Source organism: Janthinobacterium sp. BHSEK (assembly GCF_056174685.1).
Genome location: NZ_JBWBYV010000034.1, coordinates 1 through 57057, shown reverse-complemented (window position 1 = coordinate 57057; position 57057 = coordinate 1). Strand labels below are relative to the sequence as shown.

Sequence of the window (57057 nt, the reverse complement as noted above, 5' to 3'; positions counted from 1 at the left end):
CGTTGGACTGGATCAGGATGTGCGCAGTGGTGAGCTTGTCTTCCGTCATGTCGGCGGCGGCATTGAAGACGCGCCGCACCATGTCGCTGTTGACGTCGCCGGAGAGGGTAAAGTAACCGTGCTGCTCGGTGTTGTTTTGCGTCTCGCTTTGTGTAGTGTTCATGGCAGGCACCCGCAAGAAAGCCAGGATTTCATCATAGCGCATTCCCGCGCGGCCGGGCGCCCTTTTGCACCGGGCCAGCACCCCTCCCAGCCCCGCAAACTGGGACTTTTGCTGCAATTTGGCAACGTCTTTTCAGATTGACAGAAACACCCTGCTGGCATATATTCCTCCCACTTGATCGGGAGAGGGCAATCCAGCGTTGCCGCCGAAGGGGCACTACCCAAAAACTCTCAGGCAAAAGGACCGATCAGGCGGACTGAAGCTGTTGCTTTGGCGACACGTTTTAGCTCAACTCTGGAGAGCGGCCGCGGCACATGCCGGCGGCCCACCGAAGGGGCGCACGGGGCAAGCCCCCGTAATCTCTCAGGTACAAAGGACAGGGGGGTCAGTGATCACGCTGGAAAGCCGTGTTTGGCTATTCTATGTTTTGTTAACTTCCCCCTTTACCTTCGTCCCGAGGAATCCATGACGCTCAAAGCGACCCCACTCAACAACGCCCACCGTGCCCTCGGCGCCCGCATGGTCGATTTCGGCGGCTGGGACATGCCTGTCAACTACGGCTCGCAAATCGAAGAGCACAACGCCGTGCGCGGCGACGCCGGCATGTTCGACGTGTCCCATATGTGCGTGGTCGATATCGAAGGCCCGAACGTGCGCGTCTTCCTGCGCGGCTTGCTGGCCAATAACGTCGACAAGCTGCAAGTGTCGGGCAAGGCGCTGTACTCGTGCATGTTGAATGCCGAAGGCACCGTCATCGATGACCTGATCGTCTACTTCTTCAACGAAAACTGGTTCCGCCTCGTCGTCAACGCGGGCACGGCTGAAAAAGACGTGGCCTGGATGCAACAGCAAAATACAGCCACCAACAGCGGCCTGACGATTACCGAACGCCGCAATGCCAACAACCCGATGGCCCTGGTGGCCGTGCAAGGCCCGAACGCGCGCGCCAAGGTGTGGCAAGTGCTGCCGGAAACGCAAGCCGCTTCCGAGGCCATCAAGCCGTTCAACGTCGTCATCGTCAAGGACACGGCCTTCGGCGAAGTCATGCTGGCGCGCACCGGCTACACGGGCGAAGACGGCTTTGAAATCGGCGTGGCCGCCACCCAGGTGGAAGCGCTGTGGAACGCCCTGGCTGCCGCCGGCGTCAAGCCGGCCGGCCTCGGTGCGCGCGACACCCTGCGCCTGGAAGCAGGCATGAACCTGTACGGCCAGGACATGGATGAAACCGTCAATCCGCTCGACGCAGGCCTGGCGTGGACCATCGACCTGGTCAGCGAACGCGATTTCATCGGCAAGGCCGCCCTGCTGGCCAAGGGCCAGAACGCGCAATTCGTGGGTCTGATCCTGCGCGAAAAAGGCGGCGTGCTGCGCGCCCATCAAAAAGTCATCATCGCCGGCAGCGACGCCACGGGCGAAATCACCAGCGGCACCTTCAGCCCGACGATGCAGGAAGCCATTGCTCTCGCGCGCGTGCCGAACGGCGTGAACGTGGGCGACACCGTGCACGTGGAAATCCGCGGCAAGCAGCTGGCCGCTTCCGTCGTCAAGCTGCCTTTCGTGCGTAACGGTAAAATCCTGGCTGCGTAAGCGATGAGAGCCGCCCGCAAGACCGTACAACCATAATCAATAACGAACACTTACCATCTGGAGCCACACATGAACATTCCTGCAGACCTGAAGTACACCGCTTCCCACGAATGGGTACGCCTTGAAGCCGACGGCACGATCACCGTCGGCATCACCGAGTACGCGCAGGACGCCCTGGGCGACATCGTCTTCGTCGAACTGCCAACCGTGGGCAACAGCTACGGCGCCGGCGACGACGCCGCCGTGGTGGAATCGGTCAAGGCAGCGAGCGACATCTACGCGCCGATCGCCGGCGAAGTCGTGGCCGTCAACGACGACGTGGTCAACTCGCCTGAGTCGATCAATGCCGACGCCTACGCCAACTGGCTGTTCAAGATCAAGCCAGCCGACGTGTCGGCCCTGGACGGCTTGCTCGACGCTGCCGCCTATGGCGCCACCACCGGCGCGTAATCGCGTTTGACTCACGGGCCGCGTTTGCGGCCCGTTTGCATTTAATTTTGTAGCGATACCCCGCCGCCGCGCCCGCGCGCCGCCTCCCGGTTTTTCAGTCTTTTTTGGCCTCTATATCATGACCCGCACCAGCCTGACCCAACTCGAAGCACGCGATGCCTTCATCGCCCGCCACATCGGCCCTTCCGCCACCGAACAGCAAGCCATGCTGGCGACCCTCGGCTATCCATCGCGCGCCGCGCTGATCGACGCCCTGGTACCGGCCAACATCCGCAACAAGGGCGCCCTGCCCCTGGGCGCGTACTCGCAGCCGATGCCGGAACAGGAAGCCCTGTCGCGCCTGAAAGCCATCGCCGGCAAGAACCAGGTACTGAAATCCCTGATCGGCCAGGGTTACTACAACACGTTCACCCCTGGCGTCGTGTTGCGCAACATCTTTGAAAACCCGGCCTGGTACACGGCGTACACGCCTTACCAGCCAGAGATTTCGCAAGGCCGCCTGGAAGCGATTTTGAACTTCCAGCAAGTGATCACGGATTTGACCGGCATGGGCATCTCGAACGCCTCGATGCTGGACGAAGGCACGGCCGCCGCCGAGGCGATGACCCTGATCCAGCGCGTGGGCAAGTCGAAGTCAAACGTGCTGTACGTCGCCAATGACGTGCTGCCGCAAACGCTGGAAGTGGTGCAGACGCGCGCCCAGCCGATCGGCATCGAAGTGCGTACCTTCGACCCGGCGGAAATCGAGTCGCTGGACGCCTGCTTCGGCGTGCTGCTGCAATACCCTGGCGTGAACGGTGTCGTGCGCGACTACCGCGCCGGCGTGGAAAAACTGCACGCGAATGGCGCCATGGTCATCGTCGCGGCCGACCTGCTGGCCCTGACCATGCTCACGCCTCCTGGCGAATGGGGCGCCGACGTCGTCGTCGGCAACAGCCAGCGCTTCGGCGTGCCGCTCGGTTTCGGCGGCCCGCACGCAGGCTATCTGTCCACGCGCGATGAATTCAAGCGCAATATGTCGGGCCGCCTGGTGGGCGTGACCGTCGATGCGCAAGGCAACAAGGCCTACCGCCTGGCCCTGCAAACGCGCGAACAGCACATCCGCCGCGAAAAAGCGACGTCGAATATCTGCACGGCGCAAGTGCTGCTGGCCGTGATGGCCTCGATGTACGCCGTCTACCACGGCCCTGCCGGCCTGCTGCAGATCGCCCAGCGCGTGCACCGCTTTACGGGCGTGCTGGCGGCGAACCTGAAGACCCTCGGCTATGGCGTCGTCAACGCGAGCTATTTCGACACATTGACGATCAACGTCGCCGATGCGGCGCAGCTGCACGCGACGGCCATGCACCACGGCGTCAACCTGCGCAAGATCGACAACACCCATGTCGGCGTGTCGCTCGACGAAACCACCACGCGCGACGACATCGCGCTGCTGTGGAAGGTGTTCGCGCACGGCCTGGCCAACGCGCCTGCCGCGCCTGACCTGGACGCCGTCGAAGCAACTGTCACCAGCGCGCTGCCGGCGCAGCTGGCGCGCGAGAGCGCCTACCTGACGCACCCCGTCTTCAACAGCTACCACTCGGAACACGAAATGCTGCGCTACCTGCGCAGCCTGGCCGACAAGGACCTCGCGCTGGACCGCACCATGATCCCGCTCGGTTCGTGCACCATGAAGCTGAACGCGACGAGCGAAATGATTCCCGTCACCTGGCCCGAGTTCTCGAACATCCACCCGTTCGCGCCGGACGCGCAAACGGTCGGCTACCGCGAAATGATCGCGCAGCTGGAAGAAATGCTGTGCGCGCTGACGGGCTACGCAGCCGTCTCGCTGCAGCCGAACGCCGGCTCGCAGGGCGAATACGCGGGCCTGCTGGTGATCAAGGCCTACCACGAGTCGCGCGGCGAAGGCCACCGCAACATCTGCCTGATTCCATCGTCGGCGCACGGCACCAACCCCGCATCGGCCAACATGGTCGGCATGCAGGTCGTCGTCACCAGCTGCGACGCCAACGGCAACGTGGACCTGGCCGACCTGAAGGCGAAAGCGGAAAAGCACAGCGCCAACCTGGCCTGCGTGATGGTCACCTATCCATCCACCCACGGCGTGTTTGAAGAAGGCATCCAGGAACTGTGCGAGATCATCCACTCGCACGGCGGCCAGGTCTACATCGACGGCGCCAACATGAATGCGCTGGTCGGCGTGGCCGCTCCCGGCTCGTTCGGCGGCGACGTGTCGCACCTGAACCTGCACAAGACCTTCTGCATCCCGCACGGCGGCGGCGGACCAGGCGTCGGCCCGATCGGCGTGGGCGCCCACCTGGCGAAATTCCTGCCGAACCAGCGTTCCTCGGGCTACCAGCGCGACGTGGCGGGCATCGGCGCCGTCAGCGCCGCGCCATTCGGCTCGGCCAGCATCCTGCCGATTTCGTGGATGTACATCGCGATGATGGGCGCGGAAGGCTTGACGGCCGCCACCGAGACGGCGATCCTGGCGGCGAACTACATCGCGCGTCGCCTGGCGCCGCACTACCCCGTGCTGTACTCGGGCCACGACGGCCTGGTCGCGCACGAGTGCATCCTGGACCTGCGCCCGATCACGGACGCCACCGGCATCAGCAACGAAGACGTGGCCAAGCGTTTGATGGACTTCGGTTTCCATGCGCCGACCATGAGCTTCCCCGTGCCGGGCACCCTGATGATCGAGCCGACGGAAAGCGAATCGAAAGTGGAGATCGACCGCTTCATCGACGCCATGATCGCCATCCGTGCGGAAATCGCCAAGGTCGCCAGCGGCGAATTCGACCACGACGACAACCCGTTGAAGAACGCGCCGCACACGGCACAGGTATTGATGTCGGACAACTGGGAACGCAAGTACAGCCGTGAAATCGCGGCCTACCCCGTCGCCTCCTTGCGCCAGCGCAAATACTGGCCACCGGTCGGCCGCGCCGACAACGTGTACGGCGACCGCAACCTGTTCTGCGGCTGCGCCCCCATCAGTTCGTACGAAGAAGAGTAAACGCCAAGCGCCCGCTTCCGCGGGCGTAGCGACGACAGGAAGGCAGGCCGCGCGGCCTGCCTTTTTTCATCGTAGGTCGGATTAGGCCCGGAGGGCCGTAATCCGAGAACATGGTTGGCGTGCGTGGTGACGTCGGATTACGCTGCGCTAATCCGACCTACGCAACCGGCAGCGCCAGCAAGGCGGCACCAGGCAGCACCAGCACCGTGCCCAGTATCGTCAGCAACACGACGTCGCGCCGCTCGCAGCGGCTGCGGTGCGAACTCCAGGCGGCAAACAACAGCGCCGCAGCCACGCAGCTGAGTGAAATGCCCACTTCCGTCATGCCGACTCTCCCCTCATAGTTTCTTCTCTCATCGTTCTCATCCTTTTCATTGATCGAGCAAACTACCTACCGGTAGGAAGTGAGTGTACAATAAAAAAGACGGCAGTGTCCATGCCCCGTTTTTTTGATAGATGAAGGAATCGCAATGCAGCAGCAAACCACTCTCCCCGCCGCCGGTCTCGGGCTGGCGGCTTCCCTGGCCCTGGTGGCCGTGCTCGGTCCGGCCGGCATCGACATGTACCTGGCCTCGATGCCGGCCATGGCGCGCGAGCTGCACACCTCGTATGCGAACGTGCAGCTGAGTTTGACTGTTTTCCTGCTGGCCCTGGGCGGCGGGCAGCTGCTGTGCGGGCCGCTGACGGACATGCTGGGCCGGCGCCGTCCATTGCTGGCCGGCATCGCCGTCTATATCGCTGCCGCCGTATGGGCGTCGCAGGCGGAGCAATTGACCACCCTGCTGCTGGCGCGCACGGTGCAAGGCCTGGGCGCGGCGCTGACCCTGGTCGTGGTGATGAGCATGGTGCGCGACGTGGCCGATGGGGTCAAAGCGGCGCAGCTGTTCGCCCTCCTGATGACCATCGTGGGCCTGGCGCCCGTGCTGGCGCCCGCCGTGGGCGGCTTGCTCGACGCGCACTACGGTTGGCGTGCCGTGATGCTGGCCCTGGCCGCGTTGGGCGCCTTGACCCTGCTCAATAGCGCCTTGGTCCTGCCGGAAACCTTGCCGCCTGCACGCCGCATTGCGCCGCAAGGCATGCACCGCACGTATGCGCGCATCGCGCTCGACCGCGCCTTCCTGCTGCCCGCGCTGGCCCTGTCCGCCGCGTTCTTTTTCCTGTTTGCCTACATCGGCGGCGCCTCGCTCGTGTACCAGCGCGATTTCGGCCTGTCCGCCAGCAGCTTCGGCCTCGTGTTCGGCGCGACGGGCGTGGCCGTGCTGCTGGGTGCGATGGCCAGCGGGCGCCTGGTAAGCCGCCATGGCGTGGCGCGCTTGAGCGTGGCGGGCAGCGCCGCCATGCTGGCCGGCGCGGGGCTGGCCCTGCTCGGCGCCTGGGCCGGAGGGGGAATCATGGTCGTCGTCCCCGGCATGTTCGTGGCCCTGTTTGGCCTGGGCATGGCGGAAGCGGCGCTGATGGCCATGGCCATGGGCTCGCAGCAGCGCGCGCTCGGTTCCACGGCCGCCCTGCTGGGCGCCATCCAGATGAGCTTATCGTCGCTGGCCACGCCGCTGGCGGCCGGCCTGTCCGAACGGGGGCCGCTGCCCTGGCTGCTGTTCTTGACCGTGGCCGGCCTGCTGGTATCATGGCTGACCCTGGCCACTGCGCGCAGCCATCCGGCACACGCCACCAGCCTGGGAGCGCACTGACGCTTCACCCAACTACTACCCTCATATGAAGAAACGCTCGGCCTCGGCCGATAACATCTGCGCCGTCGCCGTCGTGCACTTTTCCGAACACGGCTACGACGCCTCCTCCCTCAACGATATCGCCGCGCAGGCGGGCATGCGCAAGGCCTCGCTGTACTCCCACTTCGCCGGCAAGGACGCCCTGTTTCTGGACGTGTTTGCCGACGCGCTGGCCGAAGAGCAAGCCTTCATGGACGCTTGCTTCACCGACGAGGCTACGCTGGCGGCACCGGGCGGCCAGCAGGCCGGCTCGCTGTACTGCGACCGCATGGCGCAGCGCTATGCCGATTCGGCCCACTTGCGCTTTCTGCTGCGCACCGCGTATCTGCCGCCCGCGCCCCTGCGCGTGGAAGTGGGCACGGGTTACGAAGCCTTGCTGGCGCAATTGCAGCGGCACTACGTGGCCAGCCTGGGCCGATTGGCGCCCGCGCTGCCGCCGCAACGCGTCGACCTGTACGCGCAAGCCTACCTGGGCATCGTCGACAGCCTGCACGTGGAGCTGATCTACGCTGGCGGCGCCGCGCTGCAGCAGCGCCATGCGGCCCTGTGGCAGATATTGTCCGATTCGCTGGCGATGGCATGACAGCGGCCGATACAACAACCACATTACACTTTGGAAACCTAAGATTTCTTCAGTTGACACTCTTGCAGCACGTGCATAAGATGCCCCCATTATTCATTTACGGAGTCCCACGTGGGTACTTGTTCTAGTGACAGTAGCCGATCTTGTATCGGCGATTGCCTCGGCAGCTAAACAGCAAGCAACGCGGAATTCCGTTTCCTCCGTGCCTTGCTGAGCAAGGTGCGGTGTCTCGCGCGGCCAGTCCGGCTGCGCGCCTCTCCCCCTCTTCCCGATCGCGACCGGCTACTGACCCGGATTGCCCGCCAGCACGATTGCGTCCTGGCGGCACGCAAGTCTTGCCTGCGGCTGCGCCGCCCGTCAACACCTCGTCGTGAAAGGAAGAGCCATGAATCTCTTCACCCGCTTATTCGAATCGTTCCTGCGCAAACGCCATACGGCCGGCCATTTCCGCCGCCGCGCCATGCCGCTGGAAAACAGCACGGCCCGGCCCGTACCCGACCACCTGGCGCGCCAGCTGCTGGCCGCCGCGCATGAAGACCTGGACAGCGCCCTGAACCGCCTGCACACGCGCCTGGAAGGCTTGCGCGATGCCGAGGCACAAGTCATCGGCGCGCAAACGGGGCCGAACGAGGTCGAGCATGAGAAACCGCTGGCCTGGTACCAGCACCTGTGGCTGTGCTACAAGAATCCGTTCAACCTGCTGCTCACCGTGCTGGCCATCGTGTCCTACCTGACGGAAGACCCGAAAGCGACCATCGTCATCGGCACCATGGTGATTTTGTCGACCCTGCTGCGTTTCGTGCAGGAAGGCCGCTCGAACCGGGCTGCCGAATGCCTGAAAGCCATGGTCAGCAATACCGCCACCGTGCTGCGCAATGGCCAGCAGGTCGAACTGCCGATCCGCCAACTGGTGCAGGGCGACATCATCGTGCTGTCGGCCGGCGACATGATCCCTGCCGATTGCCGTTTGCTGTCCGCGAAAGACCTGTTCGTCAGCCAGGCCGCCATGACGGGTGAATCCTTGCCGGTGGAAAAGATGGCCGAACTGGCCGATGCCCATGTTAAAGACCCGATGGAGCTGGCCAATCTGTTGTTCATGGGCACGAATGTGATTTCGGGCGCCGCCACGGCGCTGGTCTTGGCCACGGGCAACCGCACCTATTTCGGCACCATCGCCACGCGCGTGACGGCCACCGAGCGCACGCCGACGGCGTTCGAGGCAGGCGTGAACAGCGTCAGCTGGCTCCTGATCCGCTTCGCCCTCGTGATGGCGCCGCTCGTGTTCCTGATCAATGGCTGGACCAAGGGCGACTGGATGGAAGCGTTTCTGTTTGCCCTGTCCGTGGCCGTGGGCCTGACGCCGGAAATGCTGCCCATGATCGTCACCAGCACCCTGGCCAAGGGCGCCGTGAAACTGTCGAAAAAGAAGGTCGTCGTGAAGCGCCTGGATGCGATCCAGAACTTCGGCGCCATGGACGTGCTGTGCACGGACAAGACGGGCACATTGACGCAGGACAAGATCGTGCTCGAGCGCCATACGGACGTGTTCGGCCAGCCGTCCGATGAAGTACTGCAATTTGCCTACCTGAACAGCCACTACCAGACGGGCCTGAAAAACCTGCTCGACCGCGCTGTGCTTGACCATGTGGAGTTGCAGACGGAAATGCAGCTGGCCCGCGATTACGTCAAGGTCGATGAAATCCCGTTTGATTTCGTGCGCCGCCGCATGTCCGTCGTCGTGTCTGAAAAGAATGACCACCATGAGCTGATCTGCAAGGGCGCCGTCGAGGAAATCCTCGCCGCCTGCAGCCAGCTGCGCCTGGGCGGCGTCAACATTCCGCTCGACGCCGCCCTGCTGGACAAGGTATTGGAAACCACGCATGGCCTCAATGCGGAAGGCTTGAGAGTGGTGGCCGTGGCCGTCAAGGAAGTGCCGCCGCATAAAACCGTGTACGGTGTGGCCGATGAAACGGCGCTGACCCTGATCGGTTATGTCGCCTTCCTCGATCCGCCGAAGGAATCGACGGCGCCCGCCCTGCGCGCGCTGGCGGAACACGGCGTCACCGTAAAAGTATTGACGGGAGACAACCACCTGGTGACGGCGAAGATCTGCCGCGAAGTGGGCCTGGCCGTGCATGGCGTGCTGCAAGGCCCGCAACTGGACGACATGGATGACGCCACCCTGGCCAGGGCGGCCGAGGACAACACGGTGTTTGCCAAGCTCAGCCCGCTGCACAAGGAGCGCCTCGTGCGCGCCCTGCGCGGCAATGGCCATATCGTCGGCTTCATGGGCGACGGCATCAACGACGCGCCCGCCCTGCGCGCGGCCGACATCGGCATTTCCGTCGATTCGGCCGTCGATATCGCCAAGGAAGCGGCCGACATCATCCTGCTGGAAAAAAGCCTGATGGTGCTGGAGGAAGGCGTGCTGGAAGGCCGGCGCACCTTCAGCAACATGCTCAAATACATCCGCATGACGGCCAGTTCGAACTTCGGCAATGTGTTTTCCGTACTGGTGGCCAGCGCCTTTCTGCCGTTCCTGCCCATGCTGCCGCTGCACTTGCTGGTGCAAAACCTGCTGTATGACGTGTCGCAGATCGCCATCCCGTTCGACAATGTCGACGCCGAACTGATCCAGCAACCGCTGAGCTGGAACCCGCGCGACATCGGCCGCTTCATGGTCTTCTTCGGGCCCATCAGCTCGATCTTCGACATCAGCACGTTTATCCTGATGTGGCATGTGTTCGGCGCGAATACCCCGGAACAGCAGACCCTGTTCCAATCCGGCTGGTTCGTCGTCGGCTTGCTGACGCAGACGCTGATCGTGCACCTGATCCGCACGCCCAAGCTGCCCTTCATCGACAGCATCGCGTCCGTGCCCCTGCTGGTGGCGACCACCGCCATCATGGCCGTGGGCGTGTTCCTGCCGATGGGGCCGCTGGCGACCTACTTCAAGCTGCAAGCCTTGCCACTGAGCTATTTCCCATGGCTGCTGGGCATCCTCGTCTGCTACACCGTGCTGACGACGTTCATGAAACGCGTGTATCTGCGCAAATTCGGCTGGCAATAGTATGATGAGCCGCTCTTTCCCCTACAAAAGGCACGCATGAGCGGCTCCTCCCTTTCCAAACGTCATCTCGCCCTGCTGCTGTCGGCCCTCGTCTTCCCCGGCAGCGGGCATTTTGTCTTGCAACGCAAGGCCCGTGGCTGCCTCTTCCTCGTGCCGGCCCTGGTCGCGCTGGCGATCGTATTGCGCCAGATCATGGCACGATTGGACCAGGTTATGGCACAGATCGACAGCGGCGCCCTGCCCCTCGACGTGCAGCTGATCATGGAAAAAGTGGAGGCGCTCTCGGTCAACGACGGCCCCGCCATGACGGTGGCCGTCTGTGTGCTGGTGGCGTGCTGGATAGCCAGCCTGATCGACACCTTGCTGATCAAGCCATGACGCCGGAAGCAGCGGCGCGCAATGAACGCAAAAAACGCAAGGAAGCCAGGATGCAGGCGCGCCGCGCCCAGCTGGCGCTCAGCCGCCAGGACCATGGCGGCCCGCTGGCCTGGCGCGGCTGGTTCGACGGTTCCGCCCACCCGAACCCGGGCAAGCTGGGCATAGGCGCCCTGCTGCAGGGACCGAACGGCGAGCGCATCGAAGTGAGCGAGGCGGCCGGTTATGGCAGCAGCAGCGATGCGGAATATGCGGCCCTGACGGCCGTGCTGCAGGCGGCACTCAAGGTGCGTCCGCTGCCCGAGCAGTTGCTGCTGTACGGCGACAGCCAGGTGGTGATCAATGACGTGCTGGGAACGACGCCCGTGGGCGCCAAGGGGCTGGAAACGCAGAGGGCCACCGTCGTGGCCCTGCTGGAACAATTCACGGATGTAAGCTTGCGCTGGCTGCCGCGCCACCGCAATGGCGAGGCGGACCGGCTGTCGCAGCTGGCGATCGCCGGCTGGGTGGAGAAAGATTAAGCGGCGCGGCCGATCCGCAAGGCTTCTTGCGGCTCTTTCGCCACCGCACGTTGCTTGCCCTTCAAACCGCTGACACTCGCCTGCTGGGCATTGAGCTTGAACACGCTGACGACTTGCGCCAGGTTGTGCGCCTGGTGCTGCATCGATTCGGCCGCCGCCGCCGACTCTTCCACCAGCGCCGCATTCTGTTGCGTCACGGCATCCATCTGGCCGATGGCGCGGTTGATCTCGTCGATGCCCACGCTTTGCTCGCTGCTCGCTGCCGTGATTTCCGTGATGATGTCGCTCACGCGCTGCACGCTGTCGACGATGTCGTTCATGGTCGAGCCGGCTTGCGCCACCAGCATGCTGCCCGCGTTGACTTGCTCCACGGAAGCACCGATCAGCGTCTTGATCTCTTTCGCGGCGCTGGCCGAGCGCTGGGCCAGGTTGCGCACTTCGGACGCCACGACGGCAAAGCCGCGGCCCTGCTCGCCGGCACGGGCCGCTTCCACGGCCGCATTCAGGGCCAGAATGTTCGTCTGGAAGGCGATGCCGTCGATCACGCTGATGATGTCGACGATCTTGTTCGACGAGGCGTTGATCGATTCCATCGTGCCCACCACCTGTGCCACGACTTCGCCGCCCTTGACGGCCACTTGCGCGGCCGAAGCCGCCAACTGGTTCGCCTGGCGCGCATTGTCCGCATTCTGTTTCACGGTGCTGGTCAGCTCTTCCATCGACGAGGCTGTTTCCTCCAGGGAACCGGCCTGCTCTTCCGTGCGGGAAGACAGGTCCTGGTTGCCGGCGGCAATTTCCGTCGACGAGGTCGCGATGCTGTCCGTGCCGCTGCGCACTTCGCCGACGATGTTGAGCAGGCTCGTGTTCATGTCCTTCAGGGCCAACAGCAGTTGCCCCGTTTCATCCTTGGCGCTGGCGTCGATCTGCGCCGTCAAGTCGCCATCGGCCACCTTGCGGGCGATGTCCACGGCCGTGCGCAGGGGACGTACGATGCCCATCGTCAACAGCCAGGCGCAGACGACGCCAAAGCCCAGCGCCAGCACAGCCAGGGTCAGCAACAAGTTGCGGCTGGTATTGGCGACGGTGTCGATCTCGCGCGCCGTCGTATCGATGCTGGCGCGCTGGTGCTGCAGCATGTCGTTGACCACTTTCAGGTATTTCGTCGAACCGGGCACGAAGATACCCTGGAACGCCTGTTCCGCTTCCGCTTCATGTCCATCCGCCTTCAGCTTCGACACTTGCGCGCGTGAATCGAGGTAAACCTTGCGCTGTTCGCTCACCAGGCGGAACAGTTCCTTTTCTTCCGGGCTGGAAATCAAGGCTTCGATTTTCTTTTGCAGTTCGCCCGAGACGACGGACGACTGTTTCGCCTCTTCCGCAAAATACGCGCCCAAGGTCGTGTCGCTGCTGCGCGCGATGGCCGTGGTGCGGCGCACGCCGCTGTCGATCTTGGAATACCAGTCGGAAATATAGCGTTCCTTCGCCAGCGGCAGCTCCATCATGGTGCGCGTGGCCGTGGCCACGTCGTGCAAGCGCCACACGCTGATGCCCGTGATGAGCATGGAAAACAGCAAAATCACGGCAAAACCCAGGCCGAGGCGCACACCAATACTGACGTTTCTTAACAAATTCATGTGAATATCCTAAAAAAGCGGAACCAGACTATATAAAAGGGGGACAGCAGAAAGCGGCCGCACGAGGCGGCCACGACGGCATCAGCGTGTGCCGATGCGCAAGGCGGTTTGCGGTACGGCCGGGCGTTTCAGCGCGTGTGTTACACCGTTCGCACCGCTGTGGCCATGCAGTTTAAAGACGCTGACGACTTGCGCCAGGTTATGCGCCTGGTGCTGCATCGATTCGGCCGCCGCCGCCGACTCTTCCACCAGCGCCGCATTCTGCTGCGTCACGGCATCCATCTGGCCGATGGCGCGGTTGATCTCGTCGATGCCCACGCTTTGCTCGCTGCTCGCTGCCGTGATTTCCGTGATGATGTCGCTCACGCGCTGCACGCTGTCGACGATGTCGTTCATGGTCGAGCCGGCTTGCGCCACCAGCATGCTGCCCGCGTTGACTTGCTCCACGGAAGCACCGATCAGCGTCTTGATCTCTTTCGCGGCGCTGGCCGAACGCTGGGCCAGGTTGCGCACTTCGGACGCCACGACGGCAAAGCCGCGGCCCTGCTCACCGGCACGGGCCGCTTCCACGGCCGCATTCAGGGCCAGGATGTTCGTCTGGAAGGCGATGCCGTCGATCACGCTGATGATGTCGACGATCTTGTTCGACGAGGCGTTGATCGATTCCATCGTGCCCACCACCTGCGCCACGACTTCGCCGCCCTTGACGGCCACTTGCGCGGCCGAGGCCGCCAGCTGGTTCGCCTGGCGCGCATTGTCCGCATTCTGCTTCACGGTGCTGGTCAGCTCTTCCATCGACGAGGCTGTTTCCTCCAGGGAACCGGCCTGCTCTTCCGTGCGAGAAGACAGGTCCTGGTTGCCGGCGGCAATCTGCGTCGACGAGGTCGCGATGCTGTCCGTGCCGCTGCGCACTTCGCCGACGATGTTGAGCAGGCTCGTGTTCATGTCCTTCAGGGCCAACAGCAGTTGCCCCGTTTCATCCTTGGCGCTGGCGTCGATCTGCGCCGTCAAGTCGCCATCGGCCACCTTGCGGGCGATGTCCACGGCCGTGCGCAGGGGGCGCACGATGCCCATCGTCAAGACCCAGGCGCAGACGACGCCAAAAGCCAGCGCCAGCACGGCCAGCACCAGCATCAGGTTGCGGCTGGTATTGGCCACGGCGTCGATCTCGCGCGCCGTCGTATCGATGCTGGCGCGCTGGTGTTCCAGCAATTCCTGCACCATCTTCTGGTATTTGGCGGCGGCCGGCACGAAGGTCTTTTCAAACACGTCATTGGCGGCATCGACCTGCGCTTCACCCTTGAGCTTGTAGACCTGGTCGCGCGAACCGATATACACCTTGCGCTGTTCCAGCAAGCCCGCGAACATGGCTTTTTCTTCCGGCTTGTCGATCAGCGCCTCGATCTTCTTTTGCAGTTCGGCCGAGCTGGCCGACGAGACTTTCGATTCTTCGGCGAAATAGCCACTGAGCGAAGTATCGCTGCTGCGGGCAATGGCGATGGTGCGGCGTACGGCGCTGTCGATGCGGCCATACCAGTCGGAAATATAGCGTTCCTTCGCCAGCGGCTGCTCCATCATGACGCGCGTGGCGCTGGCCACGTCGTGCAGGCGCCAGACGCTGATGCCCGTAATGAGCATGGAAAACAGCAAAATCACGGCAAAACCGAGTCCGAGGCGGACACCGATGCTGACGTTGCGTAATACATTCATGTGACTATCCTAAAAAGCCCTGCCGTCAACCTGAGACAAGCTGACGATCTCGCTCATGGGCGGGCGCTGGCTGGCCGCTGTCGCGAATTGGCGTAAAAAGTGAAACGAAAGTGAAACTGGCGCACGGTTCGGCTGAACCGTGCGCCAGGAAAGGTGCTAGCGTGCACCTTGCAGAAAAAGCAAACAATGCTTGGGGTCAATTGTTTCCGACAAACTTGATCTAAATGACCTTCAGCAAGAACTTAGGCAGCAAGCTTCTCGATCAAGCCCATGTCGGCGCTGGACATCAGCTGGTCGATATCGACCAGGATCAGCATGCGTTCGTCGATGGTGCCCAGGCCGATCACATATTCCGTATTGATCGAACGGCCCATGTCAGGCGCCGGCTTGATCTGTTCCGGCATCAGGGTGGTGACGTCGGAGACGCGGTCGACGACCATGCCGACGACGCGGTTGCCGATATTGAGGATGATGACGACGGTAAACTGGTCGTAGCTGGGCGTGCCCAGGTTGAACTTGATGCGCATGTCGACGATCGGCACGATGATGCCGCGCAGGTTGACCACGCCCTTGACGAACTCGGGGGCGTTGGCGATGCGGGTCGGCGTTTCATAGCTGCGGATTTCGCTGACTTTCTGGATGTCGATGCCATACTCTTCCTGGCCCAGGGTAAAGGCCAGGTATTCGGCAGCCTTGGCAACGGTGGCGCCAGTGTCGCTGGAATTGGTGTTCATGATGATCCTTTCGTTAACTCGCCTGGGGCGCAGACCAAGGCACGCTGCGCGCAACCTTGGACGTGACGCGCCATGCACGATGGAATGGCCGCCACTGCTATGTTTTTGCAAATACTTTCTCGCAATTAGCTTATGCTTCTAATTTCCGTGCGGCAATGTTACCCCATGTAAATTTTACATGCACTAAAAAAGAGCGGCCGTCTGATTTTGGCTTTTCAAAAATGCAATTTATGTGGCGAATACGGCACGCCGCAGCGTCACGCTCCCCGCCGCACGGGGCGGCGTTTTATGCCACACTGGCGGCCCCTGCTTTTTATGACTTTGAACCATGGATTCTTTGCTTTCTCAATGGCAGCCACGCCTGCTGGCGCTGGCCGCGGCCGGCCTGGGCGATGACGGCGCCCACGACATCAACCACCTGCACCGCGTCTGGCGCAACGCCAGCGTCCTGCTGCAGGAGCATGCGCAGGCCGACGCCCTCACCGTGATGGCCGCCTGCTATCTGCACGACCTCGTCAACCTGCCGAAAAACCACCCCGAGCGCCACCTGGCCTCGCGCCAGGCAGCCACCCTCGCTTGCCGCCAGTTGGCCGAACTGGACTTCCCGGCAGAAAAATTGGCTGGCGTGGCCCACGCCATCGAAACGCACAGTTTTTCCGCCAACTTAACGCCGCACACGCTCGAAGCGCAGATCGTGCAGGATGCCGACCGCATCGACGCGCTGGGCGCCGTCGGACTGGCGCGCCTGTTCTATACGGCGGCGCGCATGGATAGCGCGCTGGCGCACGGCACGGATCCGCTGGCCCGGCATCGCGAACTCGACGACAAGGCGTATGCGCTCGACCATATCGTCACCAAGCTCGACAAGCTGCCCGGCAAGATGCAGACGGCGGCCGGCCGCGCGCTGGCTGAACGGCGCCTGGCCGTGCTGACGGATTTCCGCGCCGCCTTTGCCGACGAATGGGGAGTTGCGCTCTGACATGGGTGGCGATAGCCAGTCTGGTCCACGCTGTCTATAATGCAAGCCTCAGCTATTGCGCCGCGCCAGCAGAAAACTGCAGCGCGCTGGCGCTTTGCCAACGCGCCGAAAGCATGCATGTCCGATAAAACCAGCCCCGACGGCCATTCCCCGTCCAACGACGCGCCCGCGCGCGCCGGCAACCTCAATTTCATCCTCGTCTGCGTCTTCATCGACATGCTGGGCATCGGCCTGGTGGTACCCGTACTGCCCATCCTGATCGGCGACTTTGTCGACGGCAAGGATGCGCAGGCGTTCTGGTACGGCATCATGGCGGCCGTCTTCGGCTTGCTGCAGTTCATCTTCATGCCCATGCTGGGCGCCATCAGCGACCGCGTGGGACGCCGTCCCGTGCTGCTGTACTCGATGGCCGGCATGGGCATCAATTTCCTCGCCACGGGCTGGGCGCCGAACCTGGCATGCCTGTTCATCGGCCGCATCATCGGCGGCGTCTCGTCGGCCAGCATGTCGGTCGCGTCCGCCTACGCCTCCGATATTTCCACGCACGATAACCGCGCCAAGAGCTTCGGCAAGATCGGCGCCGCCTTCGGTCTGGGCTTCATCTGCGGCCCCATGCTGGGCGGCCTGCTGGGCGAGATCAACCTGCGCCTGCCGTTTTACGTGGCGGCCGGCCTGTCGGCGGCCAATTTCATCTATGGCTATTTCTGCGTGCCCGAATCGCTGCGGCCCGGTCCCCGCGCGCCCTTTACTTTGGCGCGCATCAATCCGTTCGCCGCCCTGATAAAACTGGTGCGCCGCGTGGAGATCCGCGGCCTGGTGCTGGCCTTCGGCCTGATGACGTTTGCACAAATGATGCTCAACACCACCTGGGTGCTGTACACGCATTTCCGCTTCGACTGGACGCCGCGCCAGAACGGCATCGCCATGTTCTGCGTGGGCCTGTGCGCGGCCGTCGTGCAGGCGGGCTTGCTGGGCATCCTCATCAAGCGTTTCGGTGAAGTGCGTTTGTCCTTGCTGGGCATGGCGTCTGGCGCCCTCACCTACCTGCTGTACGGCCTGGCCACGCAAGGCTGGATGATGTATGCGTTGATCCTGTGCAACCTGCTGGCCTTTGCCGCCGGCCCAGCACTGCAAGGCATCATCTCGAAATCATCGAACGCCGGCGAACAGGGCGAACTGATGGGCTCCCTGCAATCGATCAGCAGCCTGGGCATCATCATCATGCCTTTGCTCGGCAGCATGATTCTCGGCGAGGTGAGCCACTTGCCAGCACAGGACTGGCGCATCGGCAGCACCTTCTATCTGTGCGCCATCATGCAAACCCTGGGCATCGTGGTGGCCTGGCGCTACTTCCAGGCGCAGCGGCTGGCCAGACTTGTGGTTTCCACCACAAAGTAGTCGGCGGGATAATATTGCATTTAAGAAATAGATAGGCGAGAATGGGATAATCAAGCGGACGTTGCCGACGCCCGCGATTCGATGGTGAGCAAGGATGGGTATGACTGACTTTTATTCCAGCGCCTGGCGCCGGACCATGGCCATGCTGGCGCTGGCGCTGCCGGCCCTGGCGGGCGCGCAATGCTCGCGCGACATCCAGGTGCCCGTCTCGGCCATCGGCGCCAGCGTGGTGGTCAATGGCGCCGCCATCGGCGGCATCTACCCCGACTTGCTGCGCAGCATGGGCGCCAAGCTCGGCTGTAATTTCATCTTCACGGCCGTGCCCCGCGCGCGCCTGGAGGCGATGTTCGAGGCGGGCAAGGCCGATATGCTGATACCGGCCAGCAGCACGCCGCGGCGCGACCAGCACGGCCTGTTCATCCCCCTGATGGGCAGCCGGCCTCTGCTGATCTCGCTGCAAGGCACGCGCACGCCCATCAACACCATGCAGGAACTGATCGAGCGGCGCGACTTGCGCGTGGCGCTCGTGCGCGGCTACGACTATGGCGTGTCCTACCAGGCGCTGGCCAAGGAGCTGAGCAGCCAGGGCCGCCTGTTCTACGAAGTCGACGCGCTGTCCGTGGCGCGCCTGATGCAAAGCGGCTTCATCGACGCCACCATCATGAGTCCCACCATCCTCGCCGGCGTGGCGCAAAACGATGCGCGCGTGTACGGCCTGGCCGACCGCCTGCGCCTGGAAGCCTTGCCGGAATTGCCGTGGGGCATGAGCGGCGTCTACCTGTCGCGCAAGTCGCTGACGGCGGATGACCAGGCGGCCCTGCGCGAACTGCTGGAAAAAGCCAGCCGCTCGGGCACCCTGATGGAAGGCTTCCAGCGCCATCACCGCCAGGAACTGTTGTCGCAGAGCATACGCCCGCGCTAGGGCCTGCATGTCCGGTCTCGTCGTCGCCGTCGTCCTGTTTGCCGCCCTGCTGCATGCCAGCTGGAACGCCATCGTCAAGTCGGGCAAGGATACCTTCCTCACCACCGTGCTCGTCTCCGTGGGCGCGGCGCTGATCTCGCTGGCAGTCTTGCCCTTCGTCGAGGCCCCCGCCCCCGCCAGCTGGCCCTACCTGACCGCTTCGGCCGTGGCACAGCTGGCCTATTACTCGCTGCTGGCGGCCGCCTACAAGGCGGGCGACATGAGCCATGCCTACCCCTTGATGCGCGGCAGCGCGCCGCTGCTCGTGGCGTTGGCCAGCTGGCCGCTGATCGGCGAGCGGCTTTCTGCCATGCAGATGGCCGCCGTCGCCTGCATCAGCGCGGGCATCTTCGGCCTGTATGTTGCCGCGCGCACGCCCGCCATGCCTGGTACGGCGAAGGGCACGGGACGCGCCACCGCCTTTGCGCTGGGCAACGCCTGCGTCATCGCCAGCTATACCCTGATCGACGGCATCGGCGTGCGCCTGTCCGGCGCCCCGGCCGCCTACACGATGTGGATTTTTGTCTTGAACGGTACGGGACTGTTGCTGTGGACGGTGCTGCGCCGCCGCGCCGGCCTGCTGGCCTATGCGCAAACGCAATGGCATCTGGCCGCCTTTGGCGGTTTCGGCACCCTGGCCTCGTATGGACTGGCCCTGTGGGCCATGACGCAGGCACCCGTGGCGGCCATCGCGGCCCTGCGCGAAACATCGATCCTGTTCGCCATCGCCATTGCGGCCCTGTTCCTGCGCGAAAAGATCAGCCCCCGCCGCTATGTGGCCATCGGCCTGATCGCGGCGGGCGCCATCCTCATGCGCATGGGCTAGCGGGCGTCGAGCGGCGCGATCGGCAACTCGATCGCGCTGGCTGCCCCTGCCGCGTGGTACACGCGCTGCGTCGCCTTTCTATAATGGCCTGGGTCGGCCAGGAAGATGTTCGGCACGTAGTTTTGCGGGTTGCGGTCGTACAGCGGGAACCAGCTCGACTGCACTTGCACGGCAATGCGGTGACCGGGCAGGAAGACGTGATTCGCATTCGGCAAGGCGAAGCGGTAGCGCTCCACTTTGCCCGCCGGTATCGGCGTCGGGTGCTCGAAGCTGTCGCGGTAGCGCCCGCGGAAGATATCCATGGCCACGCCCAGCTGGTAGCCGCCCATGGCCGGCTGCGACGGCACTTCGTCCGGATACACGTCGATCAGTTTCACCACCCAGTCCGCATCCGTGCCGCTGGTGGCGGCGAACAGGTTGACCATCGGTGCGCCGGCGATGCGCACGGCCGTTTTCAACGGTTCCGAAACATAGCTGAGCACGTCCGTGCGGTCCGCATAGCCGCGCTGGTCGCTGACCAGCCATGGCTTCCACACGTCGGCATCGCTCAGGCGCACGGGACGGGGCACGAAAGGCACGGGCTTGGCCGGATCGGCCACGTATTCGTCGAACGCGCCTTCCGCCGCCTCCGCAGCGCCCGATGGCGCCGCAAAGCCCAGCCTGGAACCGTCCTGCAGGTAGATCGGCGTCAGCTTCGTGTCGCAGGTCTCGCAAGCCAGCGGCCACTGCTGCAGGCGCTGCCACTGGTTGGTGCCGCTCTGGTAGGACACGACGGGCGCCGTGTTCGCTTCCGGCGCGCCATCCTTCAGGTATTGATTGAGGAATGGCTGCATGACTTTTTCGCGGAACTGGCGTGCCGTATCGCCGTCAAACTTCAGGGCGCCCAGGCTGGAGCCTTCATAGTTGACGCCGCTATGGCGCCACGGGCCGATGGCCAGGTAATTGAGGTTGTTGTGCTTGTCGCGCCCTTCCATCGCCGTATAGGTGGCATAGGGGCCATAGATGTCTTCCTGGTCCCACTGCCCCACCACGTGCATGGTGGGCACGATCAACGGACGCTTGGCGAGGATTTTATCGAGCGCCTGTTCCTGCCAGTAACTGTCGTAGGCCGGATGCTCGAACAGCTTTTTCGTGTAGGTCAGCTTGTCGATGCCGAATTTCTTCGCGAAATCACCGGCCGAGCCGATGCGCAGATACGCGTCGTAGTCGTCGTAGACGCCCAGCACGGGCGCCTCGCCGCTGCCGCGCACGCTCGTCTGCCACGCCAGATAAGACAGGCTCGGCATGCGGAAGGCGCCGTTATGGAACCAGTCGTCGCCGCGCCAGCCATCGACCATGGCGCTCATGGGAATGGCCACCTTCAGCGCCGGATGCGGGTCGACCAGGGCCATCAGTACCGTATGCCCTTCGTACGAGGAACCGAGCATGCCCACCTTGCCATTGCTTTCCGGTACATTTTTCACCAGCCAATCGATGGTGTCCCATGCATCGGTCACGTTATCGACCTTGGTATTGTTCAGCGGGCCGCGCACGGGGCGCGTCATCACGTAATCGCCTTCCGAGCCATGCTTGCCGCGCACGTCCTGGAACACGCGGATGTAGCCGTTTTCCACCAGGGTATCGTCGCCCTGCGGCAAGGTGGCCAGCATGCTGGCGCTGGTGGCGCGCTGCGCGCGGCGGGCCGCGTTGTACGGCGTGCGCGTGAGCATGATCGGCGCCCGCTTGGCGTCTTTCGGCACGACGATCACCGTGTACAGCTTGACGCCGTCGCGCATGGGGATCATCACCACGCGCTTGACGTAATCATTCATATCGGGCAGCACCAGCTTGGCGCCGATATCGGGCGTCATCGGCGGCGTTTGCGCCATCGCCGGTACTGCAAACAAAGAACTGATAACAAAAGCCAGGCCGGTGAGCCGGACGGGGGACGACACGCGCATACTGTTCTCCAATGATTCATGCCACGCAAAAGTGGCCGAACGGCAATAGTACCCGGAAAGCAAGTTCCGCAGTAGGCCAGCCTCTGACGCGGCGCAGCAGATATATGGGCACGCAACTTGACAGAACGCGCCCGAACTGCAACCATATCGCCATGAAATTTATCCCGTCACAACACGCCTGCTTGAATTGGTGGTCCCGCTCACTTTCGCGCGGCCACTCTATAGTGATGTGAATTTGATCCACGCCGCCTCGATCGGTGGCGTAACAGGCTCAGCCTGGATCATCCCCGATGCAGGCGGCTCAAAAGGAAACTTGATGAGCTTGCCTAACACCCCCGATACCCCCGACACCGACAACGCCCCGGCAGCACCGCTGTCCGCCGCCGCCATCGCGTCGCAATCCGTGATCCTGACAGGCGACCGCCCCACCGGCCCCCTGCACCTGGGCCACTACGTGGGCAGCCTGCGCGACCGCGTCGCCTACCAGAACAGCTACAAGCAATTCATCATGCTGGCCGACGCGCAGGCGCTGACGGACAATATGGACGACATCGACAAGGTGCACCGCAACGTCGTCGAAGTGGCGCTGGACTACCTGGCCGTCGGCATCGACCCGAGCAAGACCACGGTCTTCATCCAGTCGCAGATCCCGGAACTGGCCGAGCTGACCTTTTACTACCTGAACATCGTCACCGTGGCGCGCCTCGAGCGCAATCCCACCGTCAAGGAAGAAATCCGCCTGCGCGGCTTCGAGCGCGACATTCCGGCCGGTTTCCTGACCTACCCGGCCAGCCAGGCGGCCGACATCACGGCCTTCAAGGCGGGCGTGGTGCCCGTGGGCGAAGACCAGATCCCCATGATCGAGCAAACGAATGAAATCGTGCGCCGCTTCAACCGCATGTACAACCGTGAAGTGCTGATGGAATGCAAGGCGCTGGTGCCGGACATCGGCCGCCTGCCCGGCATCGACGGCAAGGCGAAGATGAGCAAGTCGCTGGGCAACACCATCAACCTGGGCGCCACCCCGGCCGAAATCACGGCCGCCGTGAAAAAAGTCTACACGGACCCGCTGCACCTGCGCGTGGAAGACCCGGGCCACCTGGAAGGCAACATCGCGTTTACCTACCTGGACGCGTTCGATCCGGAAAAAGCGGCGCTGGCCGAAATGAAAGCCCATTACGTGCGCGGCGGCCTGGGCGACAGCATCGTCAAGAAGCGCCTGGACGTGGTCTTGCAGGAAATGCTGGCGCCGATCCGCGCCCGCCGCGAAGAGTTCGCAAAAGACAAGGGGCAGGTCATCCAGATGTTGAAAGAAGGCACTTTCAAGGCGCGCGAAGTGGCGGCCCGCACGGCCGATGAAGTCAAGTCGGCGCTGGGCCTGAATTACTTCTAATTACCATTTGCAAATAGCAAACTGATGCGCCCAGGCGGAGTCGGGTAAAATCCCGCTTCCGCCTGGGCGCAATTCGTTTGTCACCGTGGCACCAGCAATCCGTAGAAAAGACAACGCGCCATGACCGAGACCCCTATCGAACAGCTGCTGCGGCAGCATTTTTCCATCGATGCGCTGCAGCAGGCACCCGCGCCCTTGCAGCAGGCCCTGCGCATGCTGGGCGGCTGGCTGGCGGCCGAACGCGCCGAACCGTATCCGCACACGCCGTATGCGGAACTGCTGACGCAGCTGTCCGACATCAGCCCGCCCGCGCACGGCATGCCCGTGGCCGATTTCCTGCAGGAGCTGGACGCCACCGTGCTGGCCAATACGGCCCAGCTGAACCATCCGCAATACATCGGCCACATGACGCAGGCCTTGCCCTGGATCAGCGTGCTGGCCGAAGCGTTTACGGCCACCCTGAACCAGAACCAGGTCAAGATCGAGACGGCGTACGTGTCGACCCTGATCGAAAAGCAGATCCTGGGCTGGCTGCACCGCCAGGTGTACCAGCAGCCGGACGCCGTCTATGCGCAGGCCATGGCCGCCACCAGCGGCGCGCTGGGCAATGTCGTCAATGGCGGCACCATGGGCAACCTGACGGCGCTGGCCGTGGCACTGGAAAAACAATTGCCCGGCACGCGCAAGCGCGGTTTATTTTCCGCCATGCAAGAATCAGGCTACGCCGGGCTGGCCGTGATCGGCTCGGCCCGCAGCCATTATTCCGTGAAAAAGGCCCTGGCGACCCTGGGACTCGGCGAAAACGCCCTGCACCTGGTGGCCGTCGACCGCGACAACCGCATCGACGTCCAGGCGCTGGAAGCGACAATTGCCGACTTGAAATTGCGCAAGATCAAGGTCGTCGCCATGATCGGCATCGCCGGCACGACGGAAACGGGCGCCATCGACCCGCTGGCCGCCATGGCCGCCATTGCGGCCCGGGAAAACATCTGGTTCCACGTGGATGCGGCCTGGGGCGGGGCCCTGCTGATCGCGGAACAGTACCGCGCCCTGTACGACGGCATCGACCTGGCCGACTCCGTCGTCATCGACGGACATAAACTGCTGTGGGTGCCGATGGCGCAAAGCATGGTGCTGTTCAAGGATAGCGCCAGCCTGAACTTGCTGAAACACAACGCCAACTACATCCTGCGCGACAACTCGGGCGACCTGGGCCAGACGTCGCTGGAAGGCTCGCGCCGCTTCGATGCCTTGAAACTGTGGACCTCATTCAAGGTGCTGGGCGTGTCCGGCTACACGGCCCTGCTGCAGCAGGCGGCCACCCTGTCCGGCCAGTTGCAGGACTTGTTGGCCGACCAGCAGGATTTCGAACTCGTCACGCGCTCCGACACCTTCATCCTCACCTACCGCTACGTGCCCGCGCCCTTGCGCCAGCGCATGGAGGCAATGCTGGCCGGCGGACAGGTGGAGGCGGCCACCGAGCTGAACAAACAGCTGAACACCTTGAACGCCAAGCTGCAGAACCGGCAAAAGGCCGAAGGCCACAGCTTCGTGTCGCGCACGGTGCTCGAATCGACGCGCTACCCTGGCCCGACCAACGTGCTGCGCGTGGTCATGACGAATGTCAAGACACGCCACCACCACCTGCGCGCCATCCTGGCCGAACAGCGGGCCATCGGCCAGGCGCTGGTGGCGGAACTGGGCCTGTAAGAAACACACACCCATCCCCCCATGACTGGATGACCGATGCACCGCCTGAGCGCCCTCACCGATCTGTTACAGCATCTGTTGAAATGGCTGCTGCTGGCCTTTGTCGTGGCCGTGCTGGCCGGGTCGGCCTCGGCCGGCTTCCTGTTCGCCCTCGACTGGGCCACGCGTACGCGCCTGGCGCACACCTGGCTGATCTGGCTGCTGCCCATGGCGGGCTTTGCCGTCGGCTGGCTGTATCTGCGCTACGGCAGCAGCGTCGAAGGCGGCGCGAATCTGCTCATCGATGAAATCCACGATCCGAAAAAAATCATCCCGCTGCGCATGGCGCCGCTGGTGCTGGGCGGCACCGTCATCTCGCACTTGTTCGGCGCCTCCGTCGGGCGCGAAGGCACGGCCGTGCAGATGGGCGGCGCGCTGGCCGACCAGCTCACGCGCATGTTTCGCCTGAACAATGAAGACCGCCGCATCATCCTGATGGCCGGCATCAGCGCCGGCTTCGCCTCCGTTTTCGGCACGCCGCTGGCGGGCGCCATCTTCGGCCTGGAAGTGCTGGCCATCGGCCGCCTGCGCTACGAAGCCATGCTGCCCTGCCTGGCTGCCGCCGTCATCGCCGACCAGGTGGGCTTGCTGTGGGACGTCCAGCATACGCATTACGCCGTACCGCTGATTCCCGCCCTTTCAACCTGGACCTTGTGCGCCATGGTCATCGCGGGCGTGCTGTTCGGCATCACGGGCAAAGTATTCGCGCAAGCCACGCACGGCTTGAGCGGCTGGATGAAGCGCAAGATTGCCTATGCCCCGCTGCGCCCGCTGGCGGGCGGCGTCGCCGTCGCCGTCGCCGTGTGGCTGCTGGGCACCGACAAATATATCGGCCTGGGCATTCCCACCATCGTCGACGCGCTCAAGGAGCCGCTGCCCGCATACGATTTCCTCGGCAAGATGGCGTTCACCATCGTCTCGCTGGGCACCGGCTTCAAGGGCGGCGAAGTGACGCCATTGTTCTTCATCGGCGCCACCCTGGGCAATGCGCTGGGGCCGCTGCTGCACCAGCCCGTCACTCTGCTGGCCGCCATCGGCTTTGTCGCCGTGTTTGCGGGCGCCGCCAACACGCCGATCGCCTCGACCCTGATGGCCATGGAACTGTTCGGCGCCGAGATCGGTGTGTACGCGGCCATCGCCTGCGTCGTGGCCTACCTGTTTTCCGGCCACGCGGGCATTTACCGGGCGCAGCGGGGCGGCCATGCCAAACGCAGCGCCCGCAAGGAGCTTGAACCATGACCCAGAATATCTACGACAACGACGCCTTTTTCACGGCCTACAGCCAGCTGCCCCGCTCGATTGGCGGCCTCGACAGCGCGCCCGAATGGCCGGCCCTGCGCGCCATGCTGCCAGACGTGCAAGGCAAGCAGGTACTCGACCTGGGCTGCGGCTATGGCTGGTTCTGCCGCTGGGCGGCAGAACAGGGCGCGGCGCGGGTGCTGGGCGTGGACGTGTCGGAAAAGATGCTGGCGCAGGCGAATGCCATGGGGACGCACGCGGCCGTCAGCTATGCGCGGCTTGACCTGGAACAACTGGCCTTGCCGCCCGCCAGCTACGACCTCGTTTACAGCTCGCTGGCCTTGCACTACATCGCGGATTTCGCCACCTTGCTGGCCGCCATCCGCCACGGCTTGAAGCCCGGAGGCAAGCTTGTGTTTTCCATCGAGCACCCGATCTTCATGGCGCCGCGCCAGCCGGGCTGGCTGACGGATGGGCAAGGCCGAAAATGCTGGCCCGTCGACAGCTACCAGCAGCAAGGCCCGCGCGTGTCGGACTGGCTGGCGCCCGGCGTCATCAAACAGCACCGCACCCTGGGCACGACCATCAATGCACTGCTGCAAGCGGGTTTCCAGCTGGAGCATGTGGAAGAATGGGGGCCGAGCGACGAGCAGGTGGCGCAGCAGCCGGCCCTGGCGGAAGAGCGGGAACGGCCGATGCTGCTGCTGGTGGGCTGCAGCCTGCGCTAGTCCCGGGCCCGCTCGAACAATCTGCCCACCAGTTCCTCGATATCGTCGCGCATGGCCAACGCTTCCAGCCATAGCGGCGGAATCGCCTGTGCGCCATAATACGCGCCGGCAAGCTGGCCGACGATGGCGCCGGTCGTATCGGCATCCTCCCCCAAGTTGACTGCGCGCAATACCGCCGCTTCCAGCGAGTCGGTATGGAAGAAGCACCAGAGGGCCGCTTCCAGCGATTCCACGCAATAGCCGCTGCCGCGTATCTGCTGCTCCGTCTTGGCGAGGAAACTGCCGCTGGCCAGCTCCACCAGCTTCGGTTCCGCAGGCCGGAACGCGATACTGTCCATCAGCGCGTCTTTCGCCGTGCCCGCCAGCGCGCCGCACAGCAAGGCGGCAAGCAGCTGGCAGCTTTCGACGGCTTCCGCCGCCGCGTGGGTGGTGCGCGAACTGTTGGCAGCGCAGGCCCTGTTGTGTAAGGTTGGCTTGTGCAAAGTAGACACCATCATGGTTTTCCCTGGATTCCTGGCTGGCCACATTCATCCGGTTTCCACTGTCAGCACGGTGCGCCTGCCAGCACTGGCCATCGCGCCATAAGATCAGGCCTCGGTACGCCGCAGTCCCGCCCCGCCATGCAGGGCCAGCGGCATGGCCCTGGCCCAGCGGTTCGAGGACAGCGAAAACGTCAGTGCGCGCACTTGGTGATACCAGCCGGCGGGTACGTACAGCATGTCGCCCGGCTCGACGAGGCATTCGATCATGGCAGCCTGGCGCGCCAGGGGGAAACGCTGGAAATCGGGCGCTTCCGGGTCGAAGGGCGAACCGAACAGGATGGCGTTCGCTTCGCTGGGATACAGGAAGGCATCGTGGTGCGGCGGCGACAGGAAGATACGCTTGCGTCCCCACACTTGCGCGAAGATATTGTCGTCGTAATCGCAATGCAGGGGCGTCACCGTGCCGGCCGGCCCCACCCAGAAGCGCGGCGGGCCCATCTTGTCGAAATACGTGGGCCAGTGGCACAGCCGGTTCAGTTCGCGCAATTCCAGGTTGCCCAGGTACGGCGGCAACGCGTGCCCCCCTTCTTCCACCATATCCAGATATTGTCCCATCGACATGTCCTGCATGGCGCGGTCGGCCGCGAACGCCGTGTTGATGTAGTCGCCCACCCGCGCACGCACGGGCACGTGGCTGAACTGCTCGCGCAAGACCTCTGGCCCCAATGCCGACAAGGGCCAGCGCCGCACCAGCCCGCGCATCAGGAAGGGCAAGCCCAGCGCGGCGCGCGCGCGGAAGGCGCCGGCATCCAGCATGGGCAGGCGCGGCACCTCGGCGATGGAGGGCAAACCGCGCGCCGCGCGCTTGATGGCCTCGCGCATGGCGTCGATGGACGTGACGCCACGCACCTGCGCATCCTTGTCTTCGCGCGCCTGCTTGCGCGCCAGGGCCGCTTCGGGCGAACTGAATTCTGCTGGCGGCCGGGGCGGCAGCGCGCGCGGTGCCGTGGAGGGCGGCAGACGCCCGGGGGCCGGTGAATTTTTCTCTACTGACATAAACCTTCTTTGCTATCGATGCCTTGCGCGGCAGGGGCCGGCGTGCGCTATTTTAAGCGAATGCGGCCCGGCCGGTGCCGGCCAGCGCCAGCAGGACGGGAGCGATGCCGGCGGCGGGCAAACGCCAGTCCACGTCCACATGGGCCAGCGCGCTGTGCGGCATCGATGGCGCTTGCGCCTCCCGTGGCTCCTGCACCAGCGCCTTGCCGCCACAGGCCTTGATGGCCCGCAAGCCCGCCGTGCCGTCGTCGAGGTAGCCGCTGAGGATCACGCCCACCACCGCCGGGCCGAAAGCGGCGGCCGCGCTGCGAAACAGCGGGTCGATGGCGGGACGAGTGTGATGTTCCATGGGACCCCGGGTCAGCTCGACCGTCGCCCGGCCAGCCAGCCTGGCGACGAGCATATGCCGGTCCGGCGGCGCCAGCAGGATGCAGCCGGCGCGCAATGGTTCGCCCGTTACGGCAAAGCGCACGGGCAAGGCGGAGTTCTTGCCGAGGATGGCGGGCAGCACGCTCTTGCGCGCCCCCACGTGCATGACGGCCAGAATCGCCGCAGGGAAACTCGCCGGCAAGGCGGCAAAGATGGTGGACAGCGCATTCACGCCGCCCACGGAAGCCCCCATGACGATCAAGGCCCGCATGCCAGCCCCTTTTGCCCACATCCAGCCTGGATTCTGCGGCGCCTTGCATCACGATTCCGTGCGCCGTTTAACCTAGGGTAGCACGACGCATCGACGCCTGGCAAAGGCGTCGCGAGCGGAAGGGAGAGGTGGCCGAGAAGCGCAACCGCACTGAAGTGCGGTGAGCATCGCAGGCTACCTATACCGACGCACAGCAGCTTAGGCCAGGCGTCCTCAGACAGGGGTCTTGAAGATGGGGTCCACGATAAACTGCTGCGCCTTGATGCGCAAGGTACGCTCCTCGTCCAGCTCGGCGCGCGTTTCGCCCAGCTCTTCGCGTTCCGCTTCCAGTTCTAGGCGCACGGCCGCCAGTTCCGTTTCCACGCGCGTCAGGCTTTCCAGCTTCAGCTGGGCCTGGATCAGTTCCGCGCGTGCCGCTTCGGCGGCCTCTTCCAGGCGCGGGATGCCTTCGAGCTTGAATTGCGCCTTGGCCAGGTCCATGCGTGCCTGTTCGGCCGCCTCTTCCAGGCGCGGCAAGCCTTCCAGACGCAGTTGCGCCTTGGCCAGGTCCGTGCGGGCCTGGTTTGCCACTTGCCGCTCGCGTTCGAGTTCCTCGCGCAAGGTTTCCAGTTCGCCCGCCTGCAGGTCGAGCAACTCTTGCTGGCGCTCGTTTTCGCTGGCCAGGTCCATCAATTCCTGTTGATTGTCGTTCATCTCGGCTTCATGCGCGCTGTGGCTGGCGCTTAATTCCTGTCCTACATAATCGAGGATGGCTTGCTGCAGCACGGGCGACAGTTCGGCGGCGGCAGCGATCTGGCGCTGCGCACCCGCCTTGCGGCGCTGTAAGAGCTTGCTGACGGTCCCCAGGCAGGCGCCGTTGCCCAGCCGTTCGCGCAAGGCGCGCACCGTGATGGCCTGGCCTTCGCCCGCCATCGCTTCCATTGCCGCATTGATCTGTTCCGCGCTTACTTTTGCCATGTCGTCTGCTCTTGAATGTTGCCCAGGGCAATCTTGCCCAGGGGCATTATCTTATGTCAGCGGAGGCAAAGCGTAAAGTATTTCTCAATAGTAATTGCAATTGCACAACGGAAGCACGAGAAAACATGCGGCCTGGTGTGTCTACTCTTCCAGCAAGCCGTTTTCCGTGAGCATATCCTGTACCAGCTCCAGGCGCAGCACGGGATTGTCCTGGCTCAGCAGCAATTGCTTTTGCATGGCACTCAGGGACAGCAGCTCGCACCAGCGGTTCGCCACCCAGCCGCACTCGTCGAGGCGGTACGGCGGCTGCAGGGGCATTTGATCGGGCGGAATCTTTTGTTCCTGCAAGGTGCGGATCAGGGCGCCCAGCGCGTCGGCCACGTTCTGCTGCTCCTGGGGGATGGGGATGGTTTTGTCGGGCGGCAAGGTTTCAATCTGCGCCATCCACAAGCCGTGCTTCAGCTGTTCACTGGAGACGATGTGGAAGCGCTGCATGCCCATGCATTTGACTTGTAGCAAGCCCGACAGAGGCGCGGCCCAGTCGATGACGCGCGCCAGCGTGCCCACGGGCGCCAGGGTTTCCAGCTGGCCCGGCTTGCGCACTTCCGCGCCGTCCAGCAGCTGTACCACGCCGAACGGCTGCTCGCCCATGATGCACTGACGTATCATGTCCAGGTAGCGTACCTCGAAGATCTGCAGGGGCAGATAGCCGTCGGGATACAGCACCGTATTGAGCGGGAACAAAGGTATCGAGGTCATGGCGCATGATGGCACGAATGCGATATCCGTGCTGCGCGCCTTGCCCTGCCCGGCCAACTGCGCCGATTATTTGTAGAAGCGCCTTTTCTTGGCCCGCTCCGCCGCCTTCGGCGCCAGCACTTTCACGATCTTTTTCTGGATGGTGCCGCCGGCGGACGTGCCCGGCACGCGGTGTTCCGCCTCGAAACCGGGTTCCTCGTTGCGTTTGAGGGTTTGCCGCGTCAGCGCTTCCACGGCCGACAGCAATTCGACTTCATCGGCGCAGACGAGGGAAATGGCTTCGCCCGAGGCGCCCGCGCGGCCCGTGCGGCCGATGCGGTGGATATAGTCTTCCGCCACGGTGGGCAAGTCAAAATTGACGACGACGGGCAACTGGTCGATGTCGAGGCCACGGGCGGCCACGTCGGTGGCTACCAGCACCTGCACCTCGGCCGATTTGAAACGGGCCAGCGCGCGCAAGCGGTTCGGCTGGGTCTTGTCGCCGTGGATGGAATCGGCGCGCACGCCCTGCTCCAGCAAGGTGTTCACCAGCAGCTCGACACCCTTGCGCGTCTTGACGAAGACCAATACCTGGCCCCAGCGCTTTTTCTTCAGCAAGTGCAAGAACAGTTCCGGCTTGCGTTTCTTGTCGCACACGATCACCGACTGCTTCACGGCCTTCACCGTGCTGTTGCGCGCGCTGACTTCCACCGAAATCGGGTCTTTCAGCATGGTTTTCGCCATGGCGCGGATGGCGTCCGAGAACGTGGCCGAGAACAGCAGGGTCTGGCGCTGTTTGGGCATCGTCATCAGCAATATATCGAGTTCGCGCTCGAAACCCAGATCCAGCATGCGGTCCGCCTCGTCCAGCACCAGCGTCTGCACTTGCTCGAACTTGACGGCGCCCTGCGTCTGCAAGTCCAGCAAACGGCCCGGCGTGGCCACCAGCACGTCGAGGCCCTTGCGCAGCTTGCTGATCTGCGGCTCAATGGGCACGCCGCCATAGGCGACAAAGCTGCGCAGCGGCAAGTTGCCGCCATAGCTGCGGAAGCTGGCATAGACTTGCTCGGCCAGCTCGCGCGTGGGCACCAGCACCAGCACGCGCACGCATTGGGGCGCCACCACGCCTTCCAGGGTCAGGCGCTGCAGCAGCGGCACGGCAAAGCCGGCCGTCTTGCCCGTGCCCGTCTGGGCGGCGGCCATCAGGTCGCGCCCGGCCAGCACGGCCGGGATTGCCTGTGCCTGCACGGGCGTGGGCTTGGCATAGCCGAGCTCATCGAGTTTGCGGGCCAGGGGATCGATCAGGCCGAGGGAGGAAAACGTCATGGGGAAAGCAATCTTGGCAAATGAAAAGGCGGCGCGCACGGGCTGGCCGCGCGCGCAATTGCCGAGATTATAGGCCAGCGGGGATGCCGGCCGGGGTTTTCAGCGCGAGAACATCGCCATCAGAACTTCATTTCCAGGGTCGCGCGCGCCTGCGGCGAGCTCGGCGAGATGCTGTTGCGCACGATCGTGCCGCTGGCATCTGTATAGATGGTGTCGCTTTCGAAGTCTTGCGCCAGCAGGTTCGACACGGCCAGGCGCAGCTGGTTCTTCGCATCGAATTTCCACAGCGCATAAATGTCGACGTCGCGCCGCGGCGACGTATAGGCGCTCTGGCGCTCGGTGATGCGCACGGGGCCGCCGTTGCGGAAGTTGAAGCTGCCGCCCGTCGTCAGCATGCCGTCCGGCGTCTTGTAGTCGATGCCGAAATTGCCGCTGACGGGCGTTTGCTGGTCGAGCCGGTTATTCGGCCCCGGCACCTGCTCCACCTGCGACCAGTTGCGGCTGACGCTGGCGCGCAGGTCGATGGCCGGCACGGGCGCGGCCAGCACGGCGCGCAGCGGGAACTTCGCTTCCAGTTCCAGTGTCTGCGTATTCGCGCGGCCATCGTTGACGGGCGTGGAGACCCAGCGATCATTGATGAACAGCAAGCCCTGGCGCGTATAGCCGTCGATGCGGCGGGCCGAGGCGCGCGCACTGAGCAAGGCGCCTTCGGCCCAGTAGTGCTCATATGAGGCATCGATGCCCAGCGCCAGCTCCGGTTTCAGATACGGATTGCCTTCGCGGTCGGGGTCCGTCTGGCTGTTATTCGTCGAGGTATTGCGGCGCGGAATCAGGCTCGCCGTGGGCTGCGCCTTGTAGGTGCGCGTCAGGGCCAGGCGCACTTGGTCGCCCTTGGTATCGGGCAACTTCCACAGGGTTTGCAGCAGCGGGCTCCACACGCTGGTGCGCTGGTTCACTTCGTCGTAGGTATCGCCCGCGCTGCGCGTATCGATGCCTTCCCAGCGCACGCCCGCATACATCGACCAGCGCGGCGTGATTTCCCATTCATCCTGCACGTACAGGGCCAGGCGCTTGATGGTGGCGTCGAAACCCTCGTCGCTGTTGACGGGCGGGCGCGCGCCCAAGGTCGCCAGCGCCGCTTCGCGCTGCCGGCGCGTTTCCTCGCGCTCCGTGTAGGCGCCATCCCAGCCCATCGACAGAGCATGGCCGGGCAGCAAGGGCGTGGAATACTTGCCGGTGGAACTGACGCCGTTTTCCGTCGCCTTCACGCCCACCTTGCGCTCAAGCGCCAGGCCGCTGCCGTCGATAAAGCCCTGCTGCAGGCTGTCGGACGTATTGCGGGCGGCCGAGGCGCCGATCTTCAGTTCCAGTTTGGCGCCGCCGGCCAGCTTGTGCATCCACGTCAGGTCGCTGCGGCCGAAGGCGTTGTGGTTGCTGGAGCTGCCCGTGTTGGTGTCGTAATCGGGGCGCAAGCCCAGTTCTGTTTCCGCGCGGCTGAAATTGCGGTGGTTCGAGCGCCCGCCGTTGAAAAAGAATTGCGCCGTCACGTTATCGCCGTTGGCCAGCACCCAGTTCAGGCGCGGCGACAGATTGATGCCTTCCGGACGACCGTCGCCCGTGCCATTCGTGCGGCGCAGCAGGTTTTGCCGGCCATCGGGCGCGTAGCCCAGTTCCAGTCCGGGATTGTCGTAATGATAATCGTAGCGGAACAGCGAAGCGGCCAGCGAATACGAGAAATTGCCGTCGCGGTCGGACAATTGCAGGTTGACGCTGGGCGAAAAACTCACGTCGCTGCCCTGCACGCCCAGCTTGAGTTCGCGCTGCGCCGTCTTGACCGCTTTTTTCAGCACCACATTGATGGTGCCGGCGATCGACTGGGTGCTGTATTCGGCGCTGGCCGCATGCAAAATCTCGATGCGTTCGATCACGTCGGGCGACAGGGTGTCGAGCGAAAAGCCGGCCGGCGCCCGCTCGCCGTTGAGCAATATCTGCGTGTAGCCGCTGCCCAGGCCCCGCATGCGGATTTCGCCGCCCGAACGCCCGGCCGCGCCGGACACGGTAATGCCGGGCAAGCGCTTGAGCACGTCGGTGACGTTCGTGTCGCCATACTTGAGGATTTCCTCGCTGCCCACGATCATCTTGCTGGCCGTATCGTCGCGGCGCGGATCGTAGCCGCTGCCCTTGACTTCGACGGTTTGCATGGCGGGCGCGGCGGTTTTATCGGCCTTCAGCGGCGCGGCGGCGGCACCGTCGGCGGCTGGCGTTTCGGATGGCTGGGCCTGGACATTCCAGGCGAGTAAAACGGCGGAACAAACAACGGTGAGGCGGAGGCAACGGCGTGGCATCATGACCTGGCTGAAAAAGTTGGCTGAATAAAAATGGCTAAAAACTAAAAAACCGGCCGCCATATTGTGCTGCAATTTTTTCCGAGCGACACAGTTTCCTGAAAATATTTCCTATGGCAAATTAAATTCGGTGGCAGACTGCGATACGCACCCTTGCATACGGCACATATCATTGCCTGCCACATCGCCGCTATAATGCGTTTTTCGCCGATTCCCATCACCCCGTCAAAGGCTTCCCATCGTGTCTGACCGTCTTGCCGTTTTGCCTCAATATCTGCTGCCCAAGGGAGCGTTGACCAACTTCGCCGGCCGCATCGCCGGTGCCAAGGGCGGCGCCATGACCACGCGGCTGATCCGCTGGTTCGTCGGCCGCTACAACGTCAACATGGATGAGGCGCTGGACCCGGACATCACGCACTACGCCAGCTTCAACGACTTTTTCACGCGCGCGCTGCGCCCTGATGCCCGCCCGCTGGCCAAGGCCGACTACGTCTGCCCCGTCGATGGCCGCATCAGCCAGTTCGGCACGATCGACAAGGACCAGATCTTCCAGGCCAAGGGCCACAACTTCAGCACCACGGCCCTGGTAGGCGGCGACGCGGCGCTGGCGGCCCAGTTCGAACACGGCAGCTTCGCCAACCTGTACCTGAGCCCGCGCGACTACCACCGCATCCACATGCCGTGCGACGGCCGTTTGACGCGCATGATTTATGTGCCCGGCGAATTATTCTCCGTCAACCCGACAACGGCGCGCGGCATTCCCGGCCTGTTCGCCCGCAACGAGCGCGTCGTCTGCGTATTCGACACGGCCAACGGCCCCTTCGTCATGACCCTGGTGGGCGCCACCATCGTCGGCAGCATGGCCACCGTCTGGCACGGCGTCGTCAACCCGCCCCGCACGGGCGAGATCCGCGACTGGAGCTATGCCAACGACAATGTGGTGCTGAAACAGGGCGAAGAGCTGGGCCGCTTCCTGCTCGGTTCCACCGTCGTGATGCTGTTCCCGAAAGACACCGTGCAATTCAACGCCAACTGGCAACCGGCCGGCCCCGTGCAGCTGGGCGAAGTCATGGGCAACGTGCCCAGGTAGATCCTCTGGACGCGCCTACACGGGCGCGTCGGTCCGGTACATTTCTTCCATCAAATCGAGAAACGCCCGCGTCTTGGCCGGCATCAAGCGCCGGCCGGGAAATACGGCCCAGCCCGTGACCAGCGGGAAACTCCACTCCGGCAGCACGCGCACCAGTTCCCCCGTCGCCACATAGGCCTTGGCGAAGCGGTCCGTGCTGGCCGCGATGCCCACGCCCGTGCAGGCCATGCGCACCAGCAATTCCGGCGAGTTCGCCAGCAGGCGCACGGGCAAATCGCGCTCCCACGTCGTCTTGCCGCGGATCAAGGTCCAGTGCACGAGGCCATGCACGGCGCGCGGCAAGCTCAGCAGGTCATGGCCATACAGATCGTCGGGATGCTCGGGCAAGCCGTGCACGCTCGTGTATTGCGGCGAGGCGTACAGCGCCAGGGTGCTGAAGGCCACGCGGCGCGCCGCCAGGCTGGCGTCGTCGGGCAAGTTGCCCATGCGGATGGCCAGGTCGAAATTTTCTTCCAATAAATCCACGCGGCGCGCCGACAAGTCCAGCTCCAGCGAAATGGCCGGATAGCGGCGCACGAATTCGGCCAGCACCTGGCGCATCAGCGCATCGCCGAAGTCGGCCGGCATGGAAATGCGCAGCAAGCCGCTGGGCCCCGCCTGGCGGTGCTGCGCCAGCGCGCCGGCCGCCTCCGTTTCCTCGACCACCTTGCGCGCGTGCTCGAGCAGGCTGGCGCCAAATTCCGTCAGCGCCAGCTTGCGCGTGGTGCGCAGCAACAGCCGTTCGCCCAGCTTCGCTTCCAGCTGCGAGATGCGGCGCGACAGGGTCGACTTGGGCAAGTCCACGCGCACGGCGGCGCGACTGAAACTGCCGCACTCGACGACGCGGGCGAACAGCAGCAAATCTCCGGGATCGATATCCATCGCTTACCTTTACAGTCAATTGTTCCATGAGTGGATTAATGTTATCCATTTTAACGGCTTCCGCATCAATTTTGGAATTGCTATAGTTCATCCATCGCAAGACACCTCACAACGGAGAAAACAAGATGAACATCCTGCAAATCAATTCCAGCGCCCGCAGCACCGGTTCCGCCTCGACCCGCCTGGCTGACGCCATCGTTGCCCGCGTGCAAGCCGCCAACCCCGGCGCCACCGTGGCGCGCCGCGACCTGGCTGCCCAGCCGCACCCCGTGCTCGACGAGCCGACCCTGCAAGCGCTGTTCACGCCAGCCGACAAACGCACGCCGGAACAGGCGGCCCGCATCGCCCTCGACGACGCGCTGATTGCGCAAGTGCAAGCGGCTGACGTCATCGTCATCGGCGCGCCGATGTACAACTTCGGCATCACCGTGCAACTGAAAAGCTGGTTCGACGCGATTGCCCGCGCCAACGTCACCTTCAAGTACACGGAAAACGGCCCCGTGGGTCTCTTGGCCGGCAAGAAAGTCTACGTGGGCCTGTCCCGCGGCGGCTTGCACCGCGACAGCGCCAACGATAGCCAGGTGCCTTACCTGAACACCATGTTCGGCTTCCTGGGCATGACCGACGTGCAATACGTGTATTCGGAAGGCATGGGCATGGGTCCGGAAGCCGTCGCCAAGGCGCAAGCCCAGGCGGACGCAGAGATCAACGCCATTTTGGTGTAATTCCCAGCAGTGAATGGGGCGGCGCACTGGCGCCGTCCTGGCCTAGAGGAGAAAGCAATGAGCGACATCACCACCGTCACGAAACCACGCGCCGTCGAGCGCGTGATCGCCGGCCAGGCCGTCATGGATGGCGCCGGCGTGAAGATCAACCGCGTGCTGACGCAGCAGCTGCAGCGCCGTCTCGACCCGTTCTTGATGCTCGACAACTTTGCCAGCGACAAGCCGAACGACTATATCGCCGGCTTCCCCGAGCATCCGCACCGGGGTTTCGAGACGGTGTCGTACATGATCACGGGGCGCATGCGCCACAAGGACAGCGCGGGCCACGAAGGCTTGCTGACCTCGGGCGGCGTGCAATGGATGACGGCCGGCAGCGGCGTGATCCACTCGGAAATGCCGGAGCAGGAAGAAGGCGTGATGGAAGGTTTTCAGCTGTGGCTGAACCTGCCCGCGCGCGACAAGATGCGCACGCCGTGGTACCGCGATTTCACGAGCAACGAAATCCCCCGCTACACGACGGACGCGGGCGTGGCCGTGCAAGTGATCGCAGGGACCAGCCATGGCGTGACGGGCGCCGTGCAGCGCGAACTGACGGAACCGCTGTACCTCGATATCGATTTGCCTGCCGGCAGCAGTTTCGAGCAGCCCTTGCCGCCAGGCCATAACGCCTTCCTGTACACCTTCCGCGGCGAAGTGCAGGTCGATGGCAAGGCCGTGCCCGCCCTGCGCATGGCCATCTTCGCCAATACGCCAGACAGCGACGGCGTGCGCATCGAAGCACCGGACGGCGGCCGCGTGATCCTCGTCGCCGGCCAGCCCTTGAACGAGCCCATCGCGCAGTATGGCCCGTTTGTCATGAATACCCAGGCGGAAGTATTCCAGGCCGTGCAGGACTTCCGCGAAGGCAAGTTTGGCGAGACGGCCGCGCAGTAAAAATGTTTGCTTAAGAAAAAACCTGCAGCGCCTCCGGGCCTGCGGGTTTTTTGTCGTGCCGACTATGTTGTTGCTTTTCAATTACACTGACGGCAAGTTCATTCCACAAAGTATTCCATGCAGCCGACGCACACCGAACACGACGCCACCCATTTGCACGCCCACCTGAAGGGCGACGCCAAGCATACCCACTCGTTCGAGGGCCGCAGCCAGAGCATCCTCGCCTGGGCGCTGGGCCTGACCCTGTCGTTTGCCGGCATCGAGGTGGCGGCCGGCTTCCTGTCCAATTCGCTGGCGCTGATTTCCGACGCGGGCCACATGGTGACTGACGCGGCCGCGCTGGGCCTGGCCTTGCTGGCGCAGATCATCGCGCGCCGCCCCCCGTCGCCGCGCCACTCGTTCGGCTTCGGCCGCGCCGAGGCGCTGGCCGCCTTCGTCAACGGCCTGGCCATGCTGTGCGTGGTGGGCTGGATCTGCTATGAAGCCGTGCTGCGCTTTTCCGCCCCGCAACCCGTCAAGGGCGGCATGGTCTTCATCGTCGCCTTCATCGGCCTGGCGATCAACGTGGTGGTGGCGTGGGTGCTGTCGAAAGACAAGCAAAGCGTGAATACGCGGGCCGCCCTCGTGCACGTGATGGGTGACCTGCTCGGCTCGGTCGCCGCCATCGTCGCGGGCGCCGTGATTTACTTCACGGGCTGGATGCAGATCGACCCGCTGCTGTCCGTGCTGGTATCCCTGCTGATTCTGAAATCCACGTTTGGAGTATTGAAGGAGTCCTACCATTTCCTGATGGAAGGCGTGCCCATGCACATCGACTACGTCCAGGTGGGCGCGGACGTGGAACAAGTGGACGGCGTGATCGCCGTGCACGATCTGCATGTGTGGGACATGTCGCCGGGCCAGCCGGCCCTGATCGGCCACGTGGAAATCGAACACCTCGACCATTGGCCGAAGGTCTTGCGCGCGATCAAGAAGATGTTGCTGGCCAAGCATGGGATAGACCACATCACCCTGCAGCCGGAGACGGCGGCGATGGCGGGCTTGCACGAAAACACCTGATCAAACCTACTGCGCGTCGCGCTTTGCGGCCAGCGATGCTCACCGTGCTTCAGCACGGTTGGGCTTCTCGGCCACAAATCACTGACGCTCGCTACGGTTTTATCAGGTGTTGTTACTCTGGATAACCCCAAAAGCGCTAGCTACGGCGTGCCTCCAGCACCCCGCTCACATCCTTGATCACATTCAGCGCTTTTAATAACTGCGCCGTCGAGCTGATCTCGGCCGTAAACGTCATGCGGGCCTGGCCCTTGGCGCTTTGGGTGTTGACGCCGATCACGTTGATCTTTTCGCGCGAAAAGATTTCGGAGATGTCGCGCAGCAAGCCCTGGCGGTCGCCTGCCAGAATGAAGATGTCGACCGGATACACGGTATCGTGCCCGCCCGTGCTGCCCCATTCAGTAAAAATCACGCGCTCGGGCGATTTGGCGCGCATTTCCTCGAAGTTTTTACAAGTTGCGCGGTGGATGGAAACGCCCTTGCCGCGCGTCACAAAACCGACGATGCTGTCCGGCGGCGCCGGCTTGCAGCACTTGGCCAGCACGGTCATGAGGCCTTCCGTGCCCACCACCAGCACGCCGGACTTGGCGCCCTGCTCCACGCTGGAAGCGCGGCTCTTGCCCACCAGTACGGCGTCTTCCGGCACCACCACTTCGCCATTATCGTGCAGCGCCTGCTCCACATGGCGCAGGCTGAATTCATCCTTGCCCACCGACAGGAACAATTCGTCGACTTTGGCAAAGCCCAGCTTTTGCGCCAGCGCCTCGAGGTTGACGGCCGTCTTGCCTTCGCGCTGCAAGGACTTTTCCACCAGCGCGCGGCCGTGGGCCAGGGTTTCCTGCATGTCGATGGCATGGAACCAGGCGCGGATCTTCGAGCGCGTGCGCGTGCTGACGGCGTAGCCGGCGCTGAGCCAGTCGCGCGACGGCCCGGCCGTGCCCGGCGCGCCCTTGGCCGTGATGATTTCGCAGGTCTGGCCGTTCTTTAATTGCGTATTCAGGGGCACCATGATGCCGTCGACCTTGGCGCCGCGGCAGCGGTGGCCCACGTCCGTGTGCAGGTGATAGGCAAAGTCGACGGGCGTGGCGCCCACGGGCAATTCCAGCACGCGCGCCTGCGGCGTCATGACGAAGATGCGGTCATCCAGGGTGGCGGATTTGAGCTTTTCCACCCATTCGCGCTGGATTTCTTCCTGGCCCACGACGGCATCGGCCACTTCCGTTTTCCACGCCAGCAGCTGGCGCAGCCAGGCGATCTTTTCGTCGTATTTCTGGCCGGCAAAATTCGAGCCGCCCTCTTCCTTGTAGCGCCAGTGCGCGGCCACGCCGTATTCGGCAAAGCTGTGCATTTCATTCGTGCGTATCTGCACTTCCAGCGGGCGGCCATCCTCGGCCGTCACCACCGTGTGCAGCGACTGATACCCATTCGGTTTCGGGCGCGAAATGTAATCGTCGAATTCTTTCGGGATGGGGGTCCAGATATTGTGCACCACGCCCAGCACAGTGTAACAGGTTTTCACGTCGGCAACGATGACGCGGAAGGCGCGCACGTCGTACAGGGCCGTAAAGTCCAGCTCCTTGCCGCGCATCTTGTTCCAGATGCTGTAAATGTGTTTCGGGCGGCCAAATACTTCCGCCTGGATACCGGCCGAAGCCAGTTCCGTCTGCAGGCGCAAAATCGCCGAGGACACGAAGCCCTCGCGCATCATGCGCTTTTCTTCCAGCATCTTGGCGATGCGTTTATACGCTTCCGGCTCGATGAAGCGGAACGATAAATCTTCCAGTTCCCACTTCAATTGCCAGATGCCGAGGCGGTTGGCCAGCGGCGCGTACAGATCCAGGGTTTCCTTGCCGTACTCGCGCGTCATTTCATTGAACAGCTTCAAGTCGGCAAAGTAGCGCAAGGTCGTCACGCAGGCGGCCAGGCGCACCAGCACGACACGCATGTCGGACGCCATCGCCAGCAACATCTTGCGCAAGGTTTCCACCTGGGCCACGGCTTGCTGCGCCGCATTCTTGCCGCGCCCGCCAGCGCCGCCGTGCTGCGCCTGGGTCAGCGCGCGCAGACGGATCAGCTGGCGCACGCCTGTTGCCAGGTCGCACACCTGCTTGCCGAAGCGCGGCTCGATGTCAGCCGCCGTATCGGGTTCCAGCAAGGTCAGCTCGAACATCAGGCCCGCGATGCGCGTTTCCGCATCGCTGCGCAAAAACGCCAGGGTGGTGGCCACGCCGATGGCGAACTCCAGCGCGGAACGGCCGGCAAAGGTCTGCTTGTCGCCATATGCTGCGGTGGCATACGCGAGCGCATCCAGCACGCGCGCGCTGTCCGGCGCACTCAAGCCCTCTACCAGTTGTTCCGAGGTGGCGCTATTCGGGGCCGAGATGGAAACCATGTGATACCTTTAAACTTAACAACTCAATAACTGAATGACTTAACGCTCTGCAGCGATGATGACGATTTCTACCAAGCAAGCCGGATTGGCCAGTTTCGCTTCCACCGTGGCGCGCGGCGGCGTGTGGCTTGATGCGACCCAGTCGTCCCATACTTCATTCATGCCGTCGAAATCCTTCATGTCGGCGATATAGATCTGGCACGACAGGATGCACGTCTTGTCGCTGCCCGCTTCCATCAGCAGACGGTCGACGTGGCCCAGCACTTCGCGCGTCTGGCCGACGATGCCTTGCGTGGTGTCTTCCGCGATCTGGCCCGCCAGGTAGATGGTGCTGTTGTGTATCGCTACTTCGGAGAGGCGTTTGCCTACGTGCAGTCGTGTAATTTCCATGCTTCTTCTTTCGGTTGTTTCAAAATCGGTACAGCGGTATCGCTTGATATCTGATTACTTGCCTAGCAAAAACTTACGGGCGATGGCGATCTGGTCGTCGTGCACGAAAGTGGGCGCATGGCCCACGCCTTCGATCTCGACCAGCTGCGCCTTCGGACCGCGGCCCAGCATGATCTGTGCCGTATCGTGCGACAGCAGATCGGATTCCGACCCGCGCACCAGCAAGGTGGGGCAGCGCACGGCATCATACGCGGCCCACAGCATGGCTTCGTCGCTGGCCGCCGATTCCGGCGTTGCCGAGCGGAACGGCATGGCCAGTCCCATATCATAGTGGCGGCGCCAATGACCATCCTTGTCTTGCCGCAACACATCCACCGCCAGTTTATGCCATTCCGCGTCCGTGTGCGGGCCGAAGCTGGCGGACACGTCGCGCACGAACTTGGCGCCCTGCTCGAAGGTCTCGAAACGCAAGTCCTGGCCGATGTAGTCGCCGATGCGCTGCAAGGCTTCCGGCGCCAGGGTCGGGCCGATATCGTTCAATACCAGCTTGCTGATCGGGCTGTGCGGCAACGAGGCCAGGCCCAGGCCGATCAAGCCGCCCATCGAGGTGCCGAACCAGTCCACCGTCTGGCGCTCGCCATTGGCCAGCACGCGCGCCAGCAGGGTCACCATGTCGCTTACGTATTGCGGCACGCGGTAGAACTGGGGATTGGCCAGCCAGCCCGAGCGCCCGCGCCCCACCACGTCGGGGCAGATCACGCGGTAATCGCTGGCCATGGCGCGCGCCAGATTGTCGAAGTCGTCCGCCACGCGCGTCACGCCATGGGCGCAGACGAGCACATTCGGATTGTCGGGTGCGCCCCACTCCTTGTACGACATGGTATGCAAGCCTGCGGGGGAGATGCATTGCACTGACTTGATGCTCGCTTCGATCATGCCGATTCCTTATTTGATATAAAAAGAGCACCGCTTCCTGCCTTCTACCGGGTCTCCCGCGCGCGACGCTACGGCAGTGTAGCGCAGCGCGGGCAATGCTCCAAGCGCGCGCCTGAAATGCTGCGCCGCAGCACGCTGACCATGGCGCAATACCCGATATAGCGAAACTGCATATCTGCGGTTATCCACAATTGAGCACGCCTGGCAATGGGCGGATGATTCGCAGCATCAACCCGCAAGAGGAGACCACTCGTGAAAAAACCATTCTATAAAATCCTGTACGTGCAGGTGCTGTTCGCCATCGTGGCTGGCGTGCTGCTGGGGGTGTTCTACCCATCGAACGCCGTCGACATGAAACCGCTGGGCGACGGCTTTATCAAACTGATCAAGATGATCATCGCCCCCGTGATCTTCTGTACCGTGGTCTCCGGCATCGCCGGCATGCAGGACGTCAAGAAAATCGGCCGCGTGGGCGGCAAGGCGCTGCTGTACTTCGAAGTGGTCTCCACCTTCGCGCTGGCCATCGGCTTGCTGGTTGCCAATATCCTGAAACCGGGTGCCGGCTTCAACGCCGATCCGGCCCACCTGGACGCCAAGTCGATCGCGCAATACACGCACGCCGAAGGCATGACCACCGTCGACTTCCTGATGAACATCATCCCGAAGACCTTCGTCGATGCCTTCGCCAAGGGCGACATCCTGCAAGTGCTGTTGATCGCCATCCTGTTCGGCTTCTCGCTGTCCCTGCTGGGCGAGCGCGGCCGTCCGGTCACCAAGCTGATCGACGAGCTGTCGCATGCCATCTTCGGCATGGTCAACATCATCATGAAAGTCGCACCGATCGGCGCGTTCGGCGCGATGGCCTTTACCATCGGTAAATACGGCCTGGCGTCGCTGATTCCGCTGGCAAAACTGATGGGTTCGTTCTACCTGACCTGTTTCCTGTTCGTCTTCGTCGTGCTGGGCCTGATCGCCAAGTACACGGGCTTCTCCATCGGCCGCTTCTTGCTGTACATCAAGGAAGAACTGCTGATCGTGCTCGGCACCAGCTCGTCGGAATCGGCCCTGCCGGCCCTGATGAAGAAACTCGAGCGCCTGGGCTGCTCCAAGCCAGTCGTCGGTCTGGTCGTGCCGACCGGCTACTCGTTCAACCTGGACGGCACCAACATCTACATGACCATGGCCGCCCTGTTCGTGGCACAGGCAACCAACACGGAACTGACGATCTGGCAAGAGCTCACCATCCTGGGCGTGGCGATGCTGACGTCGAAAGGCGCGTCCGGCATCACGGGCGCCGGCTTCATCACCCTGGCCGCCACCCTGGCCGTGGTGCCGACGATTCCCGTGGCCGGCATGGCGCTGATCCTGGGTATCGACCGCTTCATGAGCGAATGCCGCGCGCTGACCAACTTTGTCGGTAACGGCGTGGCCACCATCGTCGTGTCGAAATGGGAAAAGGAACTGGACATGGACAAGCTGCACAGCGAGCTGGCCCATCCCACCCACCCGGCCGACGACGCCTACGTTGCACCGAGCGTGAACATCGTCAAGTAAGCCCGTCAAGCAAGCTGTACTCTCCATTGAAAAGCCCCGCAGAGCGATCTGCGGGGCTTTTTGCATGCGCGCGGGTTTTTTATTGCATTATCAACATACAGTAAATCATGCATCAATATTTCACTGAATGATCAATGAATGCAAAACCATTACAGTACTGCTTACCGTTCGCCGCCAGGCTCCCGCATAATGACATTGCGTTAATGCAAGTCTGACACCGAACCATCCACCTTTGAATGGAGTACGCCATGTCCCTCTCGCCCGCCCTCTACGCCACCTGGTCCCCACGCTTGCTGGGCCTGCTGCGCATCATCCTCGGCTTCCTCTTCCTGCAGCATGGCACGGCCAAGCTGTTCGGCGCGCCGCACGTGGCCATGTTCGACGGCTTGCAACTGTTTTCCCTGATGGGCGCCGCCGGCGTCATCGAGCTGGTGGGCGGCACCCTGCTGCTGGTCGGCCTGTTCACGCGCCCCGTCGCCTTCATCCTGTCGGGCCAGATGGCTGCCGCCTACTTCATCGCGCATGCGCCGGCCGGCTTTTTGCCGATCCTGAACGGCGGCGAAATGGCCGTGATGTACTGCTTCACCTTCCTGTATTTCGCGGCAGCGGGCGCTGGTACCTACAGCCTGGACGGCTTGCGCGGCAAGGCAGGCGCATAAAAAAAGGGCGGACATCGCTGTCCGCCCTGCTTCGATACGACCATCTGCCTGCTTACACGGCGGAAACGTCCAGTTCCGCGCCCGTGGCCGCCTGCACCTGCTCCTTGGTCACGCCCGGCGCCAGTTCCACCAGCTTCAGGCCGTTTTCCGTCACGTCGATGACACCCAGGTCGCTGATGATGACATCGACCACGCCCACGCCCGTCAGCGGCAGGTCGCACTGCTTGAGCAGCTTGTGCGACGTCGTGCCATCCTTGGCCGTGGCCACGTGCTCCATCAGCACGACGACGCGCTTGACGCCGGCGACGAGGTCCATCGCGCCGCCCATGCCCTTGACCATCTTGCCTGGAATCATCCAGTTCGCCAGATCGCCCTTTTCCGACACTTGCATGGCGCCCAGGATGGCCAGATTGATCTTGCCGCCGCGAATCATGCCGAAGGAATCGGCCGAGCTGAAGTAGGCGGCGCCGGGCAAGGCCGTCACCGTCTGCTTGCCCGCGTTGATCAGGTCGGCATCAACTTCGTCGTCGGTAGGAAACGGGCCGATGCCCAGCAAGCCGTTTTCCGACTGCAGGAATACTTCGATATTCTCCGGCACATAGTTGGCCACCAGGGTCGGCAAGCCGATGCCCAGGTTCACATAAAAGCCATCCTGCAATTCCTTTGCCGCGCGCGCGGCCATTTCGTCACGTGTCCAAGCCATTATTATCTCCCTCAATTTTCGTGGAACGCCTGTCCAAACCTACTGCGCGGCGCGCTTTGCGGCCTGCGATGCTCACCGTACTAAAGTACGGTTGCGCTTCTTAGCCACAAATCACTGCCGCTCGCTACGGTTTTGCCATGCGTAAATCTTCTATTTATTAGTCGGCGCGCACGGTGCGCTGCTCGATGCGTTTTTCCGGGTTCGCGTTGACCACGATGCGGTGCACGAAGATGCTCGGCGTGTGGACCTGGTCCGGATCGATCTCACCCACTTCGACCAGTTTTTCCACTTCGACGATGGTGATCTTGCCCGCCATGGCCACGTTCGGGTTGAAATTGCGCGCCGTTTTGCGATAGACCAAATTGCCCGCGCGGTCGGCCATGTAGGCTTTGACCAGCGCCACATCGGCCACCAGGCTGCGTTCCATCACGTATTGTTCGCCGTCGAATTCACGGATTTCCTTGCCATCGGCAACGATGGTGCCCACGCCCGTCTTGGTGAAGAAGGCGGGGATGCCGGCGCCGCCGGCGCGCAGCTTCTCGGCCAGGGTGCCTTGCGGCGTGAATTCCAGTTCCAGCTCGCCCGCCAGGTACTGGCGCGCGAATTCCTTGTTTTCGCCCACATAGGAGGCGATCATTTTCTTGATCTGGCGCGTGGTCAGCAGCTGGCCCAGGCCGAAGCCGTCCACGCCCGCGTTGTTGGAAATGGCCGTCAGGCCCGTCACGCCCGAATCGCGCAAGGCGCCGATCAGGGCTTCGGGAATGCCGCACAGGCCGAAGCCGCCGACGGCGATGGTCTGGCCATCTTGGACGATACCGGCCAGCGCCGAGGCGGCGTCAGGATAAACTTTATTCATGGGTGTCCCTCTATCTTTTGTTAAGCTTTGGTCTTGAGTCCATGACTCAGGCAGCGACTCAGCATAAAATACGCGAGTGGAAAGTACAATACCGTAGAACTACCGGCGCCGTGCCGGCCATCCCCCTGTGAGAGTGATACGTATCAGATGAACGCCGCGTCAGCCATCGATTATGAAAGCATCTTCCTGCACGCGCCCGTGGGCATGTGCATGTCGGAAAACCGTATCATGCGCAGCTGCAACGAAGCGCTGGCAGCCATGTTCGGCTATGCGCGCGCCCAGCTCGACGACCAGTCCTTCGAAGTACTCTACCCCACGCACGACGAATTCCTGCGCACGGGTGACCGCATCATCCCCATCATGAACGCCAGGGGCCGCTATTCGGACGAGCGCATCATGCGCCGCAGTAATGGGGAATTGTTCTGGTGCCACGTCACGGGCCACGCCATGCTGCCGAACAAACCGCTGGGAGCGGGCATCTGGACGTTCGAGGATGTCAGCGAGAAACGTCCCGTGACGGCGGAGCTGACCCCGCGCGAGCGCGAAATCGCCGCCCTGCTGGTGGAAGGCAAGACCAGCAAGGTCATCGCCCGCCAGATCGACCTCAGCCCCCGCACGGTGGAAATGCACCGCGCCAAGCTGATGCGCAAGTTCGCCGCCTCGACGTCGTCCGAACTGGTGCACAAGCTGGTGGGACTGCAGCTGCAGCGTTAGAAGGTACTCATTCCACCGTCTGCGGAAATGATCGCACCATTGATGAAGTGCGAATCCTCGCCCGCCAGCAACAGCAGCAGGCCGTCGAGGTCTTCCGGCTTGCCCGGGCGTTTATTTGGCAGCATCTCGATCAGCTTCTTGCCCTGCTCGGTGGCGAAATAATCTTCGTTGATTTCCGTGGAAATGTAACCGGGGCAGATGGCGTTGGTGTTGATGCCATATTTACCCCATTCCACGGCCATGGCGCGCGTCATGTGCACCATGCCCGCCTTGCTCATGCAGTACACGCCGATCTGCGGCAGCACCTGCAAGCCCGCCATCGAGGCGATATTGATGATGCGGTGCTGTTTCTTCGGATCGCCCTTGGCGCGCGCGATCATGCGTTTGGCCGTCTGCTGGGCCACGAAGAACGAACCGCGCAGGTTGGTGTCCATCACGAACGAGTAATCTTCGGGCGTGACGTCGACCAGGCGTTGCGTGGTGGAGACACCTGAATTGTTGACGAGGATATCGATGGGGCCCGCTTCCGTTTCCGCATGCGCGATGGCCGACTTGATGCTGGCGAAATCGGTCACGTCGAGCGACACCACGTGCGCGGCGCCGCCGTCCGCCTCGATTTCGGCGCGCAACTCCTTCAGGCGTTCGGTGCGGCGCGAGGCCAGCACGACCTGGGCGCCGGCCTGGGCCAGCACTTTCGCAAAGCGCGCGCCGAGGCCGCTCGATGCGCCGGTAATCAGGGCAATCTTGCCCTCGAAATTGACTTCTATGCCCACGAGCTACTCCTGTTTTATTTTAGATAACACTTTACGCCGTGCCGCCGGCACCGGGGCAAAATACCCTGCGCCGTACTTGAGCAAAGGTAAACGTCATCATTACACAAAATGGCCGGATTTAGATTGCGGCGAGGGGCAATGTCACGCAAAATGGCGCCAAAGTTGCAATCCTCGCCAAAAACAAGCACACTCGTGCTTAAATTTCCCCGAAGATTCCTCACCCACCCATTTAGTGACTAACAATCGAGACCATGACACAGCCTAATAACTTAGTTGAACAGTACGGACCGCGCGAGACCATGGAGTATGACGTGGTGATCGTCGGCGGCGGCCCCGCAGGCCTGGCGGCGGCGATCCGCCTGAAGCAGCTGGCCGCGGAAAAGAGCCAGGAAGTGTCCGTCTGCGTGCTGGAAAAAGGCGGCGAACTGGGCGCGCATATCCTGTCGGGCGCCATCATGGACCCGAAAGCGCTGACGGAACTGATTCCGAACTGGAAAGAACTGGGCGCGCCCCTGAACACGGCAGTAACGGAAGACCGCATCCTGTTCCTGACCGAAACGAAAGCCTATAAAACGCCAGGCTTCGCCGTGCCGGCCTGCTTTGAAAACCATGGCAACTACATCGTCTCGCTGGGCAACGTGGTGCGCTGGATGGGCCAGCAGGCGGAAAACCTGGGCGTGGAAATCTTCCCCGGCTTCCCGGCCGCGGAAATCCTCTACAACGACGACGGCTCCGTGAAGGGCGTGGCAACGGGCAATATGGGCGTCAAGCGCGACGGCGAGCCGGGTCCCGACTTCCAGCTGGGCATGGAATTGCACGCCAAGTACACCCTGTTCGCCGAAGGCGCGCGCGGCCACCTGGGCAAGCAATTGATGGCCAAGTATGACTTGAACGCCGGCAAGGATCCGCAATCGTACGGCATCGGCATCAAGGAATTGTGGGAAATCGACCCGGCCCAGCACAAGCCGGGCCTGGTGATCCACTCGAGCGGCTGGCCGCTGGACACGAAAACCTATGGCGGTTCCTTCCTGTACCACCTGGAAAACAACCAGGTCATGGTCGGCTACGTGGTGGGCCTGAACTACGAAAACCCCTACCTGTCGCCGTACGAGGAATTCCAGCGTTATAAAACGCATCCGGAAATCCGCAAGTTCTTCGAAGGCGGCAAACGCATCTCGTACGGCGCGCGGGCGATCGCGGCCGGCGGCTTGCAATCGCTGCCGAAGCTGGTGTTTGCCGGCGGCGCGCTGATCGGCTGCGATGCGGGCTTTTTGAACATGAGCCGCATCAAGGGCAGCCACGCGGCCATCAAGAGCGGCATGCTGGCGGCGGACGCGGCCTTCGGCGCGCTGGGCGAGCAGCGCCAGCACGACGAACTGACGAGCTACCCTGTGGCATTCGAGAAATCCTGGCTGCATGAAGAACTGCACGTGGCGCGCAACGTCAAGCCATGGCTGTCGAAGGGTTTGTACCTGGGCAGCCTGATGACGGGCATCGACCAGCTGATCTTCCGCGGCAAGGCGCCGTGGACCCTGCACCACTCGCATGGCGACCACGAATGCCTGAAACCGGCGGCCCAGTCGAAACCGATCGTGTATCCGAAACCGGATGGCAAGCTGACCTTCGACAAGATGTCGTCCGTGTTCATCTCGAACACGAACCACGCGGAAGACCAGCCCATCCACCTGACCTTGAAGAACGCCAGCGTGCCCGTCGACGTCAACCTGGCCACGTATGCGGGTCCGGAAGCGCGTTACTGTCCCGCCGGCGTGTACGAATTCGTGAAGAACGACGACGGCGCAGAGCGCCTGCAGATCAATGCGCAAAACTGCGTGCACTGCAAGACCTGCGACATCAAGGACCCGACGCAGAACATCGTGTGGGTGACACCGGAAGGCGGCGGCGGGCCGAACTATCCGAACATGTAAGCTCGTCGCGCGGCATGCCAGCGCAGCAGCGCTAGCGCTGCCGCGCTTCGGCTGCCGCGGTTTCTACAGATACTTGTCGCCCGCCTGGCGGCCGCGTACGGTTTTTGCCGGCGCGCCATAGCTGACGCACAGATCTTCCACGGGCCGCGTCACGACGGCGCCGGCGCCGACCACGCAATGACTGCCAATCCGCATGCGCTGCAGCAGCAAGGCGCCCATGCCCAGGGCGCTGCACCTGCCGATAAGGCAATTGCCGCCCGTCGCGGCGGCAGGCGCCAGACTGGAAAACGCCTCCATCACGGAATCGTGGTCGAGCGAGGCGCGCGTATTGACGATACAGCCCTCCCCCACGTCGCAGCCGGGATTGATCACCGCCCCCGCCATCACCACGCTGCCCGCGCCGACGCGCACGGCCCTGGCGACGCTTGCCTGCGGATGCACGGCGCTGACGAAAGGCAGTTGCGGGCACAATGCCGCCACGCGGGCCGTCACGCTTGCCCGCACAAAATTGTCGCCGATGGCCGCCAGCACCCCGGACACGGCGAGCCGTTCCACCAGGACCGGCAAATCGGACTCGGCGCCAAGCACGCGATAGCCCGAGGTTTCCTCGCCGACCGTCCGGAACGCATCGATCAAGCCGGCAATGCGAAAGTTCCCCTGTCGCTCAACCACGTCGATCACGACCTTCGCATGGCCCGATGAGCCTATGATTAAAATGTTTTGCATATATCTGCTGAAAAATGAACGATATCGGGCAGCGGCCATCCACCAGGGAAGGCGCCAATGCCGGGCATCATACCAGCAGCCCGGCGCGAGGCATGCCGTCCATTCCCCTGCAAGGTTTTTAAAACGGCCACTTTTTCCCACGCTTTGACCAGCCAGCAACACCTAGTTTGCATTGCGACAGCATTCCTGGATAAATTCCATCTGGAAAGTTTCTCAGAAGCACTTTCACCAGTTACAATTCCCTCTGCTAACTATTTCACCTCCGCCCGCCCATGAACGCTAACGCCCTTCCCGCAGTGCCCCTCGACGCCGACTTGCAGCAGGCAATTGCCGAACACCAGGCTGGCCGGTATGCCGAGGCGGAAGCGCTTTACCTGGCGATTCTGCAGGCACAGCCGTATCACGCCATTGCCAACCATAATATGGGCTTGCTGGCGGGCCAGCTGGGGCAATACCAGGCCGGCTTGCCGTATCTGCACAAGGCGCTGTCGGTCAATCCCGATGAAGGCCAGTTCTGGCTGTCGTATGCGGATGGCTTGCTGAAGGCGGGCGAACGCGAGCAGGCGCTGGAAATCGTCACGGCGGCCATCGCGCGCGGCCTGGACAACGACCAGTCGCAAGGCTTGCGCAGCCGCATCGAAACGGCGATCGCCAGCACGCCGACAGCGCAGGAAACGCAGCACGTCATTGCGCTGTATCAAGCCGGCCACCACGCGGCACTGGAAGCGGCCAGCCGCGACCTGACGCAGCGCTACCCAGACTCCGACTTTGCCTGGAGCGTGCTGGGCACCGCCCTGCAATTACAGGGCAAGGACGCCTTCGAGGCCCTGCTGAAAACCACGCAACTGGCGCCCAACGATGCCGAGGCACATGGCAACCTGGGCACCGCATGGCAGGAACGGGGCATGTACGAGCAGGCGGTCGACAGCTATACCCGGGCGCTGGAACTGAATCCGGACTTTGTCGAGGCACATGGCAACCTGGCGGCGGCGCTGCAGGCGCAAGGCAAGCTGGAGCAAGCCGAACAGGCATACCGGCAGGCGCTGGCGCTGCGACCCGATTACGCCAAGGGCCATTTCAATCTGGGCAATACACTGCAAGCGATGCAGCGCAGCGCCGAAGCCGTCGCGTGCTATCAACGCGCGCTGGCCCTGCTGCCGGGCGACGCGGACATCTACCTTAACCTGGGCAATGCCCAGCAAGACCTGCAGCAATGGCACGCGGCCATCGTCAGCTACCGGGCGGTGCTGCAACTGGCGCCCCACACCACGGCGGCGCATGCCAATCTGGCCGCGGCGCTGCATGAAGCCGAAGACTACGCGGGTGCCGTGGCCAGCTACCGCCGCGCCATCGCACTGCATCCCGGCGACGCCAAGCTGCACAACAACCTGGGACGCGCGCTCCAGTCGCTGGACCAGGCGGAGGAAGCCATCGCCGCATATGCCCAGGCGATCGCGCTCGATGGCGATTTCACCCAGGCGCTGAGCAATCTGGGATTGCTTCAATGCAAACAAAAAAATTACACGGCGGCCATCGAGTACTGCGCCAGAGTGCTGCGCCTGCAGCCGGACGATGCGCAAGCCTGCGGCCAGCTCGCCATCGCCTACGGCGCGGCCGAAGACCGGGACAATGCCCTCAAGTATTTCCAGCAAGCCATTGACCTGGCCCCCGGCAGCGCCGCGAACCACAGGCAGCTGGCCGATTACTACAGCACCATCAAACGCTATCCGCTCGCCGTGGAGGCATACCGCCGCACGCTGGAACTCGATGCCGGCGATAGCGAAACGCACAATCACCTGGGCGTCGCCCTGCAGGAACTGGAGCAATACGAGGCAGCCACCGCCGCCTATGAGCGCGCGCTGGAACTGGAACCGAAAAACATCTCGGCGCTGTGCAACCTGGGTTCGACGCGGCAGGCGCAGAAACAATTGGAACACGCAAAGCGGACGTATCTGGCCGCACTCGAGCTCGACCCCGCCTTCGAGCGCGCGCACTTTGCACTCGGCAATTGCTACGTGCTCATGAACGAGCCTTTGCTGGCGCTCGAGTGCTACCACAAGACGCTGGAGATCAATCCCGACTATCGTGACGCCTACGTCAACATCAGCGCCACCTTCAGCAATATCGGCAGGATAGAAGAAGCGATTGAAACCTGCCGCAAGGGCCTGGCCGTCTGCCCGCTGTGGGAAACCCTGTTCAGCAACTACCTGTTCTTGTTGTCGCATAGCACCGAGATCGATCCGCAGGCGCTCTTTGCGGAGCATCAGCGTTTCAGCGCCACCTTTGAAACGCATATCGCCAAGGGACGCGCAGGCCACAGCAACAGCCGCGACCCGCTGCGCACCTTGAAGGTCGGCTTCGTGTCAGGCGACCTGCACAACCATCCGGTGCCGCACTTCCTCATTCCGGTACTGGAAAATATCGCCGATGGCGCCCAATTGTCGCTGTATGCCTACCACAACAATCCGCAAAACGACGATATCACGGAGCGCCTGCGGGAAGTCATTCCCCACTGGCGCCAGGTCGAGCACCTGTCCGACCCGGACCTGGGCCAGCTGATCCGCGACGATGGCATCGACATCCTCATCGATCTGTCGGGCCACACGGGCAAGAACCGGCTGCTCATGTTTGCTGGCAAGCCCGCGCCTGTCCAGGCCAGCTGGATCGGCTACCCGCTCACGACGGGACTGCAATCGATCGATTACTATCTGGGCGACCAGCACTTCACGCCGCCGGACGAACTGGGCGACCAGTTCTCCGAGAAACTGATGCTGCTGCCCGCCTGCGTTCCGTTCCTGCCGTCCAAGCTGGCGCCCAGCGTCCAGCCGGCGCCTGTATTGACTAATGGCTACATCACGTTTGGCAGTTTCAACCGCACCAATAAAATCAATCGTCAGGTCATCGCGCGCTGGGCCAGGGTGCTGCGCGCCGTCCCCGACGCCAGAATGATCGTGGCGGCCATGCCGAAATCGGAAGCGCCGCCGCAACTGGCGGCCTGGTTCGCGGAAGAAGGCATTGCGCCGGAGCGCCTGACCTTCGAAGGACGCACGGGGATGGCGCAATTCATGGCCATCCATCACCGCATCGATATCTGCCTCGATGCCTTCCCCTACTGCGGCAGCACGACGACCCTGCATGCGCTGTGGATGGGCGTCCCCACGCTCACGACGGCAGGGCCCACCATGCCTAGCCGCGCCGGCAACATGATCTTGCGCCAGGTCGAACTCGATGACTTCATCGCCGCCGACGAAGAGGATCTCGTGCGCAAGAGCGTGGCCATGGCGGCCAACCCCATGCTGCTGGGCGCCTACCGCTTCAGCATGCGGCACCGCCTGGAGCGCTCCGTCCTGGGCAAGCCCAAGCTGATTACGGAAGGGCTGGAAAATGGCTTGCGCATGGCATGGCAACGCTGGTGCGAAGGCTTGCCGCCCGTTTCGTTCGAAGCCCCCGTGGCCGTGCCCAACCCGCCGATCGGATTATGATGAGTATCAAGAAAAACAAGCCGGTCTATGTCACCCAGCCCCTGCTGCCGCCGCTGGAGGATTTCCTGCCCTATCTGGAAACGATCTGGGACAACAAGATCCTGACGAATGGCGGCCCGTTCCACCAGCAGCTCGAGCAGGCGCTGTGCGACTACCTGGGCGTCAAGCACATCTGCCTGTTCGCCAACGGCACGCTGGCATTGATGACGGCCTTGCAGGCGCTGCGCATCAACGGCGAAGTGATCACGACGCCGTATTCGTTCGTCGCCACCGCCCACTCGCTGCTGTGGAACAACATCAAGCCCGTCTTTGCCGACATCGAGCCGCATAGCCTGAACCTCGACCCGACCAAAATCGAGGCGGCCATCACGCCGCAGACCACGGCCATCATGCCCGTGCATTGCTACGGCCGGCCATGCGACATCGAGGCCATCGAGAAAATTGCCGACAACTATAATCTGAAGGTGATCTACGATGCGGCGCATGCGTTCGGCGTGCGCCACCGGGGCGGCAGCGTGCTCAATCACGGCGACCTTTCCGTGATCAGCTTTCACGCCACGAAGATCTTCAACACCTTCGAAGGCGGCGCCATCGTCTGCCCCGACGCCAAGACCAAGCAGCGCATCGACCACCTGAAAAACTTCGGCTTCGTCGATGAAGTCACGGTGGTGGCCGCTGGCATCAACGGCAAGATGAGCGAGATCAATGCCGCCTTCGGCTTGCTGCAGCTCAAGGGCATCGACGGCGCGCGCCAGAAGCGCAAGGCCATCGATGCGCACTATCGCCAGCAACTGGCCGGCATTCCAGGCATTACCTGCGTGCAGCAAGGGGATGCCGAGGCGGCCAACCACGCCTATTTCCCGATTCTGGTGGGTCCCGGCTATCCGCTGTCGCGCGACGCCCTGTTTCAATCGCTGCGCGACCAGGAAATCTACGCGCGCCGCTATTTTTACCCGCTCATCAGCGACTTCCCCATGTACCGCGGCATGCCGTCCGCCGCACACGCGAACCTGCCCGTGGCGCGGCTGGCGTCGTCGCAAGTGATCTGCCTGCCCATCTATCCGGATCTGGACATGGCAACCGTCGATGCCATCATCGCCATGATCGCCGCCCCCGTCTTGCAGCAAGAAACCGTACGGAACATCGCCTGATGCACATTTCCACCGAAACCAATTTCTCGGGCGTGGCGGAGAACCATGCCTGGTCGGCCCAGTTCACGGTACTCGGCTACGACGATGGCGCCATCAGCACCCTGCCGCATCAATTCTTCCGCGACTGGCTGGACCAGGACCCGGAGAACGGCCACTTTTATATCGGGCGCGGCTCCTGCTTCGGTGTCGGTTCGCTGGTGAAATATGACAGCGGACAGCAAAGCCTGTGCGTGGGACGCTATGTGGCCGGCGGCTCGCGCCTGAGTTTCATCCTGAATGGCCAGCACGAGATGCGCACGATCTCGACGTACATGCTGTCGATCCTCGGCGGCGGCCTGAAAAATGTGCCGCCGCCGCAGTACGCCGACACGGTGATCAAGAACGATGTGTGGATCGGCGACGAAGTGATGGTGCTGGGCGGCAGCGTGATCGAAAACGGCTGCATCATCGGCGCACGCTCGCTGCTGCCACCGAATTTCCGCTCGGAACCCTATGGCATTTATGCGGGCTCGCCGGCGCGCCTGATACGCTACCGTTTCACGGAAAAAGTCCGTGCCGCGCTGCTCGAGCTGGCCTGGTGGGAAATGCCGCTGGAATGGGTACGCAACAACAACGCCATGTTCCTGGAAGACCTGTGCGCCGACGAAGCGAAGGCATTGCTGGTCCTCGACATCCTGAAAAGCAGCCGCAAACAATGGGAAGCGGAACACGGCGGTGTGGCGGATTGAAGCCGGCATGGATTATCATTCAGGCAAGGGAAAAATATATTTCCACACGGCATTTAATAAAGTGAAATGAATGGTCGTCTTGTACTGGTAGGAGCAGATAAACCGTCGCTCCTCACCATAACCACCCAATTAGGAATGACACCATGCTGAGTCTTCACACCAACGCTGCCTCCCTGTCGGCACAAAATTCGATCTCGAATACCCAATCCAAACTGTCGACTTCGATGACGCGCCTGAGCACCGGCTTCCGCATCAACTCGGCCATGGACGACGCTGCCGGCCTGCAAATCGCCACCCGCCTGAAAGCGCAAACCAGCGGCATGACCGTTGCGATGAACAACACGCAAAACAGCACCTCGCTGTTGCAAACGGCTGAAGGCGCGTTCGCCGAAGTGACCAACATGCTGGTACGCATGAAAGACCTGGCTACCCAGGCTTCCGATGCCTCGTCGACCGCAGCCGACAAGACCGCCATGCAAGCTGAATACAATGCATTGGGTCAAGAGCTGTACAACGTCATGACCAACACCACGTTCGGCGGCACCAAGCTGCTGGGCAAAGGTAGCGCTGCTGCCGACGGCACGCTGTCGACGTCGATGACGTTCCAGATCGGCGCCAGCTCGACGGAAAAAATGACCTTCGACGTATCGGGCAACCTGTCCACGCTGAACACCGCCCTGAGCGGCCTGAGCGCGAACTTCTCGAGCGGCGCATCGACCGGCGCGACGGAACTGACCGCTTCCGCCAACGCCACCATCGGCCTGCTGGCGACCGCCATCGACAGCGTCAGCACCGTGCGTTCGGCACTGGGCGCGACGGCCAACCGTCTGGACCACGTCAACACCAACCTGTCGAACATCGCCACCAACACCAAAGCCGCTACCGGCCGCATCATGGACACCGACTTCGCGACCGAAAGCTCGAACATGACGTCGTCGCAAATGCTGCTGCAAGCTGGCACCGCGATGCTGAAACAAAGCAACAGCATGTCCTCGATGGTCATGTCCCTG

At 63.0% G+C, this 57057-nt stretch carries 49 protein-coding genes and 2 riboswitches (1 of these 51 only partly in view); of the genes, 28 read left to right on the top strand and 21 right to left on the bottom strand.

Annotated elements, in window-relative coordinates; genetic code table 11:
- A protein-coding gene (locus tag AC0V2Y_RS13860; protein ID WP_475414251.1) for an ATP-dependent Clp protease proteolytic subunit crosses the window boundary here: on the bottom strand, window positions 1-163 show its start. It extends 410 nt beyond the left edge of the window; only the first 163 of its 573 coding nucleotides appear in the window; its start codon is at window positions 161-163; its stop codon lies off the left edge, out of view.
- A gap of 169 nt (window positions 164-332) precedes the next feature.
- Window positions 333-419: riboswitch (glycine riboswitch) on the top strand.
- Between the two features lie 28 nt (window positions 420-447).
- Window positions 448-553, top strand: a riboswitch (glycine riboswitch).
- Window positions 554-628: 75 nt separating this feature from the next.
- On the opposite strand from AC0V2Y_RS13860, the gene gcvT reads away from it, so the two are divergent.
- The 3 genes from gcvT to gcvP all read left to right on the top strand — a co-directional run bounded on the left by gcvT (window position 629) and on the right by gcvP (window position 5219).
- A complete protein-coding gene (gcvT, locus tag AC0V2Y_RS13855) occupies window positions 629-1750 on the top strand; it encodes a glycine cleavage system aminomethyltransferase GcvT (protein WP_475414252.1) in 1122 nt (373 codons plus the stop codon).
- A 69-nt stretch (window positions 1751-1819) separates the two neighbouring features.
- Window positions 1820-2200 carry a glycine cleavage system protein GcvH gene (gene gcvH, locus AC0V2Y_RS13850; RefSeq protein WP_475414253.1) on the top strand — a complete coding sequence of 127 codons (381 nt, stop codon included), beginning with the start codon at window positions 1820-1822 and terminating at the stop codon, window positions 2198-2200.
- 118 nt (window positions 2201-2318) lie between these two features.
- Window positions 2319-5219, top strand: coding sequence for an aminomethyl-transferring glycine dehydrogenase (gene gcvP, locus AC0V2Y_RS13845; RefSeq protein ID WP_475414254.1), 2901 nt, complete (start codon window positions 2319-2321; stop codon window positions 5217-5219).
- A gap of 157 nt (window positions 5220-5376) precedes the next feature.
- On the opposite strand, the gene AC0V2Y_RS13840 is transcribed toward gcvP, so the two are convergent.
- Window positions 5377-5544 (bottom strand): hypothetical protein, encoded by a 168-nt coding sequence (locus AC0V2Y_RS13840; protein ID WP_475414255.1) that lies wholly within the window; start codon window positions 5542-5544, stop codon window positions 5377-5379.
- Window positions 5545-5689: 145 nt separating this feature from the next.
- Here AC0V2Y_RS13840 and AC0V2Y_RS13835 point away from each other — a divergent pair, with 145 nt between their 5' ends.
- From AC0V2Y_RS13835 to AC0V2Y_RS13815, 5 genes are all read left to right on the top strand, one after another.
- Window positions 5690-6907, top strand: a complete 1218-nt coding sequence (locus AC0V2Y_RS13835) for a Bcr/CflA family efflux MFS transporter (RefSeq protein WP_475414256.1) — start codon at window positions 5690-5692, stop codon at window positions 6905-6907.
- A 25-nt stretch (window positions 6908-6932) separates the two neighbouring features.
- Entirely contained in the window at window positions 6933-7529 is a 597-nt protein-coding gene (locus AC0V2Y_RS13830) for a TetR/AcrR family transcriptional regulator (protein ID WP_475414257.1), read from the top strand.
- Window positions 7530-7914: 385 nt separating this feature from the next.
- Window positions 7915-10599, top strand: a complete 2685-nt coding sequence (gene mgtA, locus AC0V2Y_RS13825) for a magnesium-translocating P-type ATPase (RefSeq protein WP_475414258.1) — start codon at window positions 7915-7917, stop codon at window positions 10597-10599.
- A 36-nt stretch (window positions 10600-10635) separates the two neighbouring features.
- Window positions 10636-10977: a hypothetical protein gene (locus tag AC0V2Y_RS13820; protein ID WP_475414259.1), complete on the top strand. Its 342-nt coding sequence runs from the start codon at window positions 10636-10638 to the stop codon at window positions 10975-10977.
- Window positions 10974-11495, top strand: a complete 522-nt coding sequence (locus tag AC0V2Y_RS13815; protein WP_475414260.1) for a ribonuclease HI family protein — start codon at window positions 10974-10976, stop codon at window positions 11493-11495. Before AC0V2Y_RS13820 ends, AC0V2Y_RS13815 begins: the two co-directional genes overlap by 4 nt.
- Here the strand turns inward: AC0V2Y_RS13815 and AC0V2Y_RS13810 are convergent.
- The 3 genes from AC0V2Y_RS13810 to AC0V2Y_RS13800 form a co-directional block, all read right to left on the bottom strand.
- Entirely contained in the window at window positions 11492-13129 is a 1638-nt protein-coding gene (locus AC0V2Y_RS13810; protein ID WP_475414261.1) for a methyl-accepting chemotaxis protein, read from the bottom strand. The genes AC0V2Y_RS13815 and AC0V2Y_RS13810 overlap by 4 nt on opposite strands.
- Window positions 13130-13210: 81 nt before the next feature.
- Window positions 13211-14839 (bottom strand): methyl-accepting chemotaxis protein, encoded by a 1629-nt coding sequence (locus tag AC0V2Y_RS13805; RefSeq protein ID WP_475414262.1) that lies wholly within the window; start codon window positions 14837-14839, stop codon window positions 13211-13213.
- Window positions 14840-15081: 242 nt separating this feature from the next.
- Window positions 15082-15573, bottom strand: a complete 492-nt coding sequence (locus tag AC0V2Y_RS13800) for a chemotaxis protein CheW (protein ID WP_034752308.1) — start codon at window positions 15571-15573, stop codon at window positions 15082-15084.
- Between the two features lie 328 nt (window positions 15574-15901).
- Between AC0V2Y_RS13800 and AC0V2Y_RS13795 the strand changes: the two genes are divergently transcribed.
- The 4 genes from AC0V2Y_RS13795 to AC0V2Y_RS13780 all read left to right on the top strand — a co-directional run bounded on the left by AC0V2Y_RS13795 (window position 15902) and on the right by AC0V2Y_RS13780 (window position 19737).
- Entirely contained in the window at window positions 15902-16552 is a 651-nt protein-coding gene (locus AC0V2Y_RS13795; protein ID WP_475414263.1) for an HD domain-containing protein, read from the top strand.
- A 117-nt stretch (window positions 16553-16669) separates the two neighbouring features.
- Entirely contained in the window at window positions 16670-17950 is a 1281-nt protein-coding gene (locus AC0V2Y_RS13790; protein WP_475414264.1) for a TCR/Tet family MFS transporter, read from the top strand.
- A gap of 100 nt (window positions 17951-18050) precedes the next feature.
- The gene (locus AC0V2Y_RS13785) at window positions 18051-18872 is read left to right on the top strand and encodes a substrate-binding periplasmic protein (protein ID WP_475414265.1); all 822 of its coding nucleotides are present in this window, start codon (window positions 18051-18053) and stop codon (window positions 18870-18872) included.
- A 7-nt stretch (window positions 18873-18879) separates the two neighbouring features.
- Entirely contained in the window at window positions 18880-19737 is an 858-nt protein-coding gene (locus tag AC0V2Y_RS13780; protein WP_475414266.1) for an EamA family transporter, read from the top strand.
- Here AC0V2Y_RS13780 and AC0V2Y_RS13775 read toward each other — a convergent pair.
- Window positions 19734-21677, bottom strand: a complete 1944-nt coding sequence (locus AC0V2Y_RS13775; RefSeq protein ID WP_475414267.1) for a CocE/NonD family hydrolase — start codon at window positions 21675-21677, stop codon at window positions 19734-19736. The two genes, AC0V2Y_RS13780 and AC0V2Y_RS13775, sit on opposite strands and share 4 nt — an antisense overlap.
- Window positions 21678-21993: 316 nt before the next feature.
- On the opposite strand from AC0V2Y_RS13775, the gene trpS reads away from it, so the two are divergent.
- From trpS to AC0V2Y_RS13755, 4 genes are all read left to right on the top strand, one after another.
- The gene (gene trpS / locus AC0V2Y_RS13770) at window positions 21994-23070 is read left to right on the top strand and encodes a tryptophan--tRNA ligase (protein WP_475414268.1); all 1077 of its coding nucleotides are present in this window, start codon (window positions 21994-21996) and stop codon (window positions 23068-23070) included.
- Window positions 23071-23190: 120 nt separating this feature from the next.
- Window positions 23191-24780, top strand: coding sequence for a pyridoxal-dependent decarboxylase (locus AC0V2Y_RS13765; RefSeq protein WP_475414269.1), 1590 nt, complete (start codon window positions 23191-23193; stop codon window positions 24778-24780).
- Between the two features lie 36 nt (window positions 24781-24816).
- Window positions 24817-26058: a voltage-gated chloride channel family protein gene (locus AC0V2Y_RS13760; RefSeq protein ID WP_475414270.1), complete on the top strand. Its 1242-nt coding sequence runs from the start codon at window positions 24817-24819 to the stop codon at window positions 26056-26058.
- On the top strand, window positions 26055-26786 hold the full coding sequence (locus AC0V2Y_RS13755; protein WP_475414271.1) for a class I SAM-dependent methyltransferase: 732 nt from the start codon (window positions 26055-26057) through the stop codon (window positions 26784-26786). The genes AC0V2Y_RS13760 and AC0V2Y_RS13755 overlap by 4 nt, the downstream gene beginning before the upstream one ends.
- On the opposite strand, the gene AC0V2Y_RS13750 is transcribed toward AC0V2Y_RS13755, so the two are convergent.
- The 7 genes from AC0V2Y_RS13750 to AC0V2Y_RS13720 all read right to left on the bottom strand — a co-directional run bounded on the left by AC0V2Y_RS13750 (window position 26783) and on the right by AC0V2Y_RS13720 (window position 34333).
- Window positions 26783-27283, bottom strand: a complete 501-nt coding sequence (locus tag AC0V2Y_RS13750; RefSeq protein WP_475414272.1) for an ADP-ribosylglycohydrolase family protein — start codon at window positions 27281-27283, stop codon at window positions 26783-26785. The two genes, AC0V2Y_RS13755 and AC0V2Y_RS13750, sit on opposite strands and share 4 nt — an antisense overlap.
- 90 nt (window positions 27284-27373) lie before the next feature.
- The gene (locus tag AC0V2Y_RS13745; protein ID WP_475414273.1) at window positions 27374-28324 is read right to left on the bottom strand and encodes a cupin-like domain-containing protein; all 951 of its coding nucleotides are present in this window, start codon (window positions 28322-28324) and stop codon (window positions 27374-27376) included.
- 52 nt (window positions 28325-28376) lie between these two features.
- A complete protein-coding gene (locus tag AC0V2Y_RS13740) occupies window positions 28377-28964 on the bottom strand; it encodes a chemotaxis protein CheB (protein ID WP_475414274.1) in 588 nt (195 codons plus the stop codon).
- A gap of 213 nt (window positions 28965-29177) precedes the next feature.
- Window positions 29178-29921, bottom strand: a complete 744-nt coding sequence (locus AC0V2Y_RS13735; RefSeq protein ID WP_475414275.1) for a DNA-binding protein — start codon at window positions 29919-29921, stop codon at window positions 29178-29180.
- A gap of 141 nt (window positions 29922-30062) precedes the next feature.
- Entirely contained in the window at window positions 30063-30680 is a 618-nt protein-coding gene (locus tag AC0V2Y_RS13730) for an LON peptidase substrate-binding domain-containing protein (RefSeq protein ID WP_475414276.1), read from the bottom strand.
- Between the two features lie 66 nt (window positions 30681-30746).
- Complete coding sequence (locus AC0V2Y_RS13725) at window positions 30747-31985, bottom strand: DEAD/DEAH box helicase (protein ID WP_475414277.1); 1239 nt, start codon at window positions 31983-31985, stop codon at window positions 30747-30749.
- 119 nt (window positions 31986-32104) lie between these two features.
- Window positions 32105-34333, bottom strand: a complete 2229-nt coding sequence (locus tag AC0V2Y_RS13720; protein WP_475414278.1) for a TonB-dependent receptor plug domain-containing protein — start codon at window positions 34331-34333, stop codon at window positions 32105-32107.
- Window positions 34334-34571: 238 nt separating this feature from the next.
- Between AC0V2Y_RS13720 and asd the strand changes: the two genes are divergently transcribed.
- Window positions 34572-35420, top strand: coding sequence for an archaetidylserine decarboxylase (gene asd / locus AC0V2Y_RS13715; protein WP_475414279.1), 849 nt, complete (start codon window positions 34572-34574; stop codon window positions 35418-35420).
- Between the two features lie 15 nt (window positions 35421-35435).
- Here the strand turns inward: asd and AC0V2Y_RS13710 are convergent, their stop codons facing one another.
- The gene (locus AC0V2Y_RS13710) at window positions 35436-36341 is read right to left on the bottom strand and encodes a LysR family transcriptional regulator (protein ID WP_099411149.1); all 906 of its coding nucleotides are present in this window, start codon (window positions 36339-36341) and stop codon (window positions 35436-35438) included.
- Between the two features lie 125 nt (window positions 36342-36466).
- On the opposite strand from AC0V2Y_RS13710, the gene AC0V2Y_RS13705 reads away from it, so the two are divergent.
- From AC0V2Y_RS13705 to AC0V2Y_RS13695, 3 genes are all read left to right on the top strand, one after another.
- Window positions 36467-37066, top strand: coding sequence for an FMN-dependent NADH-azoreductase (locus AC0V2Y_RS13705; protein WP_475414280.1), 600 nt, complete (start codon window positions 36467-36469; stop codon window positions 37064-37066).
- A gap of 57 nt (window positions 37067-37123) precedes the next feature.
- Complete coding sequence (locus AC0V2Y_RS13700) at window positions 37124-37999, top strand: pirin family protein (RefSeq protein WP_475414281.1); 876 nt, start codon at window positions 37124-37126, stop codon at window positions 37997-37999.
- A 117-nt stretch (window positions 38000-38116) separates the two neighbouring features.
- The gene (locus tag AC0V2Y_RS13695) at window positions 38117-39058 is read left to right on the top strand and encodes a cation diffusion facilitator family transporter (RefSeq protein WP_475414282.1); all 942 of its coding nucleotides are present in this window, start codon (window positions 38117-38119) and stop codon (window positions 39056-39058) included.
- A 136-nt stretch (window positions 39059-39194) separates the two neighbouring features.
- Here AC0V2Y_RS13695 and AC0V2Y_RS13690 read toward each other — a convergent pair whose 3' ends face one another.
- Genes AC0V2Y_RS13690 through AC0V2Y_RS13680 form a run of 3 tightly spaced genes read right to left on the bottom strand, consistent with a single transcriptional unit; the run spans window position 39195 to window position 42773 of the window.
- Window positions 39195-41447, bottom strand: a complete 2253-nt coding sequence (locus AC0V2Y_RS13690) for a RelA/SpoT family protein (RefSeq protein WP_230541923.1) — start codon at window positions 41445-41447, stop codon at window positions 39195-39197.
- A 39-nt stretch (window positions 41448-41486) separates the two neighbouring features.
- Window positions 41487-41837, bottom strand: coding sequence for a RidA family protein (locus tag AC0V2Y_RS13685; protein WP_475414283.1), 351 nt, complete (start codon window positions 41835-41837; stop codon window positions 41487-41489).
- A gap of 54 nt (window positions 41838-41891) precedes the next feature.
- Window positions 41892-42773, bottom strand: a complete 882-nt coding sequence (locus AC0V2Y_RS13680; protein ID WP_475414284.1) for an alpha/beta fold hydrolase — start codon at window positions 42771-42773, stop codon at window positions 41892-41894.
- Window positions 42774-43025: 252 nt separating this feature from the next.
- Here AC0V2Y_RS13680 and AC0V2Y_RS13675 point away from each other — a divergent pair, with 252 nt between their 5' ends.
- A complete protein-coding gene (locus AC0V2Y_RS13675; protein ID WP_475414285.1) occupies window positions 43026-44327 on the top strand; it encodes a dicarboxylate/amino acid:cation symporter in 1302 nt (433 codons plus the stop codon).
- A 248-nt stretch (window positions 44328-44575) separates the two neighbouring features.
- A complete protein-coding gene (locus AC0V2Y_RS13670) occupies window positions 44576-44986 on the top strand; it encodes a DoxX family protein (RefSeq protein WP_475414286.1) in 411 nt (136 codons plus the stop codon).
- Between the two features lie 52 nt (window positions 44987-45038).
- On the opposite strand, the gene AC0V2Y_RS13665 is transcribed toward AC0V2Y_RS13670, so the two are convergent.
- Both AC0V2Y_RS13665 and AC0V2Y_RS13660 read right to left on the bottom strand, forming a co-directional pair.
- Entirely contained in the window at window positions 45039-45689 is a 651-nt protein-coding gene (locus AC0V2Y_RS13665; protein WP_077403229.1) for a CoA transferase subunit B, read from the bottom strand.
- A gap of 157 nt (window positions 45690-45846) precedes the next feature.
- On the bottom strand, window positions 45847-46545 hold the full coding sequence (locus AC0V2Y_RS13660) for a CoA transferase subunit A (RefSeq protein ID WP_092715653.1): 699 nt from the start codon (window positions 46543-46545) through the stop codon (window positions 45847-45849).
- Between the two features lie 147 nt (window positions 46546-46692).
- Between AC0V2Y_RS13660 and AC0V2Y_RS13655 the strand changes: the two genes are divergently transcribed.
- Window positions 46693-47259 carry a LuxR C-terminal-related transcriptional regulator gene (locus tag AC0V2Y_RS13655; protein WP_086137696.1) on the top strand — a complete coding sequence of 189 codons (567 nt, stop codon included), beginning with the start codon at window positions 46693-46695 and terminating at the stop codon, window positions 47257-47259.
- Here the strand turns inward: AC0V2Y_RS13655 and AC0V2Y_RS13650 are convergent.
- Window positions 47256-48032, bottom strand: a complete 777-nt coding sequence (locus tag AC0V2Y_RS13650; protein WP_034752351.1) for an SDR family oxidoreductase — start codon at window positions 48030-48032, stop codon at window positions 47256-47258. The genes AC0V2Y_RS13655 and AC0V2Y_RS13650 overlap by 4 nt on opposite strands.
- Window positions 48033-48283: 251 nt before the next feature.
- Between AC0V2Y_RS13650 and AC0V2Y_RS13645 the strand changes: the two genes are divergently transcribed.
- Window positions 48284-49960: an electron transfer flavoprotein-ubiquinone oxidoreductase gene (locus AC0V2Y_RS13645; RefSeq protein ID WP_475414287.1), complete on the top strand. Its 1677-nt coding sequence runs from the start codon at window positions 48284-48286 to the stop codon at window positions 49958-49960.
- Between the two features lie 63 nt (window positions 49961-50023).
- Here the strand turns inward: AC0V2Y_RS13645 and AC0V2Y_RS13640 are convergent, their stop codons facing one another.
- Window positions 50024-50686: an acetyltransferase gene (locus tag AC0V2Y_RS13640; RefSeq protein WP_475414288.1), complete on the bottom strand. Its 663-nt coding sequence runs from the start codon at window positions 50684-50686 to the stop codon at window positions 50024-50026.
- Window positions 50687-50958: 272 nt separating this feature from the next.
- Between AC0V2Y_RS13640 and AC0V2Y_RS13635 the strand changes: the two genes are divergently transcribed.
- The 4 genes from AC0V2Y_RS13635 to AC0V2Y_RS13620 all read left to right on the top strand — a co-directional run.
- Window positions 50959-54168 carry a tetratricopeptide repeat protein gene (locus AC0V2Y_RS13635; protein ID WP_475414289.1) on the top strand — a complete coding sequence of 1070 codons (3210 nt, stop codon included), beginning with the start codon at window positions 50959-50961 and terminating at the stop codon, window positions 54166-54168.
- Entirely contained in the window at window positions 54168-55319 is a 1152-nt protein-coding gene (locus tag AC0V2Y_RS13630; RefSeq protein WP_475414290.1) for a DegT/DnrJ/EryC1/StrS family aminotransferase, read from the top strand. The genes AC0V2Y_RS13635 and AC0V2Y_RS13630 overlap by 1 nt, the downstream gene beginning before the upstream one ends.
- Window positions 55319-56047 (top strand): LbetaH domain-containing protein, encoded by a 729-nt coding sequence (locus AC0V2Y_RS13625; protein ID WP_475414291.1) that lies wholly within the window; start codon window positions 55319-55321, stop codon window positions 56045-56047. The genes AC0V2Y_RS13630 and AC0V2Y_RS13625 overlap by 1 nt, the downstream gene beginning before the upstream one ends.
- Window positions 56048-56190: 143 nt before the next feature.
- A partial coding sequence (locus AC0V2Y_RS13620) for a flagellin N-terminal helical domain-containing protein (protein WP_475414292.1) occupies window positions 56191-57057 on the top strand: 867 nt, incomplete at its 3' end.

Excerpts from the sequence above, each read along its gene's own strand:
- gcvT (WP_475414252.1), top strand. The coding sequence starts at position 629 with ATGACGCTCAAAGCGACCCCACTCAACAACGCCCACCGTGCCCTCGGC.
- gcvH (WP_475414253.1), top strand. The coding sequence starts at position 1,820 with ATGAACATTCCTGCAGACCTGAAGTACACCGCTTCCCACGAATGGGTA.
- gcvP (WP_475414254.1), top strand. The coding sequence starts at position 2,319 with ATGACCCGCACCAGCCTGACCCAACTCGAAGCACGCGATGCCTTCATC.
- AC0V2Y_RS13840 (WP_475414255.1), bottom strand. The coding sequence starts at position 5,544 with ATGACGGAAGTGGGCATTTCACTCAGCTGCGTGGCTGCGGCGCTGTTG.
- AC0V2Y_RS13835 (WP_475414256.1), top strand. The coding sequence starts at position 5,690 with ATGCAGCAGCAAACCACTCTCCCCGCCGCCGGTCTCGGGCTGGCGGCT.
- AC0V2Y_RS13830 (WP_475414257.1), top strand. The coding sequence starts at position 6,933 with ATGAAGAAACGCTCGGCCTCGGCCGATAACATCTGCGCCGTCGCCGTC.
- mgtA (WP_475414258.1), top strand. The coding sequence starts at position 7,915 with ATGAATCTCTTCACCCGCTTATTCGAATCGTTCCTGCGCAAACGCCAT.
- AC0V2Y_RS13820 (WP_475414259.1), top strand. The coding sequence starts at position 10,636 with ATGAGCGGCTCCTCCCTTTCCAAACGTCATCTCGCCCTGCTGCTGTCG.
- AC0V2Y_RS13815 (WP_475414260.1), top strand. The coding sequence starts at position 10,974 with ATGACGCCGGAAGCAGCGGCGCGCAATGAACGCAAAAAACGCAAGGAA.
- AC0V2Y_RS13810 (WP_475414261.1), bottom strand. The coding sequence starts at position 13,129 with ATGAATTTGTTAAGAAACGTCAGTATTGGTGTGCGCCTCGGCCTGGGT.
- AC0V2Y_RS13805 (WP_475414262.1), bottom strand. The coding sequence starts at position 14,839 with ATGAATGTATTACGCAACGTCAGCATCGGTGTCCGCCTCGGACTCGGT.
- AC0V2Y_RS13800 (WP_034752308.1), bottom strand. The coding sequence starts at position 15,573 with ATGAACACCAATTCCAGCGACACTGGCGCCACCGTTGCCAAGGCTGCC.
- AC0V2Y_RS13795 (WP_475414263.1), top strand. The coding sequence starts at position 15,902 with ATGGATTCTTTGCTTTCTCAATGGCAGCCACGCCTGCTGGCGCTGGCC.
- AC0V2Y_RS13790 (WP_475414264.1), top strand. The coding sequence starts at position 16,670 with ATGTCCGATAAAACCAGCCCCGACGGCCATTCCCCGTCCAACGACGCG.
- AC0V2Y_RS13785 (WP_475414265.1), top strand. The coding sequence starts at position 18,051 with ATGACTGACTTTTATTCCAGCGCCTGGCGCCGGACCATGGCCATGCTG.
- AC0V2Y_RS13780 (WP_475414266.1), top strand. The coding sequence starts at position 18,880 with ATGTCCGGTCTCGTCGTCGCCGTCGTCCTGTTTGCCGCCCTGCTGCAT.
- AC0V2Y_RS13775 (WP_475414267.1), bottom strand. The coding sequence starts at position 21,677 with ATGCGCGTGTCGTCCCCCGTCCGGCTCACCGGCCTGGCTTTTGTTATC.
- trpS (WP_475414268.1), top strand. The coding sequence starts at position 21,994 with ATGAGCTTGCCTAACACCCCCGATACCCCCGACACCGACAACGCCCCG.
- AC0V2Y_RS13765 (WP_475414269.1), top strand. The coding sequence starts at position 23,191 with ATGACCGAGACCCCTATCGAACAGCTGCTGCGGCAGCATTTTTCCATC.
- AC0V2Y_RS13760 (WP_475414270.1), top strand. The coding sequence starts at position 24,817 with ATGCACCGCCTGAGCGCCCTCACCGATCTGTTACAGCATCTGTTGAAA.
- AC0V2Y_RS13755 (WP_475414271.1), top strand. The coding sequence starts at position 26,055 with ATGACCCAGAATATCTACGACAACGACGCCTTTTTCACGGCCTACAGC.
- AC0V2Y_RS13750 (WP_475414272.1), bottom strand. The coding sequence starts at position 27,283 with ATGATGGTGTCTACTTTGCACAAGCCAACCTTACACAACAGGGCCTGC.
- AC0V2Y_RS13745 (WP_475414273.1), bottom strand. The coding sequence starts at position 28,324 with ATGTCAGTAGAGAAAAATTCACCGGCCCCCGGGCGTCTGCCGCCCTCC.
- AC0V2Y_RS13740 (WP_475414274.1), bottom strand. The coding sequence starts at position 28,964 with ATGCGGGCCTTGATCGTCATGGGGGCTTCCGTGGGCGGCGTGAATGCG.
- AC0V2Y_RS13735 (WP_475414275.1), bottom strand. The coding sequence starts at position 29,921 with ATGGCAAAAGTAAGCGCGGAACAGATCAATGCGGCAATGGAAGCGATG.
- AC0V2Y_RS13730 (WP_475414276.1), bottom strand. The coding sequence starts at position 30,680 with ATGACCTCGATACCTTTGTTCCCGCTCAATACGGTGCTGTATCCCGAC.
- AC0V2Y_RS13725 (WP_475414277.1), bottom strand. The coding sequence starts at position 31,985 with ATGACGTTTTCCTCCCTCGGCCTGATCGATCCCCTGGCCCGCAAACTC.
- AC0V2Y_RS13720 (WP_475414278.1), bottom strand. The coding sequence starts at position 34,333 with ATGATGCCACGCCGTTGCCTCCGCCTCACCGTTGTTTGTTCCGCCGTT.
- AC0V2Y_RS13710 (WP_099411149.1), bottom strand. The coding sequence starts at position 36,341 with ATGGATATCGATCCCGGAGATTTGCTGCTGTTCGCCCGCGTCGTCGAG.
- AC0V2Y_RS13705 (WP_475414280.1), top strand. The coding sequence starts at position 36,467 with ATGAACATCCTGCAAATCAATTCCAGCGCCCGCAGCACCGGTTCCGCC.
- AC0V2Y_RS13700 (WP_475414281.1), top strand. The coding sequence starts at position 37,124 with ATGAGCGACATCACCACCGTCACGAAACCACGCGCCGTCGAGCGCGTG.
- AC0V2Y_RS13695 (WP_475414282.1), top strand. The coding sequence starts at position 38,117 with ATGCAGCCGACGCACACCGAACACGACGCCACCCATTTGCACGCCCAC.
- AC0V2Y_RS13690 (WP_230541923.1), bottom strand. The coding sequence starts at position 41,447 with ATGGTTTCCATCTCGGCCCCGAATAGCGCCACCTCGGAACAACTGGTA.
- AC0V2Y_RS13685 (WP_475414283.1), bottom strand. The coding sequence starts at position 41,837 with ATGGAAATTACACGACTGCACGTAGGCAAACGCCTCTCCGAAGTAGCG.
- AC0V2Y_RS13680 (WP_475414284.1), bottom strand. The coding sequence starts at position 42,773 with ATGATCGAAGCGAGCATCAAGTCAGTGCAATGCATCTCCCCCGCAGGC.
- AC0V2Y_RS13670 (WP_475414286.1), top strand. The coding sequence starts at position 44,576 with ATGTCCCTCTCGCCCGCCCTCTACGCCACCTGGTCCCCACGCTTGCTG.
- AC0V2Y_RS13665 (WP_077403229.1), bottom strand. The coding sequence starts at position 45,689 with ATGGCTTGGACACGTGACGAAATGGCCGCGCGCGCGGCAAAGGAATTG.
- AC0V2Y_RS13660 (WP_092715653.1), bottom strand. The coding sequence starts at position 46,545 with ATGAATAAAGTTTATCCTGACGCCGCCTCGGCGCTGGCCGGTATCGTC.
- AC0V2Y_RS13655 (WP_086137696.1), top strand. The coding sequence starts at position 46,693 with ATGAACGCCGCGTCAGCCATCGATTATGAAAGCATCTTCCTGCACGCG.
- AC0V2Y_RS13645 (WP_475414287.1), top strand. The coding sequence starts at position 48,284 with ATGACACAGCCTAATAACTTAGTTGAACAGTACGGACCGCGCGAGACC.
- AC0V2Y_RS13640 (WP_475414288.1), bottom strand. The coding sequence starts at position 50,686 with ATGCAAAACATTTTAATCATAGGCTCATCGGGCCATGCGAAGGTCGTG.
- AC0V2Y_RS13635 (WP_475414289.1), top strand. The coding sequence starts at position 50,959 with ATGAACGCTAACGCCCTTCCCGCAGTGCCCCTCGACGCCGACTTGCAG.
- AC0V2Y_RS13630 (WP_475414290.1), top strand. The coding sequence starts at position 54,168 with ATGAGTATCAAGAAAAACAAGCCGGTCTATGTCACCCAGCCCCTGCTG.
- AC0V2Y_RS13625 (WP_475414291.1), top strand. The coding sequence starts at position 55,319 with ATGCACATTTCCACCGAAACCAATTTCTCGGGCGTGGCGGAGAACCAT.